This is a genomic window from Bacteroidales bacterium (genome assembly GCA_021157585.1).
Lineage (GTDB): Bacteria > Bacteroidota > Bacteroidia > Bacteroidales > UBA12170 > UBA12170.
Genome location: JAGGWH010000121.1, coordinates 1 through 54,808, shown reverse-complemented (window position 1 = coordinate 54,808; position 54,808 = coordinate 1). Strand labels below are relative to the sequence as shown.

General features: G+C 33.3%; 47 protein-coding genes. 18 read left to right on the top strand and 29 right to left on the bottom strand.

The window, feature by feature from the left end; genetic code table 11:
- Positions 1–227: 227 nt before the first annotated feature.
- Both J7K39_08515 and J7K39_08510 read right to left on the bottom strand, forming a co-directional pair.
- Entirely contained in the window at positions 228–1,097 is an 870-nt protein-coding gene (locus J7K39_08515; protein ID MCD6179934.1) for a ChaN family lipoprotein, read from the bottom strand.
- A gap of 21 nt (positions 1,098–1,118) precedes the next feature.
- The gene (locus tag J7K39_08510) at positions 1,119–1,838 is read right to left on the bottom strand and encodes a hypothetical protein (protein MCD6179933.1); all 720 of its coding nucleotides are present in this window, start codon (positions 1,836–1,838) and stop codon (positions 1,119–1,121) included.
- A gap of 383 nt (positions 1,839–2,221) precedes the next feature.
- On the opposite strand from J7K39_08510, the gene dnaB reads away from it, so the two are divergent.
- A complete protein-coding gene (gene dnaB, locus J7K39_08505) occupies positions 2,222–3,748 on the top strand; it encodes a replicative DNA helicase (protein ID MCD6179932.1) in 1,527 nt (508 codons plus the stop codon).
- Between the two features lie 9 nt (positions 3,749–3,757).
- On the opposite strand, the gene J7K39_08500 is transcribed toward dnaB, so the two are convergent.
- The 3 genes from J7K39_08500 to J7K39_08490 all read right to left on the bottom strand — a co-directional run bounded on the left by J7K39_08500 (position 3,758) and on the right by J7K39_08490 (position 6,505).
- Complete coding sequence (locus J7K39_08500) at positions 3,758–5,038, bottom strand: dicarboxylate/amino acid:cation symporter (protein MCD6179931.1); 1,281 nt, start codon at positions 5,036–5,038, stop codon at positions 3,758–3,760.
- Positions 5,039–5,072: 34 nt separating this feature from the next.
- Positions 5,073–5,921, bottom strand: a complete 849-nt coding sequence (locus tag J7K39_08495) for an alpha/beta hydrolase (GenBank protein MCD6179930.1) — start codon at positions 5,919–5,921, stop codon at positions 5,073–5,075.
- A gap of 137 nt (positions 5,922–6,058) precedes the next feature.
- On the bottom strand, positions 6,059–6,505 hold the full coding sequence (locus tag J7K39_08490) for a hypothetical protein (protein ID MCD6179929.1): 447 nt from the start codon (positions 6,503–6,505) through the stop codon (positions 6,059–6,061).
- A gap of 218 nt (positions 6,506–6,723) precedes the next feature.
- On the opposite strand from J7K39_08490, the gene J7K39_08485 reads away from it, so the two are divergent.
- A complete protein-coding gene (locus tag J7K39_08485) occupies positions 6,724–7,719 on the top strand; it encodes a tRNA-dihydrouridine synthase (protein ID MCD6179928.1) in 996 nt (331 codons plus the stop codon).
- A 4-nt stretch (positions 7,720–7,723) separates the two neighbouring features.
- On the opposite strand, the gene J7K39_08480 is transcribed toward J7K39_08485, so the two are convergent.
- From J7K39_08480 to J7K39_08430, 11 genes are all read right to left on the bottom strand, one after another.
- Positions 7,724–8,170, bottom strand: a complete 447-nt coding sequence (locus J7K39_08480) for a CGGC domain-containing protein (protein ID MCD6179927.1) — start codon at positions 8,168–8,170, stop codon at positions 7,724–7,726.
- A gap of 105 nt (positions 8,171–8,275) precedes the next feature.
- Positions 8,276–10,132, bottom strand: coding sequence for an FAD-dependent oxidoreductase (locus J7K39_08475; protein ID MCD6179926.1), 1,857 nt, complete (start codon positions 10,130–10,132; stop codon positions 8,276–8,278).
- Positions 10,119–11,000 (bottom strand): DUF89 family protein, encoded by an 882-nt coding sequence (locus J7K39_08470; GenBank protein ID MCD6179925.1) that lies wholly within the window; start codon positions 10,998–11,000, stop codon positions 10,119–10,121. Before J7K39_08470 ends, J7K39_08475 begins: the two co-directional genes overlap by 14 nt.
- Before the next feature lie 2 nt (positions 11,001–11,002).
- Complete coding sequence (locus J7K39_08465) at positions 11,003–11,386, bottom strand: VOC family protein (protein MCD6179924.1); 384 nt, start codon at positions 11,384–11,386, stop codon at positions 11,003–11,005.
- A 2-nt stretch (positions 11,387–11,388) separates the two neighbouring features.
- Positions 11,389–11,610, bottom strand: coding sequence for a hypothetical protein (locus J7K39_08460; GenBank protein ID MCD6179923.1), 222 nt, complete (start codon positions 11,608–11,610; stop codon positions 11,389–11,391).
- Entirely contained in the window at positions 11,610–11,918 is a 309-nt protein-coding gene (locus J7K39_08455; protein MCD6179922.1) for a DUF5320 domain-containing protein, read from the bottom strand. The genes J7K39_08460 and J7K39_08455 overlap by 1 nt, the downstream gene beginning before the upstream one ends.
- 239 nt (positions 11,919–12,157) lie before the next feature.
- Positions 12,158–13,030, bottom strand: a complete 873-nt coding sequence (locus J7K39_08450; GenBank protein MCD6179921.1) for a prephenate dehydratase — start codon at positions 13,028–13,030, stop codon at positions 12,158–12,160.
- A 179-nt stretch (positions 13,031–13,209) separates the two neighbouring features.
- Positions 13,210–14,391 carry a formimidoylglutamase gene (locus J7K39_08445; GenBank protein MCD6179920.1) on the bottom strand — a complete coding sequence of 394 codons (1,182 nt, stop codon included), beginning with the start codon at positions 14,389–14,391 and terminating at the stop codon, positions 13,210–13,212.
- An 80-nt stretch (positions 14,392–14,471) separates the two neighbouring features.
- On the bottom strand, positions 14,472–16,865 hold the full coding sequence (gene topA, locus J7K39_08440; GenBank protein ID MCD6179919.1) for a type I DNA topoisomerase: 2,394 nt from the start codon (positions 16,863–16,865) through the stop codon (positions 14,472–14,474).
- A 446-nt stretch (positions 16,866–17,311) separates the two neighbouring features.
- A complete protein-coding gene (locus J7K39_08435) occupies positions 17,312–18,259 on the bottom strand; it encodes a hypothetical protein (GenBank protein ID MCD6179918.1) in 948 nt (315 codons plus the stop codon).
- A 12-nt stretch (positions 18,260–18,271) separates the two neighbouring features.
- A complete protein-coding gene (locus J7K39_08430; GenBank protein MCD6179917.1) occupies positions 18,272–18,760 on the bottom strand; it encodes a PspC domain-containing protein in 489 nt (162 codons plus the stop codon).
- A 112-nt stretch (positions 18,761–18,872) separates the two neighbouring features.
- Here J7K39_08430 and J7K39_08425 point away from each other — a divergent pair, with 112 nt between their 5' ends.
- Both J7K39_08425 and J7K39_08420 read left to right on the top strand, forming a co-directional pair.
- The gene (locus J7K39_08425) at positions 18,873–19,625 is read left to right on the top strand and encodes a YebC/PmpR family DNA-binding transcriptional regulator (protein MCD6179916.1); all 753 of its coding nucleotides are present in this window, start codon (positions 18,873–18,875) and stop codon (positions 19,623–19,625) included.
- A 211-nt stretch (positions 19,626–19,836) separates the two neighbouring features.
- The gene (locus tag J7K39_08420; protein MCD6179915.1) at positions 19,837–20,607 is read left to right on the top strand and encodes an SDR family oxidoreductase; all 771 of its coding nucleotides are present in this window, start codon (positions 19,837–19,839) and stop codon (positions 20,605–20,607) included.
- Here the strand turns inward: J7K39_08420 and J7K39_08415 are convergent.
- The 3 genes from J7K39_08415 to J7K39_08405 form a co-directional block, all read right to left on the bottom strand.
- Positions 20,604–21,617 (bottom strand): DUF4837 family protein, encoded by a 1,014-nt coding sequence (locus tag J7K39_08415; GenBank protein ID MCD6179914.1) that lies wholly within the window; start codon positions 21,615–21,617, stop codon positions 20,604–20,606. The genes J7K39_08420 and J7K39_08415 overlap by 4 nt on opposite strands.
- An 89-nt stretch (positions 21,618–21,706) precedes the next feature.
- The gene (locus tag J7K39_08410) at positions 21,707–23,575 is read right to left on the bottom strand and encodes a LysM peptidoglycan-binding domain-containing protein (protein ID MCD6179913.1); all 1,869 of its coding nucleotides are present in this window, start codon (positions 23,573–23,575) and stop codon (positions 21,707–21,709) included.
- Between the two features lie 101 nt (positions 23,576–23,676).
- Positions 23,677–24,333: a response regulator transcription factor gene (locus J7K39_08405; protein MCD6179912.1), complete on the bottom strand. Its 657-nt coding sequence runs from the start codon at positions 24,331–24,333 to the stop codon at positions 23,677–23,679.
- A gap of 122 nt (positions 24,334–24,455) precedes the next feature.
- On the opposite strand from J7K39_08405, the gene J7K39_08400 reads away from it, so the two are divergent.
- Together J7K39_08400 and J7K39_08395 are read left to right on the top strand one after the other, a co-directional pair.
- Positions 24,456–27,911 carry a pyruvate, phosphate dikinase gene (locus J7K39_08400; protein MCD6179911.1) on the top strand — a complete coding sequence of 1,152 codons (3,456 nt, stop codon included), beginning with the start codon at positions 24,456–24,458 and terminating at the stop codon, positions 27,909–27,911.
- Positions 27,912–27,958: 47 nt separating this feature from the next.
- Positions 27,959–28,435: a CYTH domain-containing protein gene (locus J7K39_08395; GenBank protein MCD6179910.1), complete on the top strand. Its 477-nt coding sequence runs from the start codon at positions 27,959–27,961 to the stop codon at positions 28,433–28,435.
- Positions 28,436–28,712: 277 nt separating this feature from the next.
- Here J7K39_08395 and aspS read toward each other — a convergent pair whose 3' ends face one another.
- Positions 28,713–30,467 carry an aspartate--tRNA ligase gene (gene aspS, locus J7K39_08390; protein MCD6179909.1) on the bottom strand — a complete coding sequence of 585 codons (1,755 nt, stop codon included), beginning with the start codon at positions 30,465–30,467 and terminating at the stop codon, positions 28,713–28,715.
- 248 nt (positions 30,468–30,715) lie between these two features.
- Between aspS and gdhA the strand changes: the two genes are divergently transcribed.
- Positions 30,716–32,065 (top strand): NADP-specific glutamate dehydrogenase, encoded by a 1,350-nt coding sequence (gene gdhA / locus J7K39_08385; protein ID MCD6179908.1) that lies wholly within the window; start codon positions 30,716–30,718, stop codon positions 32,063–32,065.
- 112 nt (positions 32,066–32,177) lie between these two features.
- On the top strand, positions 32,178–33,170 hold the full coding sequence (locus tag J7K39_08380; protein MCD6179907.1) for an endonuclease/exonuclease/phosphatase family protein: 993 nt from the start codon (positions 32,178–32,180) through the stop codon (positions 33,168–33,170).
- A gap of 53 nt (positions 33,171–33,223) precedes the next feature.
- On the opposite strand, the gene J7K39_08375 is transcribed toward J7K39_08380, so the two are convergent.
- From J7K39_08375 to panB, 5 genes are all read right to left on the bottom strand, one after another.
- Positions 33,224–33,466 carry a DNA-binding protein gene (locus J7K39_08375; protein ID MCD6179906.1) on the bottom strand — a complete coding sequence of 81 codons (243 nt, stop codon included), beginning with the start codon at positions 33,464–33,466 and terminating at the stop codon, positions 33,224–33,226.
- 177 nt (positions 33,467–33,643) lie between these two features.
- The gene (locus J7K39_08370; protein ID MCD6179905.1) at positions 33,644–34,636 is read right to left on the bottom strand and encodes an ATP-binding cassette domain-containing protein; all 993 of its coding nucleotides are present in this window, start codon (positions 34,634–34,636) and stop codon (positions 33,644–33,646) included.
- 52 nt (positions 34,637–34,688) lie between these two features.
- Entirely contained in the window at positions 34,689–35,474 is a 786-nt protein-coding gene (locus J7K39_08365; protein ID MCD6179904.1) for an ABC transporter permease, read from the bottom strand.
- Between the two features lie 23 nt (positions 35,475–35,497).
- On the bottom strand, positions 35,498–36,694 hold the full coding sequence (locus J7K39_08360; protein MCD6179903.1) for an aminopeptidase: 1,197 nt from the start codon (positions 36,692–36,694) through the stop codon (positions 35,498–35,500).
- Between the two features lie 34 nt (positions 36,695–36,728).
- Positions 36,729–37,550 (bottom strand): 3-methyl-2-oxobutanoate hydroxymethyltransferase, encoded by an 822-nt coding sequence (panB, locus tag J7K39_08355; GenBank protein MCD6179902.1) that lies wholly within the window; start codon positions 37,548–37,550, stop codon positions 36,729–36,731.
- Positions 37,551–37,775: 225 nt separating this feature from the next.
- Here panB and J7K39_08350 point away from each other — a divergent pair, with 225 nt between their 5' ends.
- The 3 genes from J7K39_08350 (at position 37,776) to J7K39_08340 (ending at position 42,274) form a co-directional block, all read left to right on the top strand.
- Positions 37,776–38,468, top strand: coding sequence for a Crp/Fnr family transcriptional regulator (locus J7K39_08350; protein MCD6179901.1), 693 nt, complete (start codon positions 37,776–37,778; stop codon positions 38,466–38,468).
- Positions 38,469–39,103: 635 nt separating this feature from the next.
- A complete protein-coding gene (miaB, locus tag J7K39_08345; protein ID MCD6179900.1) occupies positions 39,104–40,429 on the top strand; it encodes a tRNA (N6-isopentenyl adenosine(37)-C2)-methylthiotransferase MiaB in 1,326 nt (441 codons plus the stop codon).
- Between the two features lie 492 nt (positions 40,430–40,921).
- Positions 40,922–42,274, top strand: coding sequence for a reductive dehalogenase (locus J7K39_08340; protein ID MCD6179899.1), 1,353 nt, complete (start codon positions 40,922–40,924; stop codon positions 42,272–42,274).
- A 69-nt stretch (positions 42,275–42,343) separates the two neighbouring features.
- Here the strand turns inward: J7K39_08340 and J7K39_08335 are convergent, their stop codons facing one another.
- Entirely contained in the window at positions 42,344–43,339 is a 996-nt protein-coding gene (locus tag J7K39_08335; protein ID MCD6179898.1) for a hypothetical protein, read from the bottom strand.
- Between the two features lie 75 nt (positions 43,340–43,414).
- A complete protein-coding gene (locus tag J7K39_08330) occupies positions 43,415–44,017 on the bottom strand; it encodes a PorT family protein (GenBank protein ID MCD6179897.1) in 603 nt (200 codons plus the stop codon).
- 245 nt (positions 44,018–44,262) lie between these two features.
- Here J7K39_08330 and J7K39_08325 point away from each other — a divergent pair, with 245 nt between their 5' ends.
- The 7 genes from J7K39_08325 (at position 44,263) to J7K39_08295 (ending at position 52,424) form a co-directional block, all read left to right on the top strand.
- Positions 44,263–45,513, top strand: coding sequence for an ABC transporter permease (locus tag J7K39_08325; GenBank protein MCD6179896.1), 1,251 nt, complete (start codon positions 44,263–44,265; stop codon positions 45,511–45,513).
- Positions 45,514–45,595: 82 nt separating this feature from the next.
- Complete coding sequence (dut, locus tag J7K39_08320) at positions 45,596–46,030, top strand: dUTP diphosphatase (protein ID MCD6179895.1); 435 nt, start codon at positions 45,596–45,598, stop codon at positions 46,028–46,030.
- 10 nt (positions 46,031–46,040) lie between these two features.
- Entirely contained in the window at positions 46,041–47,729 is a 1,689-nt protein-coding gene (locus J7K39_08315) for a tetratricopeptide repeat protein (GenBank protein MCD6179894.1), read from the top strand.
- Position 47,730: 1 nt separating this feature from the next.
- On the top strand, positions 47,731–48,552 hold the full coding sequence (locus J7K39_08310; protein MCD6179893.1) for a DUF4292 domain-containing protein: 822 nt from the start codon (positions 47,731–47,733) through the stop codon (positions 48,550–48,552).
- Positions 48,549–49,751: a peptidoglycan DD-metalloendopeptidase family protein gene (locus tag J7K39_08305; protein MCD6179892.1), complete on the top strand. Its 1,203-nt coding sequence runs from the start codon at positions 48,549–48,551 to the stop codon at positions 49,749–49,751. Before J7K39_08310 ends, J7K39_08305 begins: the two co-directional genes overlap by 4 nt.
- On the top strand, positions 49,748–50,863 hold the full coding sequence (locus J7K39_08300) for an ROK family protein (GenBank protein MCD6179891.1): 1,116 nt from the start codon (positions 49,748–49,750) through the stop codon (positions 50,861–50,863). Before J7K39_08305 ends, J7K39_08300 begins: the two co-directional genes overlap by 4 nt.
- A 49-nt stretch (positions 50,864–50,912) precedes the next feature.
- Positions 50,913–52,424 (top strand): HAMP domain-containing histidine kinase, encoded by a 1,512-nt coding sequence (locus tag J7K39_08295; protein MCD6179890.1) that lies wholly within the window; start codon positions 50,913–50,915, stop codon positions 52,422–52,424.
- A 154-nt stretch (positions 52,425–52,578) separates the two neighbouring features.
- Here the strand turns inward: J7K39_08295 and pepF are convergent, their stop codons facing one another.
- Together pepF and J7K39_08285 are read right to left on the bottom strand one after the other, a co-directional pair.
- Positions 52,579–54,399, bottom strand: coding sequence for an oligoendopeptidase F (gene pepF / locus J7K39_08290; GenBank protein ID MCD6179889.1), 1,821 nt, complete (start codon positions 54,397–54,399; stop codon positions 52,579–52,581).
- A gap of 228 nt (positions 54,400–54,627) precedes the next feature.
- Positions 54,628–54,808, bottom strand: a 181-nt coding sequence (locus J7K39_08285) for a hypothetical protein (GenBank protein ID MCD6179888.1), incomplete at its 5' end; no start/stop codon positions are given.

Here is a 54,808-nt window from a genome sequence, read left to right as displayed (position 1 = left end):
TAAATTATTTAATATCCCTAATTTAGTTTTATGGACAATCACCATATTTAATTTGAGATTTACTCGTATATTTATTTGCTTTATATGTATTGAAATTTAAATTCAATTAAGCCTCCTCATATCAAAAATAAAACTTTTTTATTCATTTTTTAATAAAATAAATACTTATACTTTCAATTTTTTCAATAGGTTGTGTTTTGTGGAAACTTCAACTTGCATATAACCACTTAATATGTTTTAGTCATAGTTTCGGGAATAGCAATAATATAATCGGCTTTATCCAAATTATCTTCCGATAATTTATTTATTTCCTCTTGCTCAACACAGCTTATAGTTAAAATTTTTAATGTTGGATTAGCCTGATATAAATACCATAATATACTCTGAAAATTATCGGAATGGTAAGAGCCATTATAGTGTAAAAACAAATTTCCTTCCGACCAGTTTTTAAGAATAAACTCTGCCATAGTTGCATCTTTAGCAGCTTGAGCTTTTGGAAGATTTGGATTAACATGTGGCATATTTTTCATCATTTCCAAGATATTTTTATAGGCGGAAAGTTCTCCATCGTAAGCTATCGGAAGTTGTGCAATATAAGATTTTGCTTCCTCCGATAAAGCATCTAAACCCTCAAAACCCTTACTGTTAACTACGGCAGCATATCGACGTGGAATATTTGTTGCGATAAAGCGCAAGCTACTATCTTTCGCAAATTCCAATAAAGGTTTATAATCGGTTTTATAGTTATTCCACAGGCGAACTTCCTTTTCAAAATTAGATTGTTTTATATCGCCACTAAGATATTCATCAATCAAGAGTTGATTATCTGTTTCAAACATTTCAGCACCTAAAACCAGCTTATCGCCTTTTACAGCAAATAATTCTTTTGTTAATTCAAATTCCAACCAATGCGCAATAGGATTATTATGCAACTCTCCAAAAAACACAATATCAGCCTCTTGCAAAGCATCAAGCATTTTATCAAACTTAACGGCTTTACCTTCTTTAGAATATAAACGATAGGCGGGTTTATCGGATTTGAATCCAACTAAAACCATAACAGCTAACACTAAAAAACTAATTTTCATTTTTTGCATCTTGTCTTTTTTTAAAACGATTTATTCTATAATTTCAGCTTCCTCCATCAGAAACTCATAAAAATAACCATAACCAAAATCTTTGTCAACGGCTATGAAACCTTTAAAAGTTAAAATATCACCTACATTAACATTTTCCTGAGAAGTAATAGTTAAATCATATTTACCATTAAAGGAGGTTCCATCTTGAATATGAATCCAATTTGTATTCATAATTTGAGGACTAAACTTTACAACTTCTCCTTTAATAATTACTTCTTGCCCTTTAAACACATCTTTTTGTTTAAAAAGTTGAGCAATGCTAATTGTATTATCGGGCTTATCAATACTTATCTCTATTTGTTTTGTTTTTATTTTCCCATTTGTCTTACTTACAGTTTCGGTTTTGGGTTTATTTAATTCGGCAGGATTTTTTACAATCCTCGACAAAAATAAAATCTCATCAAAAGGACGGTCGAGTTCTTTACTGTAAAAATCTTTCATCACCAAAGGGTCATCATAAAAGAAAGTATCTCCTTTATGGACATCACAAACATTAGTGGCGTACCAATATTTCACTCCATTCTCTTCACCCAAAATATAGACATAAGAAGCTACATCTATAGTTTCTAAAACAACAAAACTTCTAATTTCATTATTTACTTTGTTATTTATTTCTACTGCTTTATCTGAAGACTTAGGGCTATTTTCACAAGCAATTAGCGTAATCAGCATAAGGAGAGAAAAAATTATTTTCTTCATTTATTTATGTTTTTAACAAAGTAAAGAATTTTTCTTTTAAAGGCTTGTTAATAAAATACTAAAACCATTATATCTGTTGATTGTCGTTCCAAACACCACATTTATAGGTTTATTTTTAGAATTATCTGCAAAATCTCCTTTCTATCAAATACAAAATGCCATTGATAAAAGTAACAGATATTCAATCTTTTATACAACTATATGTATTTTTATCCCGCAAAAAGTGATATTGTTCAAACTAATATTTTAATTTTTTGAGTCAGCTGATTATTTTAGCTAAATTTACAAGCTGTTATCAATTCATGACATAAAAAGTTTGCTAATTGGAAATCAAAAGAATATGTTTATCAACTTAGGTTGAGGATAAAATTATTTTTACACTTATGGATCAAAAAAACTTAGGAAAAAATACAGCTATTAAAAAAACTAATGCCTTAAGTGGTAATTTTATGACCAGTTCAGGGAAAATACCACCACAAGCATTAGATTTTGAGGAGGCTGTTTTAGGTGCTTTGATGTTAGAAAAAAATGCACTTACTGCTGTTATTGACATTTTACACCCTGAGGTTTTTTATAAACAAGCGCATCAAAAAATTTTTAAAGCAATACAAAATCTCTTTGCAAGTACAGAACCTATTGACATTCTTACAGTATCGAATAAGTTAAAATCTGAAGGCGAATTAGAAGAAATTGGAGGTGCATATTATATTACTCAATTAACTAATAGAGTTGCCTCCTCAGCAAATATTGAATATCACGCTCGTATTTTGATGCAAAAATTTGTACAACGAGAGCTGATTCGCGTTTCGTCAGAGACGATTAAAGATGCTTTTGAAGACGGAACCGATGTTTTTGAGTTACTGGATAAGGCAGAGCAACAGATGTTTGATATTAGCGAAAACAATTTCCGGAGAGAATCTCTGGATATGAAAAGTCTAGTTAAAGAAGCCTATGATGAAATTGAAGCCGCAAAAAATTCAGAAGGCAGTTTACGTGGTATCCCTTCGGGATTTACCGAATTAGACAGACTTACTGCCGGTTGGCAAAAATCTGATTTAATTGTTATTGCTGCCAGACCGGGTATGGGAAAAACTGCTTTTGCACTTACCATGGCTCGAAATGCTGCAATGGCAAAAAGACCTGTAGCTGTATTTTCACTTGAGATGTCGGCCGTACAATTAACTACTCGTTTAATTTCTTCAGAAGCGGAGATAACTTCTAATAAATTAAAAAAGGGAGAATTGGCAGATCACGAATGGACTCAACTCAATGAGCGTATAAAATCTTTAGTTGAAGCTCCTATTTTTATTGATGATACTCCCGCACTTTCTGTATTTGAGTTACGTGCAAAATGTCGTAGATTAAAAGAGCAGCATAAAATTGAGCTTATTGTAATTGATTATATTCAACTTATGCGTGGTGGAGACGGGACAGGAAACAGAGAGCAGGAAATCAGCACAATCTCTCGTTCGTTAAAAGCCTTGGCAAAAGAGCTTAATGTACCTGTTTTAATACTTTCGCAATTAAACAGATCTGTTGAAACACGAGGAGGTTCAAAAAAACCTCAGCTATCAGATTTACGTGAATCCGGAGCTATTGAGCAAGATGCCGATATGGTAATATTTATTTATCGACCTGAATATTACGATATTACAGAAGACGAACAAGGAAGCGACACAACAGGTAAAGGCGAAATAATTATTGCTAAGCATAGAAATGGAGCTCTCGATTCTGTTACCCTTAAATTTATCGGTCAATACACAAAATTTGTTGATGATGTACCTTTTGACTTATCCGGTGGATCGCTCTCCAGTTTATCTCCATCTGATGAATTTAGCAATGAATATTCGCCTATGACAATGACCAGACAATCGCGGATGAATGATGATGATACGGATAATCCTTATTAATCTGAATTGTTAAACTAAATTTCCGTTTTTTGCTTCCATCCTATGAATAATTGCTGAAATTGTTGAATCGCCGGTAACATTTACCATAGTACGAATCATATCTAAAGGTCTGTCAACAGCAAAAATTAAAGCAATCCCTTCCGTTGGAACTCCAATAGCAGTTAATACAATTACTAACATTACAATTCCCGCCCCCGGTACGGCAGCAGAACCAATAGACGCCAAAGTAGCTGTAAGAACAATGGTTAATTGTTGTCCAAGTGTTAAATCCATTCCAAAAGCAGAAGCAATAAAAACAGCCGCAACAGCCTGATATAAGCTAGTTCCATCCATATTTATTGTTGCTCCAATAGGAAGCACAAAGCTGGTAACTTCTTTAGAAATTTTAAGATTTTTCTCACAACATTCCATAGTTACAGGTAATGTGGCAGCACTAGAACTTGTTGAAAAGGCTAACATTTGAGCAGGAGCAATTCCTTTATAAAAATCGCGATAGCTAATTTTAGTGAATAGTTTTAGGAAAACAGGATACACAACAAAAATCATCAGAAACAATCCTAAAACTACTGTTAAGCCATAAAGCCCAAGAGATGTAAATAATGCCGAATCGCCTTTTAATTCCACAATTATTGCTCCGAGCAAAGCAAATACACCTATAGGAGCAAATTCCATAATCAGATCTATCATTTTTAAAATCACAGAATTCATACTAACAAAAAAGCGAGTTACAGGTTCTGTAGTTTTTTCGGGTAATAAAATAATAGAGACCCCAAAAAAGATGGCAAAAAAGATAACTTGAAGCATACGCGAATTCTGCGACATAGCACTGACCAAATTACTAGGAACCATATCAACTAAAAACTGCATAGGCGATTCGTCTTTAACCGAGGCCGCATCTTGTTGCTTTTTACTCACATCAGAGCCATATCTCTCCTCAAATTTATATTGTTCGTCTTGAGGAAAAGAAGCTCCCGGATCAATAAGATTTACTAAAAGCAAACCTAAAGATACTGCTATCACGGTAGTCAAAATATACATTCCTACTGTTTTTAAACCCATACGAGAAAGTTTTGAAATATCTTTCAAGTTTGCGATTCCACTAACCAACGAAAATAATATTAAAGGAACGGCTATAAGCTTAAGCAGATTTATAAATATAGTACCAAAAGGCTTAATCCAGTCTCGGGTAAGGCCTTCCATATCGAAATTTACAGCAATTAGTCCATAGGTAATACCAAGAAGCATTCCTATTAAAATTTTCCAGTGTAGGGCTAGTTTTTTCTTTTTCATTGTTTAAATTATTGGCAATTCAAAGTTAGTTGCTTTATTGTATTTTTAAAATAATTGAATTTTCAAACTCAATGGAATATAAAAGCGCCTGTAGAATTTCATTATAGAATATGGCTTTGTCGGCTTGAAAACTAAAATAAACATCTTTACTATTCTTTAACCAATATACTTTATCAGATTGCTTAAGAAAATCCGTTAAGCATCCTTTTTTATCCTTTTTCGTTTCGTCTTGAATTAAAATTATTTCACTTTTTGTTTTACGAACATATTCCCAAGTATTTAAATGAAATGAAGTAAAATAAGAATATGGCAACCACCAATACTTATGTTTTGATTGATAATCACCAAAAGAGAAATAGGGCTTTTCAAGGATTAAAGCTTTTGGCATATTATTTCCGGCAAGCTGTGCTGCAACAGAACTTCCAAATCCACTGCCTACCAAAATAATATTGTTTTCAGAAAACTGTGATTTCGCAAACTTATACCACTGCTGCGCATCTGAAAAAAGATCATTCTCATTATTAGGCTTTCCTAAACTTTCAGCCGTTCCACGATAAGCCACCATAAGAACATCAAAACCTTGAGCGTAATAATGATTTTCTTCCATTTTTAACTGCCTGATATCTATATCGGTATCAGGAAAAAAAAGTACTAATGCTTTTGATTCTTTATGTTTAAACCAAATCCCATGAAGAACTAATTCTTTATTTATAGATAAATTAAGCTCTTGAAAATCGACATTAAACGAATATTTAAGCTCGCTTGTATAAGTTGGAGATTGAAAAATAAAACGATTTTCATTTTTAAAAAACTGTTGTACAATTAAAATATAAAGAGCACCGATAACAAAGAGGGAATAATAAAATTTTCGCGAGTGCAACATTTTTTCAGCAAATATAAGAAACAATTTATATCAATGATTTGGTTTTATTATTGGTATAATAACAAATGTTATTCCCTTTTCAAATATAAAAAAACAGCCGATCTAAAAAGACCGGCTGTTTTTTTATCAGTATAAGTTTAACGTTTTTGTTGACCTCGTGCGGTACGTGTAGTGGTTGCATATTCTTTAGCCGAAAAGCTTAAAGAACGCATAATATATTCTGCACGTTTATGATACAATTCCATTTCTGCACGAATCGGATCAACCCCTTTCACCGCTTTCTGCTTACTTTGGTTGTATTGTGTTTTAGACCAACTGATATATTTCATGATATAAGAAAAGGCTTCAATCTGGTCACGCTTAGGGAAAGCCTTGAGCTCTTCTATAAGTAACTCCGTAAAAGCTTCTTCACCTCTACTATCCCAAATAGCAAGTACTTCTTTTCTTTCACCACCACTCATCTTAAGGTATTTATCAAAAACCTGATTTACATGCTTCGTCTCTGTCGACGTCACACTTCCGTCAACTCCTGCTATCGAAATCATTCCCCCGTAAATTAGTTGTTTAAATGAAAATTCTGCCATAGTAGTACCTTTTTTAAATAAAATAAAAATCAAATATATAAAACATCTAATAGAATTGAAAACAATTGTAATGAAAAACTTTTTTAACTTATGTTAATAATTTTTAAATCCTACGAATTTAACGACTTACAGAGGTATACGACAATACTTTTATAATAGAAACAAATCTATTTTCAAAAAAAATAAATCTTATTTTTGCAAACAAAAAAATAAATAAGATGTCGAATTTTTGGAATGAAATAAAAACTCATAGCTTTTTGCTGGCTCCTATGGAAGACGTAACCGATACCGCTTTCAGGGAGATCATTCTACATCTTAGTCATCCCGATTATTTACAAGTTCTTTATACCGAGTTTACCAATACCGATGGTTTATGCCATCCTATTGGAAGAGATAAAGTAAAGAGTCGTTTATTGGTAAGCCATTCCGAACAGAAATTACTCAAAGAAAAAAATGTAAAGTTAGTAGCTCAAATTTGGGGTAACAAACCGGAAAAATTTTATGAAGCCACAAAATATATAGATGAAAATTACAGTTTTGATGGTATTGATATCAATATGGGTTGCCCTGTAAAAAAAGTTGTAAAACAAGGTTCTTGTTCTGCTTTAATAAAATTTCCTGATTTAGCAGGTGAAATTATTCAAGCTACAAAAGAAGCAACGAAGTTACCTGTCAGCGTTAAAACAAGAACAGGATTTAGTCAACATATTACCGAGGATTGGATAAGTTTTTTACTATCACAAGATCCTGCAGCAATAATTTTACATACACGCACACAAAAAATGCAAACTGATTTTCCGGCAGAATGGGAAGAAATGGGAAAAGCATTAGAAGTAAGAAATAAATTAAAACCTCATATTCCAATTATTGGTAATGGCGACATTTTTTCTATGGATGATGCTCGAAAAATACATTCTAAATACCCAATAGACGGCTTTATGATTGGACGTGGTATTTTCCAAAATCCTTGGTTTTTTAATCCTGATGCCAATCCAACTATCAATGATAAATTAAATATTCTGCTAAAACATAGTCGTTTATACATTAAAACCTGGGGACAGCAAAGAAATTTTCAAGTATTAAAACGCTTTTTCAAAATATATATCAACGATTTTAACGGAGCCGCTGTATTACGTGCTAAATTAATGGAGACTAACAATTTAGAAGAAGTAGAAAAAATCATTATCGACTTCAAAAAATCAAATCTCTTTTAATTTTTTAGTTATAATCCAAACGTGTTTTTTCATCAGCCATTGTTGGCTTAATATTTTCTTGCCACTCAGCAGAATTCCAAGTTTTTAATGCCTCGTGAGTAATCTTATATTTTTCAGGAATAGGGTGAGTTCCAACAACAACTTTCATCCCATATTTTTCAGGAATAAATTGTTTAAAATGTTCGATATAAGGACAGGGAGGATAACCAACCACAAAGCCGGTTGCTAAATGAATTACTTCAGCACCATTTTTTTTCATTTCTTCGGGAGCATATTCTATATTTCCTCCCGGGCATCCACCGCAAGTGGTATAGCCAACCAATTCAACATCTTCGTCTTTAGCATAAATATCAAAAGCACCTTCGCGTTTTTGTAGAGAGCGAAAACATTTTCCTCCTGCACAGGTTTTATAACGATCGCAAATAATAATTCCAAGTTTGGTCTTTTTCATATGATTATAATTTTGTGTTTTAGTCAGAGCCTATCCCGATTTTTCGGGATGCAGCCCGTCCTATCCGTCAACTAACGGATAGAGACCCAATTCATATTGATTAATTTATAGATTTAGCGACAATTCATAAGCTTCATGTATGGCCTCTTGTGCCTTACCTATTTTTTTAGCATCGCCAATAGTATAGACAGGTATTGAGAGCTCATCAACTAATGGAACAAAACTTTTCATTCCCGTAGTAATAATTATTTTTTGAATACCGTTAAGGCTTATCTCTTTATCCTCGTGTTTTAGCAAAACCCTCTCACCATCTATTTCTACAACTTGATGCTTTAAATAGATCTCCACTTTATTCTCTTTTAAACGTTTTACCGTTAATGCTTTTTCAATCATTTCCATACCTCTGGCTATTTCCTCAAGCATCTCAACGACTATTATTTTATTATTCCCTTCAATAAGCTTAGAGGCCACTTCCAATCCTATAAGTCCACCGCCAACAACTAATACTTTTTCATTTTTAGGTAATTGATCATCATTTAAAAACTCAGTCCAATAATATTCTTTTAAACCTTTTATTGGAGGAATTGCAGGTATTGCACCCGTTGCCATAATAACAGCATCATAATCATTTTCATTAAGTATTTCCGCCTTTGCTTCTTTTAAAATGAGATTTACATTTTGATTTATTAATTCTTGTTTATAATAATCAACTATCTCTTTTAAGCTCTCTTTTTTTGGTGGAAGATATGCCAGATTAAACTGCCCACCGGCTTCATTTTTTTCATATAAATCAACAGTATGACCACGCTCTCTGAGTGTAATAGCCGATTGCATCCCAGCTAAACCTGCTCCAACAACAGCATATTTTTTTATTTGATTAGCTTTTGAAGGCTTAGAAAGTCCTGTGTTTACCAATGGATTTACAACGCAACCTAATCCTTTTCCTTGTTTAACTCCTCCCAAACATCCTTCGGCACACGCAAGACAAGGTCGGATTTGGCCTTTCTGTTTATTAAGATATTTACCTACAAAATCAGGATCGGCAACTAAAGCGCGACCTAATGCTATATATTTTGCATTATATTTTTCTTCTAAAAAATGAATATCTTTTGGAGAATTAATTCTACCTACAAAAATTACAGGAATATCAAGCTTCTCTTGAATTTTAGCTCCCATTTCCCAAGTCTTACCCTTTGGAATAAACATATGTTGAAAAAACCAAGGTGGCGTTGAGCAAGCCGAACCCGCCGTAACATGAATTGCTGCTGCACCTTTTTCTTCAAGCTTTTTCGCAAAAACAATCATTTCAGGCAGATGAAAGCCATCAGTAATCATCTCATCACCACTTATTCTAACAATTATTGGAATATCAACCTTTGCTTTAACAGCAGATAAAACTTCTAAAGGAAAACGCATACGGTTTTCTGAATCGCCACCGTATTCATCTGTTCTATCATTTACATTAGGCGATAAATATTGAGCCATAAGGTATCCATGTCCAAATTGAATTTCGATAAAATCAAAACCGGCTTTCTGAGCTCTTAATGATGCCGCAACATGCATTTGCAAAACATCTTTCATCATTTTTTTATCCATGCGGATAGGAGTTGCTCCACCATTTGAACAAGCTTTATCTGTAGACGACAAGAAAATATTTCCCGGAATTTTAGGATTAGCCATTCTTCCCGGATGATTGATATGTGCAATGACTTTAGTATCTGTTTTGTGCATCTCAGTTATCAAATCCTGATAAGCAGGAATTTTTTCATCAGAATCAAGCCCTAATTGCGTTGGTAATTCGCGTAAACTCGGATGCATATATAACGGCTCTAATGTAACAGCTCCAAGATATGAAGATCGTTGCAGATAAAAATCTAAATGTTTCGAAGTAATATTACCTTTTCCATCACTATATCCCAACTTAATGGGAGCCATAATAAATTGATTCTTAAGTTGTAGCATATGTTTCTTGTTTTTTGGTTTTATCAATATTCACACCTTTTAGAACGATGTCATTCTCTTTAACACCCAAATCTCTTGCAATAACAGGACATTTAGCTTTGAGCATAAAAAATACTGATCTTTTTTCATCGGATAAGCCCTCATAATTACCCTGTCCCTTGCTAATGATTAAATCGGAATTTTTAAAAAGCAGATTAAATTCGGGACTACAAGTAGAAAGAATGGTTCCCGGAGCATGACTGCCGGAGGAGATAATTTCTGCAACATCACCTAATCCACTTTCGATAGCATCTTCAATTACAACATCATTTATTACCGGAACTTCACGTACAGCATAAAATGTTTTCTTCGCCATTTCTTCTATAAGAATTCTGTCAAAAACCGATTCGCCTGCATTGTCCCCAATATACAATATTGTTTCGGCTTTATTTAAATGATCTTGAAATTCTTCAAAATCAAAACGAGCAAAATCCTGTCCTAAAATACGATAAACATCCTCGGTAAGATTAAATTCTTTACTCATTCCAAAATCTATAATATTTCCGGCTATCGCCATACGAATGGCGGTAAGAAGTCTGTTTTCAGATTTTTCTAAAATATCTTTAAGAGTAGGAAGCATTACCTTAGCTTCGGCAATGCTTGTAACTTTTATTTCTTTATATGGATCGTAAACACCCGTAATCTCACGAACTTTTGCATAAATAATTTCTCCAACTTCAGCCGGAGTTTTATCCATAGGGATATGTTTTATCAAATCGCCGGTTTCATCAAGCAATTGCTTAATTTTATCCTCATCGTTAGTCGCTAATCTTCCGGCACGTAATGTTTGCTGCATAAAGCAAGGAATACAGTCTAGGTAAGTCCTCATATTTAGTCTTTAATATCTTCTTTTATTTCAAAAACATTTCCACTTAAATCTTTAATAAATATTAAGTCGTTAGAACCCCTTGGAATTCTAACAACTATAGCTTTGTTTGCTTTGGCTTTTTTAACAAACGATTCCCTATCGGGAAAACTTAAACAGTAATGATTAAAACTATGCTGTTTCTTTTCTTCATCGATAAACAATTCCAAAGCTAAGCCATGCCCTTCTAAATAAAATGCTTGAGCAGACTTATTTATATTGAATATTTTACTACTCCAGTCTGCTTCAAGCTTAAATTTCAGGACTAGGTGAAAATCAAGTATATTTTCATAAAACTCATGAACTTCATTTTCATTCTGAATAGTTAAAGCCAAATGATGAAGCTTCATTTTCAACTTCTTTTATTCTGTTTTTGCTCCAACAATTCATCTCGTACCATAACATGTCCACAAGCCGGGCATTTAATATCGGTACATTTAGTTCCTTGACTGTGTGGGACTTTTTCACCACATTTTGCACAGACACAATACCCTCCTGTACCAAATCCACCACCTTTATTTCGTCCTCTGCCTCCGCCTTTTCCAAGGCCTTTTCCTTGTCCAAATAAACCCATTATTCTAAATTTTTAAATTGACTTTCCAGCTCTTTAAGCTGACTTTTTAAACTTTCAATTTGATTTTCGAGTAATGATTTTTTATCAATTGGCTCTGATGGGAATAATCCTCGCGTATTACGAAATCCGTATCCGCCACCTTGGTAAGCTCCTCTTCCGTATCCATGTCGAAATCCAAAGCCCCTCTGTCCGCGAAAATTTGTTTCATCACTTAAAAATCCGGGAACATTATTTCCGACACAAAATCCCATTCTGCGTCCACTCATTGCACCAGCTCCATTAGGGCCTGTTCTATCACCTCTTGGCATAATAACCTCCTATTTTGCATGCAATATCCACGGTAATTAATTATCAATCAAGTTATTGATTCACTGATTAGCATTGTACATTCCCACGTATTATTGCATAATTATTAATACTAAATTTATAAAAAATATAGTAGTTTACGTAAACTGCTGTGCAAATATAATGAACATATGTGCATAATGCAAGAAAAATAGCAATTTATATTTATTTTTTTTAGATATGTAAAAAAGGAGGATGTAATCTATTTTATCGTGTTCTCTTTGGGGCGCTTTCCTTTTTGATATTCGCCCAATATGGTCAACTTTTTTGTTAAAGGTAAAATAGCTGTCAAAGCTTGTTTATACTTATCATAATTACTAAAAACCAGATCAATATAAAATAGATATTCCCATTCTACACCGACTACAGGAAGCGATTGTATTTTGGAAAGATTTATTTTATAAAAAGTCAACACAGATAAAACCTGCGATAAGCTTCCTTCTTCATGAGGCAGGCGAAAACAAAGAGAGGCCTTATTTTTTTGAATGTTTTCTTGATGCCTTAAATAGTTTTTCTCATTAGAAATTACCAAAAAACGAGTGTAATTTTTTTTATTTGTTTCTATTCCTCTGTGCAAAATTTCTAATCCATATATTTCTGCTGCCAAATCACTGGCAATAGCAGCAACCCCTTTTAAGTTGTTGTCGGCAATACGCTTAACGCTTAACGCTGTATCTTCTGCTTCCAGTATCCTAACTCCTGACCTACGTAGTGGATTTAAAAAATTGAGACATTGCTCAAGAGCCATCGGATGTGAATATATTTCTTTAATATTCTCTAGTTTTTCTCCTTTTGATACTATTAGGTGTTGCTCTATTCTTAAAAATATTTCACCAAGTATTTTTAGTTTAGACTCTCGCAAAAGCGCATAATTGGGAATGATACTTCCAACAACAGAGTTTTCAATTGCAATAACACCATACTCAGCTTCATCTAAAAGAAGAGTATCAAATAAATCATTGAAAGACAAACACTGAATTATTTCGACTTGCTGTTTGTTAAAATATTGGCGACTTGCAATTTCGTGAAATGCTCCACTAACTCCTTGTATAGCTACACTAATTTTTTCATTCATAGGCATAAAAAAAAGCCCTAATTATTTAGGACTTTATATTTTTTTATAGATAAAATACGGTTCGTCCTCAGGCTTTAATTTTAAAACAAAATAAAAATCGAAAGTTAGTAACCGTAAACATTTGTAATTTTTTTTGCTAATGTAATAGATTTCTTGAAACTGCAATCGAAAAAAGTGAATTACATCAATTTTTGATATGCCTGCCACCACCGATCAGGAATATCATCGTCTTCCAAGGCATATTCATAATCGGTTTGAGAACAAGGAACCAAATAATGTCGTTCATATTTAGCTTTTACTGTTGCAGCACAATCTACTTCCATCCACCAACGATCACTTTTTTTACTTTTAAAGAATACCAATTCATCTTCCCTGTCGCTAAGCTTAACCATAAACTTTTTATACTCTCGACTCTTTTTATTAACGGGAAAATCACTTAATCTCGAATAAAAGCCATCAATAAAATACCACATCATCTGAGCTATTAGATGAGCCGTTTGACCATTTGCGTCCATCTCGGGATTATACTCATAAAACCCTATAGAACTAAGTTTATCGCTAAGTCCGGCATAACGTGTAATCTGGCACAACTCTTCTCCATAAAAGCCATTAGGAGTAGCATTAGCATTACCTGGAGCATCAGATTGACGAATAGCAGAAATATCAATACTTATCATATCGGCATTGCGAACCATTGGTTCTACCTCTTGCATTTTTGCACGTACATTTCCTAAACGATAAGTATCAAAAAACAAATTTTTCATCAACTTGACTGCGCTTGGGTTTACAAAATAAGTTTGATAACCTAAATTGGTATAATTAAATAAATAGTTTGGTTGGTGAAGAATTATTTTTGATAGATATGATTTAGCATTTAAATCGTTCTCATTTTCCCCCAAATCAAATTGATTATCTACAGAAACAATGTTTATAATCTGACCTAAATTTTCATAAGCCTGATAATTGGCAAAAGTCAAATCCTGACTTCCTCCAATAATAATTGGAACAATACTATTTTCAAGCAGATAAGCCGTTACAGTAGTTAATGCATAATAGGTATCTTTAACATCGTGTCCTATTCTGATATTTCCTAAATCAACAATTTCGACATTATAATCGCCTGCAAAAAGCGAATAAAAATAATTTCGAATATTATCCATCCCTTTTCCACAACCATTATTATTGATAGCATTTCGTTCTTCACCAACACCTATCAAGGCGATCTTTGCCTTTGATAAATCGGGAAAAACACCTTGCTCATCGTAGCGAGGAATTATATTACCATATCTTCTGGTTTCTTCAAACTGACGATACAGAAAATATTCTGTATTTATTGGTTCAAAGTATAGCGAAATATCCATAGTGAGAAATTTGACTATTTATACCCAAATTTTAGAAAAAGGTTTTGTTTAAACAAAATCTTTATCAAAAAAATAAGGTTCTATTTCTTTTTAGCTGTTGATTTTACCGACTTTTTCTTAGTCGTTGTTTTTTTTGCTGTTTTTTTAGCCGTGGCTTTTTTAGTTTTTGCTGTTCCCTTACCTTTTTGCTGACTTTCAATAAGTTTTACTGCTTCTTCGTATTTAAGTTCAGCAGCATCAACTGTTTTAGGTATTTTATAGTTTTTCTTTTTATAAGAAATATACGGGCCCCAGCGACCTTTAAGTATTTGTATTTCAATATCTTCGTCGTAAGTTTTAATAAAACGTTCGCGATCTTTCTGGCGTTTAGCTTCTATAAGTTCTATACAACGATCTGCGTCAATAGTTGCCGGATTATCGGTTTTATCCAAAGAAACAAATAAGCCATTATGCTTTACATAAGGACCAAAACGGCCAATAGCAACTGTCATTTCCGAGTCTTCGTAAACACCAAGCGAACGAGGAAAATCAAAAAGACGTATAGCTTCTTCAAAGCTGATATTTTCTATAGACTGACCTTTTTTAAGACTTGCAAAACGAGGTTTTTCTTCATCTAAACTTTCGCCAAGTTGTGCCATTGCTCCATAACGACCAATTTTTACATATAAATTTTTCCCTGATTTTGGATCAACACCTAAAAGGCGTTCACCTTTTTCGCGTTCAGCATTTTCCATTGCATTATCGACACGTTTTTTGAATGGATGATAAAAACTACCTATCATTTTATTCCACTCTTTTTTGCCGGCAGCAATAGCATCAAACTCTTTTTCGGCTTTGGCTGTAAATTGAAAATCGATAATATCGGTAAAGTTATTCGTTAGAAATTTATTTACTAAAATACCAATATCAGTAGGTATTAACTTTCCTTTATTATTACCTGTTTTTTCCTTTTTAATACTCTCTTTTAGTTGAGCTTGTTTTAAGCAAATCAATTGATATTCACGCTCAAAACCCTCGCTATCGCCTTTTTCAACATATTGTCTTTTTTGGATAGTCGAAATTGTTGGAGCATAAGTTGACGGTCTTCCTATACCCAACTCCTCGAGTTTTTTAACAAGACTGGCTTCTGTATAACGAGCAGGGGGTTGAACAAAGCGCTCAATTGCACTCATTTCAAACAAGTTAAGCAACTGGCCTTTATTAACTACCGGAAGCATTCCTTTGACTTCACCGGACTTTCCGTTTTCATCGTCGGAAGATTCCATATAAACTTTTAAAAAGCCATCAAATGTAACCACCTCACCTTTAGCAGATAAAATTTCTTTCTTTTCAGATATTTCAATCTCAATATTTGTTTTTTCAATAATTGCATCTGCCATTTGACTGGCAATTGTACGTTTCCAAATAAGGTTATAAAGTTTTTGCTGAGCACTATCTCCACTAATTGTACTTTTACCAAGATTTGTTGGACGTATAGCCTCGTGAGCTTCTTGTGCTCCTTTACTTTTAGTTCTATATTGCCGCGTTTTAGAATATTCTTCGCCATAAGTATTGCTAATCATAGCTTTAGCCTGACCAATAGCTTGACCCGAAAGAATAACCGAATCTGTACGCATATAAGTAATCTTACCTGATTCGTACAACTGCTGAGCAACCACCATTGTTTTACTAACCGAATAACCCATTTTCCGACTAGCTTCCTGCTGTAAAGTCGAAGTTGTAAATGGAGCTGCAGGACTTCGTTTTCCGGGTTTTTTAACTATATTTTTTACGGTAAAGCTTGCACTTAAACAATCTTTAAGAAAAGCCCTCGCCTCTTCTTTAGTTTTAAAACGTTTTGGAAGTTCCGCTTCGAGTAATTCTTTTTTCAAATCATCGGTATAAAACTTTGCAGTAAGCCGATAAGAAGAAGTGATAGTAAATTTCTTAATCTCCTCCTCTTTTTCCACTATTAAACGTACAGCAACAGATTGTACACGACCGGCAGAAAGTGAAGGTTTTACCTTACGCCATAAAACGGGTGAAACTTCAAAACCAACCAAACGATCTAATACTCTTCTGGCTTGTTGTGCATTTACTAAATTAATATCTATATCGCGTGGATTTTCAATAGCATTTAGAATTGCACTTTTTGTAATTTCATGAAAAACAATACGTTTGGTATTTTCTTTTTTCAGCCCCAATTGATTAAATAAGTGCCAAGCAATAGCCTCTCCTTCACGATCCTCATCCGCCGCCAACCACACAGTCTCTGCTTTCTTAGCTTCCTTTTTAAGGTCGGCAACTACTTTTTTCTTATCAGCAGATATTTCGTAATTGGGTTTAAATCCATTTTCAATATCAACACCAAAATTTTTCTTGGCTAAATCCGCAATATGTCCAAAGCTGGATTTAACAAGAAAATCTTTCCCGAGAATTTTTTCTATCGTCTTCGCTTTAGCAGGAGACTCGACAATTACTAAATTTTTTGCCATTCTAAGCCTTTATATTTATTAAGTGATTTTTAACAAAAAATGAGTGGTATGAGATAAAAATCAAATTTGTTATTGGTTTAAATTTTCGGCAAAATAACACATAAAATTCCTATTAATCCAAATGTTACATTGAATTTTGTGAACTTTTATATTATTAAACAAATGTTATTAAATAGATAAATGCCTGATAATTTGGTAGTTAATCCTTGTCTTTAATCTCTAAAAATAAATATATTAATGATTTTTTAACGACCTATAAAAGAAAAAAAAGAATTCGTTTATTAATAATTACGCAATTAGTATGATAGAAATTAAGCTTTTTATATTCAGAATAGAAATTCAAAAATTTGTTTTTCGACAAAGTCAGACAGAAAAAGATTAATAATAAAAGGCTGTTTAATCTAATCTTAAACAGCCTCAAAATAAGTCTAATCTCTAACAATTAACTATTCACGAATTACATTTAAAGCAGAAATAGCTGCCTCTAATCGTATATATATTTTTTGTTTATTATTATCGAAGTCAGGTGTACGATATATTTTTCCTTCTTTTATAAAACCATTTAGGTCTAAATCAGAAAGCATTATATCACTTATCACCTCACATCCTGCTGATTCAGGGATATAAATCTTAACAGCAGAAGCTCCCGATTCAATATCAATATTTGTTTCGTTTTGTCTATCGCCAATTTTTAATTTAATAGCCGAAGCTCCTCCATCAATTTCTACTTTTCTTACTTTAAAATCACGTAAATCGGCAACAAAATCAGCTGCACCAACATCTAATTTCATTTCCCATAAAGGATGAGTATTTAATTTTATATATGCGTGATTTTTATTGGTTCCCGATCTAAATTTTCCATCTTCGAGCCTAACATATATTTCTGTAGTAGAGCCATTTTTCATTATCTCTTTTTTATACTGACCCAAATTATTTTCAGCTTCAAAGTCAATTAAAAAGGAAGTTGTATCTTCTATACGAAACTTTCCGGCAGCAATATCCATATTTAAAATAGCTACATCTATAGATTCTTCATAATCTTCAAAAAACTTATAGGTGTAAGTATTGTCATCTGCGCTTTTGGCGTCTTCATAATCATCCCAGTCAACACCTCTAGCATGATGAACATGTCTGCTTAACATAGTTGGCCAATGATTGCTGCTATAATCACGGGTAGAACCCACTAAAATAGCTAAGACTACAGTTACAACCGACAAGGTAGTTTTTAATCCTCCTTTTATTGGCAGCATAGAAATTCCCCAAAGAATTAACAGAGCAGGCCACATATCAAAGATAGCTCTAAAACTAAAATGGAGCCACCCTAAGTTATCAAAAATAAACAGGGTTCCGATTACAACTAAAAGTATTCCCCAAAAAACATTTTTATTTTTCATAGTGTATATTTTTTATAACTCTGCAGAAGGTTCTGCGTCATCATTTTTATTATCATCTTTATTATCATTATTTTTTCCGGTATAATTCATTTTAACAATTGCTAAACCGGCAACAACTAAAGCAATAGGCCAAAGATCTGCAAAATCTAACCATGGCCATAGATTATCGAGCAAGAAAAATAATCCTATTACAATCAAAATAGAGCCTCCTATAATACTTCCATTGGACGATTTATTTTCTTTAGAATCATCATCAACAATTGTAGCTTCATTTTCCTCATTTGTTGAATTACCAAAACTATCTCCATATTCTGATTTGTCTAATGGAATAAATATCCACATTAATAAATAAATAATAAAACCTCCTCCCCCGCTAAAAAGTAAAACAATAAAAAGGATTCTAAAAATAAGCGGATCGGTTGTAAAATACTCACCTAAACCACCTGAGACACCTCCAATTGTTTTATCCTTATAACTTCTTCTTAACTTTTTTGGTTCCATGATAAATAATTTTTGTTTCGCTTCTATGACGTAGTTTTTTTATTGTGGTTACAACTATTATTTTTTCGTAATTTTACGGCATAAATAAGAATCAACATAAATTTATTTTAATATGTCAGGTCACAGTAAATGGTCAACTATAAAGAGAAAAAAAGGAGCTGCCGACGCAAAACGATCTAAGCTTTTTAGTAAATTAGTAAAAGATATAACAATTGCCGTAAAAGAAAGCGGTAACGATCCGGATAGTAATCCGCGTTTACGTTTAGCCATTACTTTAGCAAAAGCTGCCAGTATGCCTAAAGATAATGTTGCCAGAGCAATTAAAAAAGGTGACGATAAGGATGGCGCAAATTATGTTGAGCTAACTTATGAAGGCTATGCTCCTCACGGAATTGCCGTATTTGTAGAATGCACAACAGACAACACACAGCGTACCGTTTCTAATGTAAGAGCAATATTTAATAAATATTCAGGAAGCTTAGGAAAAAACGGCTCTTTAAGTTTTATCTTCGATAGAAAAGGCATTTTTTCTTTCCCTATTGGCGATTTAGATATAGATGAAATAGAACTTGAAATTATTGATGCCGGAGCCGAAGATTTTGAAATTGAAGATGGAATAGTTACTATCACCACTAATTTGGAAGATTTTGGCAATATGATGAAAAAACTTGAAGAGCTAAATATAGAGCCCGAAACAGCTGAGTTACAACGCATTCCAAATAATACAGAGTCTCTCGATGTAGAAACATCTAAAAAAGTATTAAGAATGATAGAAGCTTTTGAAGAAGATGATGATGTTGTTAATGTTTTCCACAATTTGGAAATGACTGATGATTTGCAGAAAGCATTAGAAGAAGAAGAATAAAAAAATAGTTGAAAATAAATTTCATTGTGCTTTTGAGTGTCGTTCTTTCCTAAAGTGTATATATAAAGAATAAGTTTATTCTATAGAATATTACCGATGTTTATTTTATACGGTTAAAATTGTTATATTCGTACACAAACTTTATCACCCTTCACACTCTAAGTCTATTTTAGTTTAATTTATTAATACTGTCTTAACTAGATACTTACTTATGAAAACAGCACTTATTACAGGAGCCTCAAGTGGTATAGGCAAAGAATTAGCTTTAGTTTTTGCTGAGAAGAAATACCGACCGGTTTTAGTTGCCAGAAGAGAATCGAAACTTATTTATTTAGCTGAAGATATAAAAAGAGAATTCTTTATCGATGCCATTGTTATTAGTTTAGACCTGTCTAAACCCGATAGCGCGGAACAATTGATGGACATTATCCGAAAGAAAAATTTATATATTGATGTATTAGTAAATAATGCGGGTTTTGGCGATTTTGGCGATTTTCACAAAGAAGACATCAACAGACTTGAAAGCATGATGCATTTGAATATGCTCACCCTAACCAAATTATGCAGGTTAATTGCACCTCATATGGTAGAAAATAACTTTGGACATATTTTAAATATTGCATCAACAGCTGCTTTTCAACCCCTTCCTAATTTTGCCGTATATGCAGCTACTAAAGCATATGTCCTAAACTTTTCCGAAGCTCTTGCATACGAACTAAAACCCTTAGGAGTCCACGTTACTACCGTTTGTCCCGGAGCAACACTAAGCGAATTTCAAGAAAAGGCAAAAATGAATAATTCTAATAAAATATTTAAAGGAGCTCCCCTATCTTTTGTAGTAGCTGAATTTGCATTTGAGGCTATGATGAAAAGAAAAACCTTAGCAATTTATGGCTCCAACAACCGTTTCTTAACTTTTATGCTTCGCTTTTCACCTCGCAAATTGGCAATTAAAGTTGCTGCTAAAATGATGAAGGATTAGTTTTTAACTAATTTCGTCGACCACAAAATAGCTTCTAACTCCCTTAGCATTACTGCTTTTTTCTGTTTAGGAGCATACATAAAACCGTCTATTGTAATAAGTCTGTTTTGAGATTCATCAACAAAAGTATAAGACAAGAACGGACCTCCCATAAAGTCGTTTTCTAAATCCCATAAACCACGTAATTCAGTTGCATAATAACCGTTAAAATTTATACGCCGACTTTGAACCGGAATATATTCATCAGAGATTTTCTGAAAAGACTCATCTGTTGGACCTGGAATTTTTACTTTAGTTAATAGATTTCTGCTTTGCTTAATTTTATTTGGATTAAAAACATTGGTATCAGAGTAGGGAACTGTATAAATTAATATATTCATAGAATTAGTTGTAGTCTCTTTTCTAATCCAAGCAAAATTATTTTCTAATACCGCTATTTGATACCCTTTTGGAATATTCATTTCCAAATTATATTTTTCGCGTAAATCGCGTACTGCATTTATATTTTTAAATCTTGAAGCATATGATTTAATAATCCTAATTCTCTCATTCTCTCGGAATAATTCAAGATTAGTTTTTTTATTTTTTTCAAACTCCCCGATAAATGCTTCAATGGATGGAGCATTTATTTTAACAACCATTTGTGGTGTTGCCCATAAGTCTTTTTTAGTTTCCGTATATGCTTTAGGAAATTTTTTGTTAATATCAATAATGAATAAGTTATGATGTGTTTTAAACATCTTCTTTTCAAGAGATTTTATATTAATGTTTACTAAATTAAATTCGGGTTCCGGAATAGATAAAACCGGCATATCTTGTCCAAAAGCAGCACGAATACTGTCGCCTATTTCACCTTCCCATTGTCCTAAATTTTGTGTGATAATAAGCATTTCGTTAGGACCTCCGGAAGATGGGTGTTTTCCTTTAGGGTTTTTAGAATCTTCACTACAGGAATTTAGGCTTAAAATGCCAGTAACAAATAAGAATAAATAAACGAATTTCTTTTTCATAGATTATTGTTTTACAAATAGAAAACCTTAATTGTTGAAATTATTATCTCGCTTAAAGAAGCAAATACCATTCCAAAAACAGGCTTTATTTACGAACGAATTTGTACTTTTAATTTCTGACCCGGTTTTAACCGACTTGAATTCCCCATTTTATTGAGTCTACGAATACTGTTAATTGTAGAATTATATTCTTTAGCAATATCCCAAAGAGTATCACCGGAACGAACAGTATGATATATTATTTTACTGTCGGATGAACTTGTTAAACTTGTTGTTTTTTGAGCTTCAGCTTTAATACGAAGCTGCTGTCCGGGACGAATTAAATTCCTGCTAATATTATTCCAAGCCTTAAGCTGAGAGACTGTAATTCCATATTTTTTTGCTATCAGTCCGAGATTTTCTCCCGATCTAACTTTATGAAATCCATTTAAAGATGTAGTACTTTGCTTCCGAATACCGGAAGTTCGGGGAGAGTTACCCGGACTATAAACAATTAACTTTTGTCCGGGATAAATACGTGAACTTCTGAGACCATTCCAAGCTTTTAAACGAGAAACAGAAGTACGATATCTATGTGCTATTAATCCTAAATTTTCGCCACTGCGTACAATATGAATACTTCTTTGTTTAGCCTGTTTTATTTTAGCCAACAATTTTTCACGCTCGATACCTTTTTTCGATTTAAAAGCATATAGGCTATCTTCATTTTCAATAAAATAATTTATATACTTACGAGGAAGACGAAGAATATATTTTTGACCATTTACAGCAGGTATAATACCTTCCTTATAAGCAGGGTTTAGGAATTTTACATCCTCAACAGGAAGATGCATAAATTCAGCTATTTGATCGAAAGAAATAACATCACGAACGCTAATACTATCAATCTGATTAAATAAAATCCCAGGATCTACTGGATAAATATTATGCTCTGCCGCATAATTAAACATATAGTTAACTGCGATAAAAGCCGGAATATATCCTCTTGTTTCGCGAGGCAGAAATGGCCAAATTGCCCAATAATTTTTTAATCCTCCTGCACGACGAATTGCACGATTAACATTTCCAGGTCCTGAATTATAAGCAGCTAAAACTAAATTCCAATCGTGATAAATACCGTATAGATCAAGCAAATACCGGCAAGCAGCGTCTGTGGCTTTATAAGGATCGTAGCGATCATCCACCATAGAATTTTGCTTTAGGCCATACATCTTCCCTGTAGCATACATAAATTGCCAAAGCCCTTTTGCTCCGGCACGACTACCGGCAGTTGGGTTTAAAGCACTTTCAACAATAGCTAAATATTTTATTTCTAATGGAATATTATATTTATCAAGTGCAGCTTCAAACATAGGAAAATAAATCTCTGCAAGCCCTAACATACGTGCTGTTTGATTACGGCCCTTTCCGGAATACATTTTAATATATCCTTTTACATGTTGGTTATATTCTAAATCGATAGGCGTTTGAGAATTCAAAACGCCAATACGTAAAGCATAAACAGAATCGGAATATACGGGACGCTCCTCAGCTTTAAAATGATGAACATTTAAAACGGCAGTATCCTTTTCAAAATGATAACGATCAAATATTTTAAGCGCAGCCAAACTATCTAATTGCTGTAATATTGCAGACCCATTTAGCATACTTAAATTTTCCGGGATAGTATCTTGATAGCCGAATTTGTTTTTAAAGAAATTAGCAAAAGCTAAAGTGTCAAATACCTGATTCACTTCACTTAAACTATCTGCACTTGGTTCAATTAAAGTATCATTAACTACTTCCGCAGATAAATCATTTTGAACAAGTTCATCTTGAGAAATATTCAGTTGAGCTAACTTCTCTTCTTTAGGCTTTGTACGATTTGTCTTTTTAGTAACACTTTTTATCTGGGTACAGCTTCCAAAAAGAATTCCAATAAAAAGAAGTAAAATAATATGAATTTTATGGTTGTACATTTATTGTTATCTTAATTTGATGGCAAAAATAACGAAAAACACTTGTCTGCGACAGCCAAATAATAAGAATATCCTAATTGTTCTTAAAATATAGTTTGCTCTTATACCTGTATTAAATTATTTCTAATTGCAAACTTGACTAAATCAACTGTGGTACGCAGATTTATTTTTCGCATAATATTGTTTTTATGACTTTCGACAGTACGTATACTAATAAATAGTTTATCTGCAATTTCTTGATTTGTAAAACTTTCTGCAAAAAGTTTTAACACATCAATTTCTCTTTCCGACAGAGCTTTCATCGGTTTACTAAAAGCTTCGTCTTTATTCTCATTTGCCTTTTTAATGTACGAGTTCAAAAGAATTTGTGTAACGGATTTGCCATAATAATCGTATCCGCTTCTTAGAGTATAAACAGCTTCTATTAATTCATTCGCATTAGTATTTTGTGTTAAAATACCTTTAGCTCCTGCTTTTATTACCTGCAAGACAAATGATTCCTCCGTAGATAAACTCAACACCAAAATTTTTGCTCGTTCAAAATTGCGATTAAAACGCTTAATACTAATTGCTTCTTCAGCACTTCCCAAATGAGCAACAAATAAAATAATATTAGGTTGAATTATCCTTCCGTTTGCATCAAAGTTTGGAAGTGATGACAAAGTGGTTTCAACCAAAATGTCTTTTGTAGTATTAAAGAGTGCTTTTAAGCTTTCTGCAATTATAGGATATTCGTCTTTTATTAAAAGGCTAATCATTTATCTGCTTTTTTAAACGTATATGCATCAAACAAATATACGATTTTGATTATACGTGAGCGATTTATTCTTTCAGAAAAATTGCCTAAATTGTCAGCTGTTTATATAAAAACAACAAGGTTATGGCAAAACATTACCATCAACAAAACGAACTGCAATCAATTCCAAAAGAAGAATACCTAAATGTTTTGGCTTGTTTGAACGAAATGACAGCTTTGTTAAAAGAGCGAAAATCAACTGATTTGCTACTTCAACAGATTGCCAATGCCCTGCCTAATTATTTTCAATATCCAATTTTTACTATTGTTCATATTCATTTTGATGGTCAAGATTATTATTCCGGGACTCCTAAACCTGCAAAAAGTCATTTAAAAGAACGTTTTAGAACCGTACAAAGAAAGATTGGTTTTGTTGATGTTCAATACATCGAAAATTTTGGAGAAGCTGCATACGGACCATTTTTAAATAGTGAAAACTTACTCTTAGAAAAAACTGTATCTCGTTTAGAAGGATATCTTAACAGCTTGGAAGCTCGAGATAAAAATGAAATGGAAGGCGATTATGTTAGCATTCCGCCAAAATCTTATTTCCCCGATCAAAGTATTGCAAACAAACAATTACTTCAGCGTTATTTAAACCGAAGCAACTATGCACGCGATATTTACCACGATTTAATGCCATTTAAAGTAAAAGAAATTTTACTTATCGCTAATCTTTACGATGCCTATAGCATAGAAAAAGAGGGACGATTCTCCGAACAAGTTTTGGGAAAATATTATCAACTTAATTTAACTTCAGTACCTCGAATTACAGGAGTATCTTCAATTGAAGAAGCTCTAGATGTATTGAGTGTTAAGCATTACGATTTAGTAATTATTATGATGGGTATAGATAGGCAAATGCCCGATAATTACAGTAAACGTATAAAAAACGAATACCCTTATGTTCCCATCTTTTTACTCTTGAATAACAATCGTGATATTGCAGAATATAGTACACGTGAACATGAACATATAAATAAAGTATTTATCTGGAATGGTAAATCATCGGTGTTTTTCACTATGATTAAACATTTGGAAGATAAGATTAATATTGAAAATGACACCACTAAAGGTTTAGTTCGGGTTATTTTAGTTGTTGAAGACGACCCTAAGTTTTATTCTCTTTATCTGCCCATGCTTTATAATATTGTAATGGATCAAACAAGACGTATTATTGATGATGTTAGCACAGATGAATTGTATAAAGTCCTTCGACTACGCGCCAGAGCAAAGATTATCCTCACTAAATCTTATGAAGAAGCAATTGAAATATTTAACAAATACAAAGAATTTTTCCTCTGCCTTATTACCGATGTTAAGTTTTATAAAAACGGCAAACTAAATAGTGAAGCAGGATTTAGTCTTGTAAATCACATTCGACAGCAAATTAAAGATTTACCCATTATTATTCAATCATCAGAAGAAAATAACAGAATAAAAGCAGAGGCTTTAAAAACATCTTTTATAAATAAAAATTCGCCCAATTTATTTCAGGAATTCAAACAATTTATAATGAAATATCTGGGATTTGGTAACTTTTTTTATAAAGATAAGGATGGGAATCAGATAGCCATTGCTCATACATTAAAAGAGTTTCAAGAGCAGTTATTTTTAATTCCGGATGAGTCATTAATTTATCATGCCAGCAAAAATCATTTTTCACTTTGGCTCAAAGCTAGAGGCGAAATACAAGTTGCCCGAATAATTAACCCTGCTAAAGTTGCCGATTTTAAAGACGGAGAGAGTCTGCGTAACTACTTAATAGAAACCATTTCTAAATTTAGAAACGAACAAAAAAAAGGAAAACTAATACCATTTGAAGAAGATAATGAAATACTTGATTCTTCGAATATTGTTATCCTTGCCGATGGAATGTTAGGTGGAAAAGGACGCGGCTTGTCTTTTTTCAACAGTCTATTATATAATTTCGATTTCACAAAAATTTTACCTGATATCCATATTTTAATCCCCACTACCTTAATTATTGGAACTGAAGAATACGATCAGTTTTTGGATAATAATCAGTTGAGGGAAAAAATGAAGAACACAAATTCTTATAATCAAATTAAAGTTCTGTTTATAAAAAGTTTAATAAGTAAGGAATTAATTACAAAATTATTCCGCGTAGTATCACTCGCAACAAAACCCTTAGCTATTCGTTCTTCAGGTTTGTTAGAAGACAGCTTGTCTCAGCCTTTTGCAGGTATTTTTGATACCTATATCTTACCTAATGATCATCCTGATATTCAGGTACGACTAAAGCAATTGACAGACGCTATAAAACTGGTTTATGCTTCTATTTATTCCGACACTTCAATTTCATATGTAGAAGCCATTAATTATAAAATTGAAGAGGAGAAAATGGCAATCATAATTCAAGAAGTTGTTGGAAATCAATATAATAATGTATTTTATCCTCATATTAGCGGTGTTGCTCAATCATATAATTATTATCCTATTGGACATATGAAGCCGGAAGAAGGCTTTGCAAATATTGCATTAGGGCTAGGGAAATATGTTGTTGAAGGAGAAAAATCATACCGATTCTCTCCTAAATACCCTACACTTGAAAATTTCTCGAGTAAATCTTTACTTAAAAATTCTCAAGTTCATTTTTATGCCGTGCAAATGGGAAATAAAAACTTAGATTTACTTAAAGGAGAAGATGCGGGATTAGTTAAAATGGATATAATTGAAGCTGAAAGCCACGGCACTCTGAAACATTGCGCTTCCGTTTATGATGTAAATAACGATCAACTACTTAGCGGAAGTCATCATAAAGGTCCGAAAATTTTAAATTTTGCCAATATTTTAAAACATAATTATATCCCTTTGGCTAGCTCTCTCAAAATTGTTTTGGAAGTTGTAAAAGAAGCCATGGGAGCACCGGTCGAAATAGAATTTGCTGTTAATCTGGAAAAAGATGAATTGGGCAAAAGCAAGCTTTATATTCTTCAAATTAAACCACTTATTGGTAATGCTGAAGATTATAGCATAGATATGGAAAATGTCGATAAAGACAGTCTGCTACTTTATACCGAGCACGGAATGGGAAATGGTAAAGTAGAAGATATTTACGATTTAATTTATGCTGATATCAATACTTTTGATAAGAGTAAGACCAATGATATGGTTCGCGAAATCAGCACCCTAAATCAAAAAATGAGAGAAGAAGGACGAGAATATGTTCTTATTGGACCAGGAAGATGGGGTACTCGCGATCCGTGGATAGGAATCCCCGTTTCCTGGCCACAAATATCAATGGCTAAAATAATTGTTGAAACAAGTTTGGATACATTTCCTCTTGATGCCAGCTCAGGCTCACATTTCTTTCATAATGTAACAGCTGCTGATGTTGGATATTTCTCAGTACAAGCAGGTGAAAAAACAGGAAATATAAACTGGGAGAAACTCGAAGCTATTAAGCCTATTGAACAAACAACTTATTTTAAACACTTACGTTTTAAAAAATCACTCTGTATAAAAATGGACGGTAAAAAGCGTATCGCAATAATTGATTGGAAAACAAAAAAATAATTCGACTTTATTGATTATTTTTGGCTGTAAATAATAAAGATTGTCAGGTGCTAATAGAAATAGAACGTAAATTTTTAGTTAAAGGTGATTTTATTGGTCAAGCCAAAGAAAGTCTTGATATTATTCAGGGCTATTTATCTTTAGATAAGGCGAGAACGGTTCGTGTTCGTATTCAGAATGAAAAAGCCTTTTTAACCATTAAAGGCAAGACAAATGCGAGTGGATTATCGCGCTTTGAATGGGAAAAAGAAATTGACACAAAAGAAGCGAAGGAACTTTTAAAACTGGCCATTGGAAGTTCAATTGAGAAAATACGTTATCGTATTCCTATTGGAAATCATATTTTTGAAGTAGATGTATTTTCTGGTGAAAACAAGGGACTTATCCTCGCAGAAGTCGAATTACAATCCGAATCAGAAGCTTTTGAAAAACCAAAATGGCTGGGCAAAGAAGTAAGCGGAGATCCTCGTTATTACAATGCCAATTTGGTTTTGAATCCTTTTATCAAATGGGATAGAGCTTGATGTAATTATCCCTACGAAGGTTCTCCATTATCCCTACGAGGGTTTTAAACCCTCGTAGGGATTGAATTATTAGCAAATCTAATTAATCATAAAACTTCTTCATTTCGAATGGAGTGTAATGAAATGAGAAATCTCATTCCAACTTAAAATGAGATCTCTCCTCCATTGCATTCCGTCGAGATGAAGGGTCGCTTAGCTTTATTCGGGGCGCGACTTAAAGTCGCGCCCCGATTTCCCCTCGCTAATGCAAAAAGATGGTGTTGAGTCTGTCGAAAGATTACTTTTTAACTTTAACAATATTCAGCATCAACTCATCCAACTGCTCTTGTGCAACGGGCGAAGGTGAATCTATCATCATATCACGACCGGAATTATTTTTCGGAAAAGCAATATAATCGCGGATAGAATCGGAACCGCCAAACAAAGCTGTAATTCTATCAAAACCAAATGCAACGCCACCATGAGGAGGAGCGCCATACTCAAAGGCATCCATCAAGAACCCGAACTGCGCTTGTGCTTCTTCATCCGTAAAACCAAGATGTTTGAACATCAGCTTTTGCAATTCGCGATTGTGAATACGAATAGATCCACCACCAATTTCCGTTCCGTTAATAACTAAATCGTAAGCATTTGCTCTTACTTTTCCGGGATCGGTTTCCAATAAAGCTATATCCTCTTGTTTTGGACTTGTAAATGGATGGTGCATAGCATGAAAACGTTCACTATCTTCATCCCACTCCAAAAGTGGAAAATCAACTACCCAAAGAGGAGCAAACTCATTTGGCTTACGCAATTCCAAACGATTACCCATTTCTAAACGTAATTCACCCAATTGTTTGCGAACAGCATCAGTATCACCTGAAAGAATTAACATTAAATCGCCGGGTTTAGCATCAAAACGATCGGCTATTGCTTGCATATCTTCTGTACTATAAAATTTATCTACCGATGATTTAAAACTACCATCGGTATTATATTTTATGTAAACCAAGCCTTTAGCTCCAATTTGTGGTCTTCTTACAAAGTCGGTTAGTTTATCTAATTGCTTTCTGGAGTATCCTGCCAAACCGTTAGCGTTAATACCAACTATCAATTCTGCTTGATCAAAAATAGCGAATCCTTTATTCTGTGTTAGCTCATTAAGTTCTACAAAACGCATTTCAAAACGAATGTCGGGTTTATCAGAACCGTAATATTTCATAGCATCGCTATATTCCATACGTGGAAATTCACCAACATCCAAACCTTTAACTTCTTTAAAAAGATGACGTGTCAATCCCTCGAAAGTATTTAGAATATCTTCCCTATCGACAAAAGCCATCTCACAATCAATTTGTGTAAATTCAGGCTGACGGTCAGCACGTAAATCCTCATCGCGGAAGCATCTTACTATTTGATAATAACGATCGTAACCGCCTACCATTAAGAGTTGCTTAAATGTTTGCGGCGACTGAGGCAAAGCATAAAATTCGTTGGAATTCATACGCGAAGGCACAATAAAATCGCGCGCTCCCTCAGGAGTAGATTTAATAAGATATGGCGTTTCTATTTCTAAGAAACCTTGTGCATCGAGATAGTTACGAGTAGTGATAGCCATTTTATGACGTAACTCTATAGCTTTACGCAAAGGATTTCTGCGTAAATCCAAATAGCGATATTTCATTCGTATTTCTTCTCCCCCGTCGGTATCATCTTCAATAGTAAATGGAGGCAATTTAGATTTATTCAATACCGCAATTTTTTCTACAATTATCTCAATATCGCCGGTAGGCATTTTGGCATTTTTATTACTTCTTTCTGCTACTAATCCTTCTACTTGAATTACGTATTCACGACCAAGTTTCCTTGCTTGTTCGCATAATGCAGCATGAGTTTCCATATTAAAAACTAACTGAGTAATACCATAACGATCGCGCAAATCTATAAAAGTCATTCCTCCTAAATCTCGCGAGCGTTGTACCCAACCACTCAGTTTAACATTCTTATCTATATCTGAAATTCTTAATTCTCCACATTTATGTGTGCGTAACATAGTACAAGGTTTTATATCTTCTTATTTTAAGGCTGCGAAATTACTTATTTTTCTGATTATGTACTTCATTATTGACAAATGATTTATGTGGATTTGTATAAAAAACAGCAATTGGAACTCTTTGCGTGATTTACTGAATTTTATACGAAATCTACGGAAATAGTATAGAAAAATTATTTTTCAATATTTTTTATAGATAAACTTGAAGTAAATAAATATAAAAATTTAATCTGATAAAATTTAAAACTATGTCGAATGTAATGGAACAAAAAGTACAAGGTTTTATGGCTAAAGTTATAGCTAAAAATCCGGGTGAAGTTGAATTTCATCAAGCAGTTCATGAAGTAGTTGAATCTCTTATTCCTTTTGTAGAAGAAAACCCTCAATACAAAGAGGCAAGGATTCTTGATAGGATGGTTGAACCCGAAAGAGTAATTTTATTTAGAGTACCTTGGATTAATGATAAAGGCGGAGTGGAATTAAATAAGGGTTATCGTATTGAGATGAATAGTGCTATAGGACCTTATAAAGGAGGATTACGTTTCCATCCAACGGTAAACTTAGGCATTCTAAAATTCTTAGCTTTTGAGCAAGTCCTTAAAAACAGCTTAACTACACTCCCTATGGGTGGCGGTAAAGGTGGCTCCGATTTTGATCCTAAAGGCAAATCAGATAATGAAGTAATGCGTTTTTGCCAGAGCTTTATGACTGAATTGCAACGCCATATCGGACCCGATACAGATGTTCCTGCCGGTGATATTGGTGTTGGAGGTCGTGAAATTGGGTTTTTATTTGGACAATACAAACGTTTACGTAATGAATTTGTAGGAGTTTTAACTGGGAAAGGTTTAGATTGGGGAGGTTCTTTAATCCGTCCTGAAGCTACAGGTTACGGAACTGTTTATTTTGCTAAAGAAATGCTGGCCACTCGCAATGAAACTTTTAAAGGTAAAACAGTTGCTATCTCCGGTTCCGGTAATGTAGCTCAGTATGCTACTGAAAAAGTAACTGAGTTAGGCGGTAAAGTTGTTACCCTTTCGGATTCTTCAGGTTTTATTTATGACCCTGATGGTATCGATGCAGAAAAGTTAGCTTGGATTATGGAATTGAAAAATGTAAAACGTGGTCGAATAAAAGAATATGCTAATAAATTTGGCGTACAATATTTTGAAGATGAACGTCCGTGGGGCATTAAAGTTGATGTTGCTCTTCCTTGTGCTACCCAAAATGAGATTAACGACGAGGAAGCCCAAACTTTAATTAATAATGGTTGTTATTGCATTTCAGAAGGTGCTAATATGCCTTCTACACCGGAAGCAATCAAGATTTATATTGACAGTAAAATTCTTTACGGACCGGGGAAAGCAGCTAATGCCGGTGGTGTTGCCGTATCAGGTTTAGAAATGTCTCAAAATTCTATGCGTTTATCTTGGACACGCAAAGAAGTAGATAATAAATTACACTCTATTATGATTGATATCCACGAAAATTGTGTAAAATGGGGTAAAGAAGGCGATTTCATTAATTATGTTAATGGTGCAAATATTGCTGGTTTTGTGAAAGTAGCAGATGCTATGCTAGCTCAAGGCGTAGTTTAAAACAATCGGTGTATTTTGTTAATAGAGGGAGCAAAAAGCTCCCTTTTTTTTATGCCTTAAGGTATGTCGCTGATTTTTTATAAGTTTGGAAAACAATTAAAGTTCTAATCTGATGAAAAAAATACTATACTTCCTTCTTGTCTTCATTTTGGCATTTATCGTCTTTTACTTTTGGGCCAGCTCTAATAATTGGAATGCCGAAAAGTATAATCAAATTCATAAATTTACCGATCAGCCAACTATCGTTTCTGACACTCTAAGTGTGATGACATACAATATAGGATGGCTATCGGGCATGACAAATAATTTAGCTGTTGATAGAGACGAGAAATTATATTCGGAAAATTTAAAGAACGCTCGTAATTTTATCGGAAAATATAAACCTGATATTATTGGATTTCAAGAAATTGATATTGATGCTAAACGCTCTTTTTTTTATAACCAAGCCGATAGCTTAGGAAATAATTTGAATTATTTTAATGGTGCTCTTGCTATTAATTGGGATAAAAAATACGTCCCTTTTCCTTATTGGCCATTTCAATATCATTTCGGGAAATTAGTTTCGGGACAATATCTAATGAGTAATTTGGAAATATTAAAAAACGAATACATCAGACTTCCAAAACCTATAAATGCCCCATTTTATTATAATGCTTTTTATCTCGATCGTTTGATACAGAAAACCTGGGTAAAAACTACCAAAGGCGATTTATTGATTATGAATGTGCATTTAGAAGCTTACGATCAGGAAACCAGAATTATGCATGTGGAAGCAGTTATTAAAGAGTATTTAAAATATGCCGATAACTCAGCTGTTTTACTTATTGGCGATTTTAACAGCCGAGCAATGGATGCTAATGGTCCTTTGGATGAGTCAGCACGAAAAATGTTTGAAGTTAAGGGAATTGCTCCGGCTATCACCGACAGTTTATTTACTATCGACCCAATACACAACTATACTTTTAGTTCCGGAAATCCTGTAGAAAAAATAGATTATATATTTTACAACACTAAGTTTATCGGAAAACTTAGCGCAAAAGTTCTTCAAGAATTTGGCGAAACATCAGATCACTTTCCTGTTTGGATGCGATTTTATATAAAATAAAAAAAAGGTCAACTTTTTTATGGCTGACCTTTCTCTTTCTATTCATTTAAAGACTAATTTTCATCTAAAATAGCAACTGCTTTATCAAAAATAGTTGCATCGTCAATCTCAACGATACCGCCGTCAGGACCTTGTTCAGTATGAAAACCAACAGTAACACCTTTTTCGTAATTCGACCCACCAAAATAATTTCTTACTGTTTCAACCGATAAGTTTAAATCTTCTGCAATTTTATGTATTGCACCATCAGGCAGTCTGTCTTTGACTCTTCTAAGTTCGTTGAATGTAATTCTCATATATTTATATTTTGAATTGATTATTAATAACCATTATATTTCAATCACAAAAGTAGCAAATAATGTGTGTTATAAAAATCGAAATTAGAAAATATATGCTTGTTTAGTCTTAAATTTAGTTAAAAGAATTAAAATAATTATACACAACTTAATGGTTCTATAACTCAGAAGTTGACTCTACCGATAAATCTTTTGAATATTTTTCGGAGCAATAAAACAATTTAGTTTATCACCTTCTTTTATATCTAATTGAAACAATTGTTTTTGACTTATATTAACAAGTAGGGGAAGACCAATATCAATCAGTAACTCAACCCCTCGATAAGCAGGGTAAATATCTGTAACAATTCCGGGAAATACATTCCTATCCGACTCTTTTTCAATATTAGGCTTACTTAATTTAATATCGCCACTATGAATCATTAATGCCTTTGGTGTTCTATTTGAAGAAGATTGACTTTCACAAAGAAATGTTATTTTTTTCGCAACCTCAACACTATTATTTCCAATATTTGAAACTTTAAAATAGTTTTTTATTCCAATGAAATTAGCGATAAATTCAGATTCCGGTTCTGCAAAAACATTTGTTTTTAATCCTTGTTGAATAATTTTCCCCTGATTAAAAATAGCCACTTTATCGGCTAAAAGCAATGCTTCTTCAAAATCGTGAGTAACATGTATAATTGTTTGGCCACTTTTATGAAGCTTCCTTAATTGAGCTCTTAAATCTTTCTTTAGTTGTACATCAAGCGATGCTAAAGGCTCATCCAACAAAAGCAAGTCCGGCGATAATGCCAATGTCCTGGCTAAGGCTACCCTTTGTTTTTCTCCTCCCGATAAGTCGATGGTATTTCGTTTCAATAAATGAAGAATATCCATTTGTGTTGCCAACTCCTCAACTCTTGTCTTAATACGTGTTTTTGTCCAGCCTTTAATTTTTAGTGGGTATGCAATATTTTGTTCAACATTCAAATGCGGAAAAATGGCGAAATCCTGAAATACCAAACCTATCGATCTATCCTGAATTTTTTTATAAGTAATGTTTTCTTCACTTAAATAAATGCTTCCGCTTTTAGGTTTTAATATTCCGGCTATCAATTCCAAAACAACTGATTTCCCTGCTCCCGATGGTCCAAGCAAAACAAAATAGTCTCCTTTTTCTAATTTCATATTAATATTTGAAATAGAAAATGACTCAAAAGACAGGTTTATATTTTTTAATTCAAGCATGTATATTTTTTCCTGATAACCAACGAAGAAAAATAAAAACAATAAGACTGATAGCGATAAATATAATTGCTACCGGTTGAGCATATTTTAACCCGAAAGCGCCAAAGCGTTCAAAAATCATTACAGGAGTAGTCATTGGATGATAAGCAATAATAACCACAGCTCCAAACTCACTCATCCCTCTTGCAAACATCATAATTAATCCGCTAAGAATATTCCGCCAAGCTAAAGGTAAAGAAATGCTAAAAAACATTTTAAATGAACTTGCTCCCAAATTTAAAGCTGCTTTTTCCAACCGAACAGGAACAGCTTCAAAACCATTTCGTGCAGCATTTATCAAATAAGGCAGGCTAACAAAAGCCATAGCAATAGCTATACCAACGGGATGACCTACTAAAGAAAAGCCCATAGAGTCTGCTGCACCTCCAATAATACTGTCGCGCGAAACAAATCCTAAAATAGCAATGCCCGCCGCCGAATGTGGAATAACTACCGGAATATCTATTATTCCTGATATTAAACGTTTAAATCTAAACTCTTTACGTGCTAATAAGTATGCAAAGGGAATGGCAGCAATTGCAAAAAACAATGTTCCAAAAAAAGAGGCCCCAAGTGTTAAGCCTATACTGTCTCTTACTTCCTTTTCCTTAGCAGCATCAAAAATATTAGCTGCCGGAGTATCAAGGAGCATCCCCAGCAGTGGACCCATAATAAACAGCAGTATCAAACCGCTTAAAAAAGCAAAAATTAGATTGATATTTTTAGGTTTATATTCCAAAATATTAGGAATGAAGTAAATTATTATTTTATTCCAAGTTTTATTTTAATCTCATCAGGCAGGGCATCTTTATGAACCCAAATATCTATTGTTTTAAGTTCTACAAATGCTTTAGAAGCAAAGAAAAAACCTTTAAAAGGATTTCCTAATTCGCTCCACGAATTTTTTACTTTATAATATATTTTGCCATTTTGATCTTCGGCTATACCTGTAAACAACATTCCGTGATCGTCGGTAGTGAGGTAATTATCAAATTGTTGTTGACGCATTTCCTGTGTAATGACTTTTTCTTTTATGGGCTTTTCAAAAGAATATAATAACTCTTCTTTTTCTTTAGAGCTCATTGTTTCCCACTTAGCCTGTTCCAAATTATCAAGTTCAGGTGTTTCTTCATCAGCAATAACAGCAACTCCTTTTTTCCAAGAAAATCCTTTTTCACTAATGTCGGCACCCCAGCCAACTGAATAACCATTCTCAAGCGCATGCTTTACTACTTCCATCATTTCATCCAAAGGAAGATTATAAATACTGCCTCGTAACCAATTATCAGGAATTTCAATAACAAAAGATTCGTAAAATGGGTGGTGGGTATAAGACCCTATAACAACATAATCATCAGGATTTATACCAAGAGAATCTGCATAAGACTTTGGAGTAAACAACTGTCCATCGACTTCAAATTCTTCCGGAACTTCTCCCAAATAAGCATCTAAAATACCTTCGAATCCTTTTAACCAGACAGTAGAAAGTTTTTTATTATTATTTTCAATAAGAGTATTCATATAGGCCGATAATAGAGCATCCATTTCAGCATGTACATGCTTCTCTTCACCATATTTTAAACCCGGATAAGCCGATTCCGGCATCAGTCCATACTTTTTAATATTGTATAAAACATCATGAATAATACCACCGTTACCAAAGTTTGTTTTTCCTTGAAAACGCATAAAGCGTTGTGCTTTTTCAATATAAGCTTGATGAACAATAAACATCTCGGCAAAATCAAATTCGCCTTTTCCCATTCGTAACATTTCCGTTTCAAGAAAAGCTAATCCCGAAAAACTCCAACAAGTTCCGGTACGATACTGATTTTTTACCGGTGTTGTGGGAACTTCATAAAGCATTGTAAACTTATAGCCTTTCTTATCAGGCTTTTTTTTGGCCAATGCCGATAACGGAATAAGTGCAACAATTAACAAAAGTGTTAAAAATCGGCTCATAATATTTGTGTTTAACTATTTATAAAAATATTATCTAATACTGTTCTTTTTCATTTGGAAAGTCGAGCGTTTTTACGTCTTTAATATAAGCCCTCACAGAACCTTTAATTTCTTCACTTAGATTATGATAACGACGTAGAAAACGGGGGCTGAATTTTTGAGTAATACCCAACATATCGTGTAAAACCAAAACCTGGCCATCTACCTGAGATCCCGCTCCAATTCCAATAGTGGGGATTTTAATTGACTTGGTAACTTCGGCAGCAAGTTTAGCTGGAATTTTTTCTAATACTAATGCAAAACAACCTGCATTAGCAAGAAGTTTAGCATCTTCGCGTAATTGATTAGCTTCGTCTTCATCTTTTGCACGTACAACATAAGTTCCAAACTTATGAATAGATTGAGGCGTTAATCCTAAATGTCCCATAACCGGAATTCCGGCAGAAAGAATACGATCGACAGATTCCAAGACCTCGTGTCCACCTTCAATTTTTATGGCATTTGCTCCCGACTCTTTCATGATTTTTATGGCAGAGTTCAAAGCTGCTTTGGAATTTCCCTGATAAGTTCCAAAAGGTAAGTCAACAACAACTAAAGAACGATCGACACCACGCATTACCGAAGAAGCATGATATACCATCTGATCCAGAGTAATAGGTAAGGTTGTTTTGTGTCCGGCCATCACATTGGATGCCGAATCACCGACTAAGATTACATCTATACCCGCTGCATCTAATAGCGTAGCCGAGGAATAATCGTAAGCTGTTAACATAGCAATTTTCTCTCCACGTAATTTCATCTCTTGAAGAACGTGAGTGGTAACCTTCTTGTAATTTGATTCTAAATATGCAGACATAATTATCGAATTTATATTGCCAAAACTACAACATTTATCGCTTATATAAATGTTTTATAAAGACTTCCTTAATTTTAAGGATACCCAAAAAATTTCCCTAAAAAAGTATGAATTATTATACAAAATACAAATTTTATAAATTGGTTACATACAGATACTTTTTCTACTTAATATACAACAATTCATTAAAACTTTAATTTCTTATATTTGCAGAAAAAATCACTTATGGCCAAGCCTAAATTAACTACACAATGTATAGATTGTTTTTGCGAGTCAGTAGCTTTTCAATCTTTAAGTAAAGAAGAGATTGACCTGTTAAATGCACATAGAGTTGAACTTAAATTTAATAAAGGAGAAGTGATTTGCAAGCAAGGTTCTTTTGCAACACATTTATTGTTTGTACAAAAAGGACTAACCAAAAGTTATCTGGAAGAAGATAGTCGCACCCAAATACTATGCATAAATCCTCCAGGTTGTTTTTTAGAAATCCCTTCTATGTCGGTAGATAATGTGTTCCATTATACCGTAGCAGCTTTGGAAGATGTTGAAGTTTGTTTTTTCGATTTGCAAATAATTAAGCAAGTTGCTCAATCAAACTCTAATTTTGCTTGGTTTTTAATGAAAAACGGCCATGAAGCACAGGTTTTGATATACGATCGTTTTTTTAGTCTAACACAAAAACAACTGCACGGTCGTATGGCCGATATTTTACTTTGCTTAGCAAACCGTATCTACGGTTCATACGAATTTTCGCTGGCTTTTTCTCGTAAAGATTTAGCCGATTTAACAGCAATGTCTAACGAAAGTGCTATCAGAATTTTAAAGGATTTTAAAGATGATGGCATTATAGAAACCGATGGCAAAGGCATTAAAATTGTTAAGCTCGATATGCTTAAAAAAGTGAGCCGGTTTGGTTAATGGAGAAATTCTTTAACGGAAAAGACAAATATTATTAAATAATATCATTTCTGACTACACCATTCCGCTACTTTTTCGCGATTAGTAAAGTGTTTTACTTTCCAACCCTTAATTCTTAATAAATCGATGTATCTTAATACCACTTCAAGAATTTCACCTTTATTGCAAAGGATTGATAACTTAATATTTGTATTCCAAATTAATGAGGTTTTGTGATAGAAGACAATTACTTTAAGGTCTCGTTCTGATAAAGTAAGGGATGTAATATCAAGAAAATCAGTAATAACATATTTTATAGAGTCGTATCTATAATCACCAGAAAGTCTCTCCCGAACTTCAAGAATATCATCCGATATTATATGTCCCAAATACTTAATGTGAACACAACTTTGGCCCCACTCAATTGAATAGCTCATAAATTCCCTCCCCCCCCAATTAATTATAGTATTACAAGTTTCCCCAAGACGATGACAAATATAATCATTTTCAAAGTTAATAAGCTACATATATAATTTATTCGTTTTGTTTTTAAATTTTTACGTTCCCTTTTTTTGTTAAACAAATTGTAATTTGATAAAGGAAAAAGTTTTTGTGTAATTTTGCTCCACTTTTTTTAAGAAAATATTTGATAATAAATGAATAATAAAAAACTATATATAGAAACTTACGGCTGCCAAATGAATTTTTCCGATAGTGAAATTGTTGGATCTATTATGGCAAAAGACGGATATAAAACTACAGATAAAACAGAAAATGCCGATATCATTTTTATAAATACTTGCTCTATTCGCGATAATGCCGAACAGAGAATCAGAAAGCGTTTACGAGAAATCAAGAAAATGAAAAAGAATAATCCTAATTTAAAAGTTGGGGTTTTAGGTTGTATGGCAGAGCGTTTAAAACAACAACTTTTAGATGAAGAAGATGTTGTTGACTTAATTGTTGGTCCTGATGCTTATCGCGATTTACCCAATTTAATAAAAACCGTCGAAAGTGGCAGAAGGGCAATAAATGTTTTGCTTTCGGAAGAAGAGACTTATTCTGAAATAGAACCTGTTCGTTTAGGAAGTAATAATATTTCGGCTTATATTTCTATTATGCGTGGTTGCGAGAATTTTTGCACCTATTGCGTTGTCCCTTTTACACGGGGAAAAGAACGTAGTCGCGACCCGGAAACTATTGTCAATGAGGCTCGGGATTTAGTCTCAAAAGGCTATAAAGAAGTTACTTTATTGGGTCAGAATGTAAATTCTTATAGTTGGAAAAACGATAATAAAACTGTTAGTTTTCCTGAATTAATTGCAAAAGTCGCAGCTGTTTCTCCACAGTTACGTATACGTTTTGCAACTTCTCATCCTAAAGATATTTCAGACGAATTAATTAAAACCATTGCAAATACACCTAATATTTGTAAGGCTATTCATTTGCCTTTTCAATCAGGAAGCAATAGTGTTTTAAAACGAATGAGCCGGAAATATACACGCGAATGGTATATGGATAGAATTTCTACTATTAAAAAATATATTCCCGAATGTGGTTTATCTACCGATGTTATTGCCGGTTTTTGTGGTGAGACAGAGGAAGAACACAAAGAAACTCTTTCGCTAATGGAATGGGCAGGATACGATTATGCTTTTATGTTTAAATATTCAGAACGTCCAAATACTATTGCTCAAAAGAAATTTGATGATGATGTTCCGGAAAAGGTTAAAAGTCGTCGCTTGACAGAAATTATCGATTTGCAACAAGTATTATCACTTCGCTCTAATAAAGAAAGTGTTGGCAAAACTTACGAAGTCTTGGTAGAAGGCTTTTCCAAGCGTTCGGATAATGATTTAGCCGGTAGAAACACTCAAAATAAGATGGTGGTCTTCCCTAAAAAGGATTTTAAAGTTGGTGATTATGTAATGGTTAAAATTACAAATTGCACAGCCGCAACTTTAATTGGAGAAGCTGTTTAATTTCTAGTTCAGACCTTTTTTTCTAAATAGAGGTGTAACCGTACGGGGCAAGTACAAAAGTAAGAATGACCGAAATGGTTTTTGTAAGGGCAAAAACTTTCGTCTTGAGGTTTAACAAATAATACTTTTTCGTTAACACAATAATCTATTTTACATAAAACGGCACCGGGATTTTTAAGGCAGATATGATTATGTGGGCAGTTTGCAGCTAGTAATTTTAATGCTTTTAAGTTTTCTTGTTTAAACATCTTCTCAGTATTTAAGTTGCGTTAATTTTGAGAGAATGTTACTCTAAAAGTATAATTTAATCCCTCAACCTTATTTGCAAATGTTCAAGCGTCCATATTTTAAGGATAAACGACTGCTTTTTTAGGACAAACGTATTATACCGGCAATAGTTCGTTTAGCTTTTTAATATATTCCTTAACCAAAAATGAAATTTTGCTAATTGCCATTATTTTATCATTTTTGCTAACACAAACAATTTTAACCATGTTTTTAAACGAATGGCTTTTAGGAATAACGGTAGGTATTCTTTTTCTAGGATTGGTTTATGCTGCAATTATTTCTTTTAGAGAAAACGAATCTCGTGCAGCAAAGCTTTTTCTTCTTCTGTTATTAGATCCGATTATTACCTTTGCATTTATTTATTTCGATTATCCCTATAAAACAGAAATTATTTGGATAATAGTTTCCCTTTATTGGGGAATGGCATTGCTATTAATTATTCCTTTTGGCAATAAAAAAGATTATAAAAACCCACTTCCTATTAGGCGTATTGACGAAAGAGACGTTATGTTTTCGCGCTCTGAACTCAAAGAAGGAACAAAACGATTTGAAGAATATTATAATCGTCGTCCTGAAAGCAAACTTTTAGATGATGAGTTTAGATGTCGTCCCGGGTTATTGAGTCCTCAGGCTTCTTTGGCACATCCTTTTGCTTTTGCTTCGGCAGATGCCAGCTTTGATACTATTGGAGCATTAAAATCTGAAGTAGATGGTTCGGTAGCGGAAACAAAAACAGAAAGTAATGCCGATGATATTAGCAATTATATTAAAAACTGGGCGAAAAAACTTGGAGCGGTAGATTGCGGAATTACGGAGCTTTACGATTATCATATGTATTCCGTTGGAGGCAGAGGAGAACGTTACGATAAAGTTTACGAAAAAAAACATAATTACGCCATAGCGTTTACGGTTGAAATGGATTATCGTATGATGCAGTCGGCACCAAAAGCATCGGCAATAATGGAGTCGGGACAGCAATATTTAGAAGCTGGTCGGATTGCCATTCAGCTTGCTCACTTTATTCGAAAGTTAGGTTATGAGGCTCGTGCTCATATCGACGGTAATTACGAAGTTGTTTGTCCTTTGGTTGCTCGCGATGCCGGATTGGGAGAAATTGGTCGTATGGGTTTATTAATGACTCCTAAATTAGGAGCACGAGTGCGTATTGCTGTTGTAACTACCAATTTACCTTTGATAAGCGATAAACCAAAAAACGAATATTCTGTTATCGATTTTTGTATTAAATGTAAAAAATGTGCCGAGGCTTGTCCTAGTCAGGCAATTTCATTTACCAATCAAGAAGATATTGATGGCGTAATTCGTTGGCAAATTAATCAGGAAGCTTGTTTTACTTATTGGGCTGCTATTGGCACCGACTGTGGAAGATGTATAAGTGTTTGTCCTTATTCTCACCCCAATAATTTTTTGCATAATATGGTTAGAGCCGGACTTAAAAACTCCTCCATTTTTAGAGGCGTTGCTTTAGAACTTGACGATTTACTTTACAAAAGAAAACCCGATTCAAAGTCGCTTCCGGAATGGGTAAATATAAAATAATTTGATTCTTAGCTAAGCTTAATCTGAAGATTAGACCAAGCGAATATGTTTTTTTAAGTTTATTGTTTATTACCTCCCCGGTTTATATTTAGATTTGTTTAAAATCTCTTGTGCATTCGGGTTATTTAAAATATCAATTAAAGTAAGCTTATTGTTTTCTGCGTAAGCAGTTAAAATTTTATATCCCAACCAAATTCCTGTTCTTGGAGGCGAATTATTTCCTAATACCGAAGTAAAAGGAGCATCGTTAATATATTTTTTCTTACTGTCGTAATCTGATTTAAAAAGCAATTCGTTTTCAATATAATATTTCCATAAATCACTTTCTTTATCATCATACCACTGCATTTGATCTTCGGTAAAATTCAATAAAATACTATCATCCATTTCGGGTAACATACTCTTTACAAAATACAGCTTTTTGGCTTCGTAAATCATATATTCCAAGATAGTCCCATCGGTAGCCGGAACAGGAATTTTATCTAAACTCATTGCAGAGAATATGTCGCGCAAAACATATTGAGGTGTCATTGAGCGCATTTTATAACGAGGAGTTCCCATACGAGCATAAATTTCACAATCGGCTCCTAAATAATTATCCAAGCCTAAAACTAATATGTTGTCTTGAAAAATAACGGCATCTTGAACGCCGGAAATATAGGAATATACCTCGGGTAGAATTGTTTTTGGATAGTAATACAACAAATATCTAAACGCTTCAGCAATATCGTTTTGCAAAGGATTTAAAGATGGGAATTTATTTTTATAAGCCTTATACAAGTCGTTTAAGAAAGTATCGTTTACATAAAAGCTTAACTGGATAATTTGTTCATCAACTAGTGGCTCTGTCCCTAAAAAAAGGGCAAATTCATTCTGAATCCCTGCGAGTTCTTGCTTAATAGAATCTCTATTCAGAGAAAAAAGGGCAGTACCATAATCGTGAATAAATACTTTTTGTTCAGGAATACCCGAAATATCTACATTAAATTTATTTCTGTTACAAGCCGAAAAAAATATCAGACTTAAGAATAAAACTACAGTTAAGCGTACAGCCGAAGACTTCATTGACTATTTTTTTTTGTAAAAATAAAAAAAGTCCCGCAAATGCAGGACTCTTAGAAAATTCTTATGTCAAATGGATTACATAAATTTCAATCCAAGACTAAATACAAAAACATTGTTTTTAAGACTTCCTTCATTATTATAATCATCAATCAGATTAGATAATCCTTTTTCGTAACGAATATCAAAAGTTAAAAACAACAAATCTATACCAACACCGGCCTGAACATACCAAGTTAGGTCGTTAAAGTCATCTAAAGTTATTGGATCACTCTTAAAACCTGACTCATAGGTATAATCTTTACTTGTTGCAAAAGAAGCTTCAGGACCTACAAAAGCACGAATATTAAACACTTTTGCATCTATCAATTTGAATCCAAGTAATAGAGGAATATCAATAGTTCCGATATCAAAATCTAAATTACCCCCTTCAAAAGAAGCTAATTGAGTACTACGGTGATTATATACTACTTCAGGTTGAAGATATAATTTTCCAGATTTAATACGAACAAAAGCACCTAATTGATAACCCAAGAGATTATCAGAATCATAATTTGATCTTAAATCAGAAGTGTTTACAGAAGAAGCGGTAGCACCCACTTTAATACCAAAACTTGGTAATTGCGCGTATAATCCGCCACTTACCAAAATCGCTAGAAATAAAACAGTTAATTTTTTCATTTTATAATAATTTTAATAAATATTTAATTTTACATTTTTCTCCATTGGTAAAACCAAAGAGTAAAGATACAACAATCATTCATACTATTGTATATACATTACTGATTTTTTCACAAAAGCATATATCGTTGTAAGCTTTTCTTTAAACGGTAATTTTCGTTTTTTGTTATTCTCTTTATAAATTAATAAAATGAAAATTATAATATCGACTATAAAAACAGCAATATTGTTAGTTTTGTAAAACAATGCAGACAAATTTATTTATAGCACGCAGATATCTATTTTCAAAAAAATCGCATTCTATTATCAATATTATTTCTTTAATATCGATGGCAGGTGTAATGATAAGTGCTGCTGCACTAGTAATCGTACTTTCTGTCTATAATGGTTTTGAAGGCTTGGTACTTTCTCTTTTCAATCGTTTTAACCCTGAAATTTTAATAACTCCCAATAAAGGGAAAACGTTTTATTTAAAAGACTTTCCGACAGATAAAATAAAAGCGTTAAATGCTGTTCAGTTTTTAGAACCTACCCTCGAAGAAAATGTTCTTATTAGATATAAGGAAAAGCAGACCATAGTCAGAATGAAAGGCGTTACAGAGAGTTATACCGATATGAATCGCTTGGATACAGCTATAGTGCAAGGCAATTTTCTTTTAGGAGAAGGCAGGTTACATTATGCTGTTTTAGGATATGGTGTAGCTTATAACTTACAAGCCCGATTGAGTGATTTTCAAAATCCGCTGCATTTTTACTTACCCAATAAAACTAAAAAACTGAGTTCCGGCTTACAAAATAATTTTAAAACAGCTCGTTTATTTCCTTCGGGATTTTTTAGTCTGCGACAAGATTACGACGAAAAATATGTATTTGTACCACTCAGTTTTGCACACAAACTACTCGATTTGCCTTTATCGGTAAGTAGTATTGAAATTGGCCTTAAAAAGGGCTTTCCGCCTTCAGAAACTAAAGCTCAGATTGTAAACCTTTTGGGTAACAACTTTAAGGTAAAAACCAGAAAAGAACAGCAATCTTTTTTATTAAAGATGATGCATACCGAACGTTGGGCAATTTTTATGATTCTTGGATTTATTCTTTTAATAGCCGCTTTTAATGTTATTGGCTCCTTAAGTATGCTTATAATTGATAAAACAAAAGATGTTTTTACACTTCATGCTTTAGGTTCAACCCGTTTATTTATTCTTAGCATATTTGCTTGGGAAGGCATCTTTATTAGCTTGGCGGGAGGATTATTAGGGTTGATAATTGGTGGAATTATTGCTTACCTACAACAAACTTACGGATTTATTGCATTGGGAGGAGGCGATAATTTTGTAGTAGAATCTTATCCCGTTCAGCTCAAAGCTTTAGATTTTTTATTTGTGATGATAATTGTCGTTGTAACTAGTGTCTTTTCTATAATTTATCCTCTATCTCAATTATCTAAAAAAATAAAGATGCATAATACAAGCCATAAATCTTTATTAACGAGTTAAATTCTCTTAAATGAGAATGCCTTTAAAGCTTAGAACACTTTTTTGGCTATTTTTGTCGAAAATTTTTATTTATTCAAAAACTATGAAAATCAATATAGTTAACCATTCAAAACATTCTCTTCCGGCATATGAAACTATTGCCTCTGCAGGTCTTGATTTACGAGCATCTTTAGATAAAGCCGTAACGCTCAAACCGCTGGAGCGCACCCTTATTCCAACAGGTTTATTCATTGAGCTTCCGGTAGGTTATGAAGCGCAGGTTCGTCCTCGCAGCGGAATGGCATTCAAATACGGTATCGGTGTTTTAAATTCGCCCGGAACAATTGACGCCGATTATCGGGGAGAAATTAAAGTTATACTTGTAAATCTTAGTAATAACGATTTTACCATAGAAGATGGTGAACGAATAGCTCAAATGGTTATTGCTCAACACGAACAAGCTGAGTGGATTGAAGTAAAAGAGTTAAATCCATCAGAAAGAGGAGCCGGAGGCTTTGGTTCTACAGGAAAAAAATAAACCAAAATTAATGATGCAAAAATTTAAAATAATTATCTTTTCCCTATTGTTGGCATTAACGGCTTTAAGTGTTAAATCTCAAGATATTGGATTAGATCGTGGTGTTTTAAACAGCTACTTAGATGCTGAAAATGCCTTTATGTTAGAAGATTATACTAAAGCATTATCACTTTATCAAGAAGTGCTTAAAAATGATAAGGATTTCGATCCTGCTATGTTTCAATTAGCAAGAATTTATTTATATACAAACCAAACAGACAAGGCTTATAAATGGGCACAAGAGGCTTATAAAAGAGACAAGAAAAATAAATGGTATGCGCTGTTACTTATCGACTTATATAAACATAACAATAAGTTAGAAGAAGCTATTAATATTTATAAAGAGCTTCTGATTGATGACGAAACAAATATTGATTACCTAAATGATTTGTCGCAGCTGTATACTCATACACAAAATATTGATGCTGCTATTGCCATTTATAATAAGATTGAAAAACAAGAAGGTGTTAGCGAGAGATTAAGTTTTCTGAAAAGAGATTTGTATTTGAACTTAGGAGAGACAGAAAAAGCTATTTTAGAAATGATTAAGCTTTCGGAGAATTTCCCTAAAAACAGCCAATATATCAGTATGATTGCCGAAATGTATATGGGAATTGGAGAGACAGAAAAAGCATTTATGTTCTATCAAAAAGTGTTAGATGTAAACCCCGACGATCCGTATATACGTATTACTTTGGCCGATTATTATCAGCAAAAAGGAGAAATTGATCTTGCCATAGAAAATCTTAAACAAGGCTATGCCAACCCTAATCTCGATTTGGAAACCAAAACACAAATTTTGATGGGATTATTTAAAGTAAAAACTATCCCTGAAGAAAGAATTCGTACCGAATCCTTAAACCTTGGTAAAATTTTAGCTGAAGTGCATCCCAACGAACCGGGATCACACGCTATTTATGCCGATATGCTTTATCGCGACAGCCTTTATACAGAGGCAGCTCACGAATATAAGGAAGTTATTAAACTCGATAGCAGCAAATATGCTATATGGGAACAATTACTTTTTAGTCTAAATAATCGCACTCAAACTAAAAGCATTACTACGATTAGCAAGCGTGCTATAAAACTTTTTCCTAAAGAGCCTGTTCTATATTTATTTAACGCTATCGGAAATTTTATGGAAGATAGTATTAAGCTAACTATTCAAAGCTTAGAAAAGGGACTTCCTTTGGTACAAAACCCCAAACTGGCAGAGCAGTTTTATATGTATTTAGGCGATGCTTATTATCAAGATAACCAGAGCGATAAGGCGTTTGAATCTTATGATAAATGTCTCGATATAAACCCATCTAACACTTTTGTATTAAATAATTACGCTTACTATTTAGCACTAAAAAAGCAGAATCTCGACAAAGCAAAAACGATGGCTTTTACTGCAATTAGTATTGATCCGGGACCAACTAATCAAGATACCTATGGTTGGGTACTTTATCAAATCGGAGATTACGAAAAAGCTTTTGAATATATAGATATGGCTATTAATGCGGAAAAGAATCCAAGTGCTGAAGTTCTCGATCATATGGGTGACGTATATTTCCGTTTGGGAAAAGAAAGAAAAGCACAAAAATATTGGAAAAAAGCCAAGAAAAAAGGACTTGATACCGATGAACTAAAGCACAAACTAAATAATGGTTTATAAAATGAATAGGCGTTTACTATATATACTTAGCATAATTTTATTTATTTCTGTCTTTTCGTCCTGCAAAAACCAAAGAGTTGAAAGAAAAAAAACTATTAAACTTTATGGTCCCGATTATGTTTTAAAAGAAATGCACCATAATCAATCTGCTTTTGAATGGTTTAGCGGAAAAGCAACTGCAAATTTTATACAAGGAAAAAAGAAAACTTCTTTTACTGCTCTGATACGTATGAAAAGCGATAGTATTATTTGGATTTCTATCTCGAGTGGTATCGGTATAGAGGGAGCTCGTTTATTGCTTACGCAAGATAGTGTTAAATATATAAATCGCATTGACAAGACTTACTTTGTTGGCGATTATAAATTTCTTTCGTCCTTTATTAACTCAAAGATTGATTTTTCAATGATTCAAGCTTTGCTTACTGCAAAAGATTTCTCTTGGTACGATTATCAAAATTTAAAAGTAAAACTCGATAACCAACTCTACCAAATAGAATCGACTAACAGACATAAATTGAAAAAACAATCAAAAATGATTAGTTTTGAACATCCGGTTTATTATCAAAGTCTTTGGGTAAATCCTGAAACATTTAAAATTGAAAAAGTTAAAATAAAAAAAATAGGAAAAGAGAATAAGAAAATGTTTGCCAGCTATAAGCAGTATAAATTAATAAACGAACAACTTATTCCATATTCTTTAGAAATAAAACTCTATAACGAAAAAGAAATGAGTTTGGAAATATTATATCATAAAATTGGTCTTGATAAAAAAGTTGGTTTTCCTTTTAGTATATCAAAAAAATATAGTCCGATTAAATTATGATTTGGAAGAAACTATATCGTTTTTTTTTAACGCTCACTCTCACTATAATTTTTTTTCTACTGAGCCCTAATGGATTTTCACAAAGTAAAACACAGCTCAACAAACAAATATCACAGCTCGAAAAAGAAATTGCTTATACCAATAAATTACTTGGCACTACACTTAAAAACAAAGACGATTCCTATTATAAAATAGAATTAATTGCCCGTCAGATTTCAAGACACGAAAAAATACTTATTTCTATTCAAAAAGAAATACATAATATCAATAATAGCATTAACTCTAAACAGCTCGAAATAAGAAAAAAAGAAGCTGAACTTTCTGCTTTAAAAGAAGAATATGCCAAAATGATTTATTTTGCTAATCGCAATAGGAGCAATTACGATAAGCTTATGTTTATTTTTTCATCAAAAGATTTTAATCAAGCTTATAAACGTTTAAAATATTTTGAACAATACAGTCATTACCGTAAAAATCAAGTAAAACTGATTAATGAAAGACAAAAATCTTTAGATGCCGATATAAAAATATTAGAAGTAAACCGAGCTGAAAAATTAAGCCTTCGTCTAAAAGAAACTAAGACTAAGGAAATATTAAGTCAGAAAAAAATAGAGCAACAGCGTAGTTTAAACAAGCTAAAATCAAAAGAAAGAAGTTTAAAATCTAAACTCAGAAAAAAAGAAAAACAGAAGACAGCACTAAAAAAAGAAATTGCAAAAATAATTGCTCGTGAAGCAGAAAAAATTAAAAAATATGCTCTTACTTCTGCAGAAATAAAATTGAGTGGAAGCTTTGAAAATAATAAAGGAAAATTACCTTGGCCTGTTGAGAGAGGTGTTCTGTTTAGCTCTTTTGGAGAACATGCACATCCATATCTAAAAGGAATAAAAACTCGTAATGATGGTATTGATATCGCTACTGACGAGGGCAGCCAAGCAAGAGCCGTCTTCGATGGTGAAGTAAGAAGTATTATTTCCGTTCCCGGAACAGCCAATTATGCTATCTTAATTAAACACGGTAATTATTTTACACTCTACTCTAATATTACAAAAGCAATTGTTAGCCCGGGACAGAAAGTTAAAGCACGTCAAAATTTAGGTCTTATTTATAAAGATCCTTCCGACCAAAGTACAAAACTTCAATTTCAGCTTTGGAAAAATACTTCTAAAATGAATCCTATAAACTGGTTAGCCAAATGACAAACGATAAACGAATAGTTTTAACATTAGATGCAGGTGGAACCAATTTTCGTTTTTCTGCTATTCAAAAAGGAGAAATAATTGGCAACACCGTTAATCTACCTGCTAAAGCCGGCACTTTAGACGAAATGCTAGATAAGATTGTAAACGGATTTCAAGCTTTAATCGATCAATTCAAAGATCGTCCGGCAGCAATCAGTTTTGCTTTTCCGGGTCCGGCAGATTACAAACAAGGAATTATTGGCGATTTGGAAAACCTACCGCTTTTTAAAGGTGGTGTTGCTTTAGGACCATTTCTTCAAGAACAGTTTAAACTTCCCGTTTTTATCAATAATGATGGCGATTTGTTTACCCTCGGCGAAGCCGTAGGAGGTCTTTTACCAAAGGTAAACGAAGAATTAAAAAAAGCAGGAAATCCAAAACGCTATCGAAATTTACTTGGACTAACTTTAGGTACAGGTTTTGGAGCCGGAATTGTTTCAAACGGAACTTTATTTATAGGTGACAATTCGGCGCAAGCCGAAATAAACAGAATGAGAAATCATTTGCTTCCTGAAACTAGTATTGAAGATAGCGTTAGCATTAGAGCCATAAAACGTGTTTACGCCAAAAAAGCAAATACTACTATCGCTGATTGCCCGGAACCTTTAGAAATTTATAAAATAGGGAAAGGTGAAAGTAAAGGAAACAAAATCGCAGCATTAAAAGCATTTGAAACAATGGGAAAAGCTGCTGCTGATGCCGCTGCTAATGCTATTACTTTAATTGACGGATTGATTGTAATTGGAGGAGGATTATCGGGAGCTGCCGACTTGTTTTTACCACATCTAAGTACAGAAATGAATCGGTCTTTTACAAGCTTGAAAGGTGAGAAATTAGACCGTATGGAAGTGAAAGCTTTCAACTTGAATGATGAAAAAGAAAGAACAGCTTTTTACCAAGCAAAGCTCAAGCAAATCTCCATTCCCCGAAGCAATAAAACCATAACTTACGATTATTCAAAGAAAATCGGAATTGGACTAAGTGTTTTAAATACTTCGGAAGCTGTAACCCTTGGAGCCTATACTCTTGCCTTGCAAAAATTAGATGAACGTACAACTCTCCACTCTTAAATCTTAAATCTTAAATCTTTTCGTACATTTACTTTTCAAAATAAGATTTATGGATTTTTATACCAATCAAAATAAATGGAAATTTATTCTCTCACTTTTAGGTGTAATAATTATTTTAAGCTCCTTATGGTATTCTAATCTGTTGGTAAACAAACTTAGAGAACGAGAACGAGAAAATATTCAAATCTGGGCAAGTGCTATTCATAAGCGTGCCGAGTTGGTTAAAACTACCGATTTGTTTTTTTCGCAACTACAAACAGAAGAAAGAAAGAAAGTCGATCTTTTGGCTAAAGCCTATAAAAGAATCAATGAAGAAAATCTTAACGAAGATCTAACTTTTTATTTCGATATTATTACCTCTAACACAACCATTCCTGTTATTCAGTGTAACAATAAACTTGAAATTTTAGGGAGTATGAATCTTGAAGATTGTTTTGATTCTATTAAGATTCTTGATGGTGACTTACTTGCTTCTTTCAGTCGGTATCCGCCTGTAACAATGGATTATTACGATGGTGAGAAGTTTTATTTATACTACAAAGACAGTCGTATTTTTACTGAAACGCAAGAAATGCTCGATGATCTCCGGCAGTCGTTTATTGACGAAGTTTTGACAAATACATCTTCCGTACCCGTAATTATTACAGATTCGAATCAAACAACAGCTTTATATACCGGGAATATTGATAGTGAAATAATCTCAGATTCTATTTTTATCAGGAAAATGCTAACAGAAATGCAAGAGCAGAATGAGCCTATTGAAATTGAGTTAGCGGGAAAAGAAAAACAATATATTTTTTATAGCGATTCTGCTTTGCAGGCTCAGTTAACTTATTATCCGATAATAATTTTCTTGGCAATTGGCTTGTTTATACTATTTGCATATTTAGCTTTTAAAACAGCACAAACAAGTACAGAAAATAAATTGTGGGCAGGATTAGCAAAAGAAACTGCACATCAGATAGGAACACCTCTTTCTTCTATGCTTGCCTGGGTTGAATTGCTTCGCCCTAACGAATCTGTTCAAGAGCATTTAATAGAGATTGAAAAAGACCTAAAACGATTGGAAACAATAAGCGAACGTTTCTCTAAAATCGGGTCTACACCTAAACTTAAAGCGCAACCCATTTATACTCTTATTGATGAAGTAGTGAGCTATCTAAAAACTAGAACCTCTTCAAAAGTGAGCTATAGCCTCAAAGAGTATTTAAGTCAAAAAGAAACAACTTTAGTTCCTGTAAATGCTCAACTTTTTGCTTGGGTAATAGAGAATGTATGTAAAAATGCCGTTGATGCCATATCGGGAAATGGAGCAATAAATATTCTGCTAAGTGAAGATGAAAAGCATGTTTTTATAGACATTAGCGATACCGGAAAAGGCTTAGCAAAAAGTAATTTTAAAAATGTTTTTCGTCCGGGATTTACGAGCAAAAAACGTGGTTGGGGATTAGGGCTTTCGCTTGCTCAACGTATTATTGAACATTATCATAAAGGAAAAATTTTCGTTAAAAGCTCTGTTCTAGATAAAGGAACAACATTTAGGATTGTGCTTAAAAAATGAGATAATAAGACCTTTGCAAAAGTAAAGAATATCGTCATTCTGAACAAAGTGAAGAATCTTAAGTTACTGGTAATAATTGGTTTGAGATGCTTCGACAAGCTCAGCATGACAAATCAACTCATAGCCAAATTAGCACATTAATTGACTTAGCACATCAATCCTCCAACGCTTCTTCCAAAGCATCAACCAAATCGCTCAATTGATGAATAACAGCTTGTATGGTTTCTGATTGTGTTAAATCCGCACCCGCCTTTTTCAACTGCTCGACAGGATAATCGTTTCCTCCTGAACGTAATAAATTTAGGTAATTTTCCAAAGGTTTTGAGTCTCCGTTTTTCAATCCTTCTTTCACCTGTGCATATAAACTTGCTGAGGCAGCAAAGCTGGTAGCATACTGATAAACATAAAACGGAGAGCGATAAAAATGCGGTATTCTCGCCCAAAAAATATTATCCTGATCGCGAGTAAAAACCTCTTCGCCATAATATTTTTTATCAAGTTCTTCGCAAATAGCGGTAAGCTTTTCTGCTGTTAATGCTTGTCCTTGCTCAATGCTTTGATGTGCTTGCAACTCAAAATCGGCAAACATCGTTTGAATAAAAAAGGTGCCCGTAATATTCTCTATACTTTGCTGTAATAAAGAAATTTTTTCAAGCTTATCGGTGCTTTTTTCTAACATATAATCGAGCAATAAACGCTCGTTAAAAGTAGAAGCAACCTCAGCTACAAAAATAGTATAATCGTGAGTAGCAAACGGCTGATTCTCTTCGGAAAAAATAGTATGCAAACTATGTCCCATTTCGTGAGCCAGAGTAAAGACGTGGTCTTGAGTTTCGTTATAATTCATCAAAATAAACGGATGTACACCATATACTCCCATAGAATACGCTCCTGACGATTTTCCATCGTTTTCAAAAACATCTATCCAACCATTCTCAAGAGCAGTTTTATATTTTGAAACATATTCTTCTCCCAAAGGTTTAACTGAAGCCAAAACCATTTTTTTTGCTTCTTCCCAATCGTATTTTTTATCAAAATCAACTAGGGTAAGCCGACTATCATAAGCGTGATAATCGCCTGTAAGTTTTAAATATTTAGCCCGAAGCGCATGGTATTTTTTTAAGGCTTCCGTATTATCTCCAACTGTTTCGATAAGGTTTGTATAAACACTTGGTGAAATATTATTTTTTTCAAGTTTGGCTTCTATACTTGTATTAAAATTACGTGCTTGAGCAAAAGCAAAATCTTTATCGCATATTCCTTTATAAAGAGATGCAATAGTATTTTTCTGATTTGCATAAAGCGGATAAAATGCTTCGGCAGCCTTTTTTCTGTCGCTCCTGACTTTTGATGTATTTAAAAGATGGGCATAATTACCGTGAGTTAATTTTAATTTTTCTCCACTTTCTAATTCAATCTCGGGAAACTGAACATCAGCAGTAGTTAAACTTGTGTATGTATTTGCAGCAGTTCCCGCAGTAGGTGAAAAATACGAAAGCAGACGTTCTTTATCTTTACTTAAAATATGCGCTTTTTGTCGATTAATATTTTCTAAACCAAAGCGATAAGGCTCTAAATCAGGCATTTGAACAAACCACTCTTGCCAAGTTTCTTTTGGAATTTCCATAAGTTCCGGAGCCATCCACGAAGTTGCCGTTTGCATTATTGCAAAAAACTGCGTTACCTCTTGCAGTTTAGCTTGCACGGTATTATCGCGGTTATCCGTACTTTTTTGCAGAGCAGGATAAGCATAAATTTTATACGATTGCTTTTCTATTTTATCGTGTTTAAGAAAAGCCGCAAGCAAATTATCGGCACTCTTTCCAAGACTGCCTTGCATAGCTTTAATTTCATCAACTTCTTTTTTTAATATATCAAAATCGCTTTGCCAGCTTTCCCAATTTGGATAAATATGATTAAAATTCCATTTGAATTCTGCTTGTATATCTTTTCTATCTAGGGTGTTTGGTTTCATTTTTGTATTTTTTTTAAATATTTAAGCAAGAAGATTTCATGTTAAAATACAACAAAAATCTTTCTTTTTTCACCACGAAGTCACTAAGTCACGAAGTTTAAAACATTTCATTAATTATTATGCTCCTGAATCCTCTTTTTCTTTTTTACTTTGTGCCTCTGTGGCTCTGTGGTTTTTTCTTTTTTCACCACAAGTTGCAAAAAGCAACACAAAGGGGTACAAAGAATTTCAAACTTGCTCATGTAAAAATTGCTTGGCCGTCAGTTTTATCATTTCTTCCAAAGAAGTAAACTTAAAACCCAAACTTTCTTTTATTTTATTACTGCTGTATCGACTTATTTTCATTGATGAACGAGCCGTATCTTTAGTTAATGATGGTTGTTTTCCGGTAAAAAAAGAACTTATTTTA

Bases quoted from the DNA above. Each gene is read 5' to 3' on its own strand.
- J7K39_08515 (MCD6179934.1), bottom strand. From the start codon at position 1,097: ATGCAAAAAATGAAAATTAGTTTTTTAGTGTTAGCTGTTATGGTTTTA.
- J7K39_08510 (MCD6179933.1), bottom strand. From the start codon at position 1,838: ATGAAGAAAATAATTTTTTCTCTCCTTATGCTGATTACGCTAATTGCT.
- dnaB (MCD6179932.1), top strand. From the start codon at position 2,222: ATGGATCAAAAAAACTTAGGAAAAAATACAGCTATTAAAAAAACTAAT.
- J7K39_08500 (MCD6179931.1), bottom strand. From the start codon at position 5,038: ATGAAAAAGAAAAAACTAGCCCTACACTGGAAAATTTTAATAGGAATG.
- J7K39_08495 (MCD6179930.1), bottom strand. From the start codon at position 5,921: ATGTTGCACTCGCGAAAATTTTATTATTCCCTCTTTGTTATCGGTGCT.
- J7K39_08490 (MCD6179929.1), bottom strand. From the start codon at position 6,505: ATGGCAGAATTTTCATTTAAACAACTAATTTACGGGGGAATGATTTCG.
- J7K39_08485 (MCD6179928.1), top strand. From the start codon at position 6,724: ATGTCGAATTTTTGGAATGAAATAAAAACTCATAGCTTTTTGCTGGCT.
- J7K39_08480 (MCD6179927.1), bottom strand. From the start codon at position 8,170: ATGAAAAAGACCAAACTTGGAATTATTATTTGCGATCGTTATAAAACC.
- J7K39_08475 (MCD6179926.1), bottom strand. From the start codon at position 10,132: ATGCTACAACTTAAGAATCAATTTATTATGGCTCCCATTAAGTTGGGA.
- J7K39_08470 (MCD6179925.1), bottom strand. From the start codon at position 11,000: ATGAGGACTTACCTAGACTGTATTCCTTGCTTTATGCAGCAAACATTA.
- J7K39_08465 (MCD6179924.1), bottom strand. From the start codon at position 11,386: ATGAAGCTTCATCATTTGGCTTTAACTATTCAGAATGAAAATGAAGTT.
- J7K39_08460 (MCD6179923.1), bottom strand. From the start codon at position 11,610: ATGGGTTTATTTGGACAAGGAAAAGGCCTTGGAAAAGGCGGAGGCAGA.
- J7K39_08455 (MCD6179922.1), bottom strand. From the start codon at position 11,918: ATGCCAAGAGGTGATAGAACAGGCCCTAATGGAGCTGGTGCAATGAGT.
- J7K39_08450 (MCD6179921.1), bottom strand. From the start codon at position 13,030: ATGAATGAAAAAATTAGTGTAGCTATACAAGGAGTTAGTGGAGCATTT.
- J7K39_08445 (MCD6179920.1), bottom strand. From the start codon at position 14,391: ATGGATATTTCGCTATACTTTGAACCAATAAATACAGAATATTTTCTG.
- topA (MCD6179919.1), bottom strand. From the start codon at position 16,865: ATGGCAAAAAATTTAGTAATTGTCGAGTCTCCTGCTAAAGCGAAGACG.
- J7K39_08435 (MCD6179918.1), bottom strand. From the start codon at position 18,259: ATGAAAAATAAAAATGTTTTTTGGGGAATACTTTTAGTTGTAATCGGA.
- J7K39_08430 (MCD6179917.1), bottom strand. From the start codon at position 18,760: ATGGAACCAAAAAAGTTAAGAAGAAGTTATAAGGATAAAACAATTGGA.
- J7K39_08425 (MCD6179916.1), top strand. From the start codon at position 18,873: ATGTCAGGTCACAGTAAATGGTCAACTATAAAGAGAAAAAAAGGAGCT.
- J7K39_08420 (MCD6179915.1), top strand. From the start codon at position 19,837: ATGAAAACAGCACTTATTACAGGAGCCTCAAGTGGTATAGGCAAAGAA.
- J7K39_08415 (MCD6179914.1), bottom strand. From the start codon at position 21,617: ATGAAAAAGAAATTCGTTTATTTATTCTTATTTGTTACTGGCATTTTA.
- J7K39_08410 (MCD6179913.1), bottom strand. From the start codon at position 23,575: ATGTACAACCATAAAATTCATATTATTTTACTTCTTTTTATTGGAATT.
- J7K39_08405 (MCD6179912.1), bottom strand. From the start codon at position 24,333: ATGATTAGCCTTTTAATAAAAGACGAATATCCTATAATTGCAGAAAGC.
- J7K39_08400 (MCD6179911.1), top strand. From the start codon at position 24,456: ATGGCAAAACATTACCATCAACAAAACGAACTGCAATCAATTCCAAAA.
- aspS (MCD6179909.1), bottom strand. From the start codon at position 30,467: ATGTTACGCACACATAAATGTGGAGAATTAAGAATTTCAGATATAGAT.
- gdhA (MCD6179908.1), top strand. From the start codon at position 30,716: ATGTCGAATGTAATGGAACAAAAAGTACAAGGTTTTATGGCTAAAGTT.
- J7K39_08380 (MCD6179907.1), top strand. From the start codon at position 32,178: ATGAAAAAAATACTATACTTCCTTCTTGTCTTCATTTTGGCATTTATC.
- J7K39_08375 (MCD6179906.1), bottom strand. From the start codon at position 33,466: ATGAGAATTACATTCAACGAACTTAGAAGAGTCAAAGACAGACTGCCT.
- J7K39_08370 (MCD6179905.1), bottom strand. From the start codon at position 34,636: ATGAAATTAGAAAAAGGAGACTATTTTGTTTTGCTTGGACCATCGGGA.
- J7K39_08360 (MCD6179903.1), bottom strand. From the start codon at position 36,694: ATGAGCCGATTTTTAACACTTTTGTTAATTGTTGCACTTATTCCGTTA.
- panB (MCD6179902.1), bottom strand. From the start codon at position 37,550: ATGTCTGCATATTTAGAATCAAATTACAAGAAGGTTACCACTCACGTT.
- J7K39_08350 (MCD6179901.1), top strand. From the start codon at position 37,776: ATGGCCAAGCCTAAATTAACTACACAATGTATAGATTGTTTTTGCGAG.
- miaB (MCD6179900.1), top strand. From the start codon at position 39,104: ATGAATAATAAAAAACTATATATAGAAACTTACGGCTGCCAAATGAAT.
- J7K39_08340 (MCD6179899.1), top strand. From the start codon at position 40,922: ATGTTTTTAAACGAATGGCTTTTAGGAATAACGGTAGGTATTCTTTTT.
- J7K39_08335 (MCD6179898.1), bottom strand. From the start codon at position 43,339: ATGAAGTCTTCGGCTGTACGCTTAACTGTAGTTTTATTCTTAAGTCTG.
- J7K39_08330 (MCD6179897.1), bottom strand. From the start codon at position 44,017: ATGAAAAAATTAACTGTTTTATTTCTAGCGATTTTGGTAAGTGGCGGA.
- J7K39_08325 (MCD6179896.1), top strand. From the start codon at position 44,263: ATGCAGACAAATTTATTTATAGCACGCAGATATCTATTTTCAAAAAAA.
- dut (MCD6179895.1), top strand. From the start codon at position 45,596: ATGAAAATCAATATAGTTAACCATTCAAAACATTCTCTTCCGGCATAT.
- J7K39_08315 (MCD6179894.1), top strand. From the start codon at position 46,041: ATGATGCAAAAATTTAAAATAATTATCTTTTCCCTATTGTTGGCATTA.
- J7K39_08310 (MCD6179893.1), top strand. From the start codon at position 47,731: ATGAATAGGCGTTTACTATATATACTTAGCATAATTTTATTTATTTCT.
- J7K39_08305 (MCD6179892.1), top strand. From the start codon at position 48,549: ATGATTTGGAAGAAACTATATCGTTTTTTTTTAACGCTCACTCTCACT.
- J7K39_08300 (MCD6179891.1), top strand. From the start codon at position 49,748: ATGACAAACGATAAACGAATAGTTTTAACATTAGATGCAGGTGGAACC.
- J7K39_08295 (MCD6179890.1), top strand. From the start codon at position 50,913: ATGGATTTTTATACCAATCAAAATAAATGGAAATTTATTCTCTCACTT.
- pepF (MCD6179889.1), bottom strand. From the start codon at position 54,399: ATGAAACCAAACACCCTAGATAGAAAAGATATACAAGCAGAATTCAAA.